The 57,671-nt window shown below is 74.1% G+C and carries 46 protein-coding genes (1 of these 46 only partly in view); 29 read left to right on the forward strand and 17 right to left on the reverse strand.

All coding sequences use genetic code 11. The features are described from left to right. Positions 1-204, reverse strand: partial view of a helix-turn-helix domain-containing protein gene (locus ACIGW2_RS23770; protein ID WP_399845626.1) — the 5' portion only. It extends 945 nt beyond the left edge of the window; 204 of the gene's 1,149 nt are visible here — the first part of the coding sequence; its start codon is at positions 202-204; the stop codon falls past the left edge of the window. Positions 205-369: 165 nt separating this feature from the next. Here ACIGW2_RS23770 and ACIGW2_RS23775 point away from each other — a divergent pair, with 165 nt between their 5' ends. After that, entirely contained in the window at positions 370-978 is a 609-nt protein-coding gene (locus ACIGW2_RS23775; protein ID WP_391655634.1) for a hypothetical protein, read from the forward strand. On the opposite strand, the gene ACIGW2_RS23780 is transcribed toward ACIGW2_RS23775, so the two are convergent. Beyond that, on the reverse strand, positions 975-2,435 hold the full coding sequence (locus ACIGW2_RS23780) for a PucR family transcriptional regulator (protein ID WP_399845629.1): 1,461 nt from the start codon (positions 2,433-2,435) through the stop codon (positions 975-977). The two genes, ACIGW2_RS23775 and ACIGW2_RS23780, sit on opposite strands and share 4 nt — an antisense overlap. Before the next feature lie 182 nt (positions 2,436-2,617). Here ACIGW2_RS23780 and ACIGW2_RS23785 point away from each other — a divergent pair, with 182 nt between their 5' ends. From ACIGW2_RS23785 to ACIGW2_RS23795, 3 genes are all read left to right on the forward strand, one after another. Next, positions 2,618-4,105, forward strand: coding sequence for a sodium:solute symporter (locus ACIGW2_RS23785; RefSeq protein WP_391655632.1), 1,488 nt, complete (start codon positions 2,618-2,620; stop codon positions 4,103-4,105). A 73-nt stretch (positions 4,106-4,178) separates the two neighbouring features. Next, on the forward strand, positions 4,179-5,159 hold the full coding sequence (gene speB / locus ACIGW2_RS23790) for an agmatinase (RefSeq protein ID WP_391655631.1): 981 nt from the start codon (positions 4,179-4,181) through the stop codon (positions 5,157-5,159). A gap of 250 nt (positions 5,160-5,409) precedes the next feature. Beyond that, complete coding sequence (locus ACIGW2_RS23795; RefSeq protein WP_391655630.1) at positions 5,410-7,092, forward strand: thiamine pyrophosphate-binding protein; 1,683 nt, start codon at positions 5,410-5,412, stop codon at positions 7,090-7,092. 31 nt (positions 7,093-7,123) lie between these two features. On the opposite strand, the gene ACIGW2_RS23800 is transcribed toward ACIGW2_RS23795, so the two are convergent. Then, entirely contained in the window at positions 7,124-7,501 is a 378-nt protein-coding gene (locus ACIGW2_RS23800) for a hypothetical protein (protein WP_391655629.1), read from the reverse strand. A 371-nt stretch (positions 7,502-7,872) separates the two neighbouring features. Here ACIGW2_RS23800 and ACIGW2_RS23805 point away from each other — a divergent pair, with 371 nt between their 5' ends. The 4 genes from ACIGW2_RS23805 to ACIGW2_RS23820 all read left to right on the forward strand — a co-directional run bounded on the left by ACIGW2_RS23805 (position 7,873) and on the right by ACIGW2_RS23820 (position 14,145). Beyond that, entirely contained in the window at positions 7,873-11,673 is a 3,801-nt protein-coding gene (locus ACIGW2_RS23805) for an ABC transporter ATP-binding protein (protein WP_399845635.1), read from the forward strand. Between the two features lie 50 nt (positions 11,674-11,723). Continuing rightward, positions 11,724-12,083, forward strand: a complete 360-nt coding sequence (locus tag ACIGW2_RS23810) for a hypothetical protein (RefSeq protein WP_391655627.1) — start codon at positions 11,724-11,726, stop codon at positions 12,081-12,083. Between the two features lie 124 nt (positions 12,084-12,207). Continuing rightward, complete coding sequence (locus ACIGW2_RS23815) at positions 12,208-12,612, forward strand: hypothetical protein (protein ID WP_391655626.1); 405 nt, start codon at positions 12,208-12,210, stop codon at positions 12,610-12,612. Between the two features lie 87 nt (positions 12,613-12,699). Further along, positions 12,700-14,145, forward strand: coding sequence for an aminopeptidase (locus ACIGW2_RS23820; protein ID WP_391655625.1), 1,446 nt, complete (start codon positions 12,700-12,702; stop codon positions 14,143-14,145). 87 nt (positions 14,146-14,232) lie between these two features. On the opposite strand, the gene ACIGW2_RS23825 is transcribed toward ACIGW2_RS23820, so the two are convergent. Further along, positions 14,233-16,053 (reverse strand): glycoside hydrolase family 3 protein, encoded by a 1,821-nt coding sequence (locus ACIGW2_RS23825; RefSeq protein ID WP_391655624.1) that lies wholly within the window; start codon positions 16,051-16,053, stop codon positions 14,233-14,235. A 92-nt stretch (positions 16,054-16,145) separates the two neighbouring features. After that, entirely contained in the window at positions 16,146-17,057 is a 912-nt protein-coding gene (locus tag ACIGW2_RS23830) for a LysR family transcriptional regulator (protein ID WP_399845640.1), read from the reverse strand. Between the two features lie 89 nt (positions 17,058-17,146). Between ACIGW2_RS23830 and ACIGW2_RS23835 the strand changes: the two genes are divergently transcribed. From ACIGW2_RS23835 to ACIGW2_RS23845, 3 genes are read left to right on the forward strand one after another with little or no spacing between them, the layout of a single operon-like run. Continuing rightward, positions 17,147-18,079, forward strand: coding sequence for an EamA family transporter (locus tag ACIGW2_RS23835; protein ID WP_399845644.1), 933 nt, complete (start codon positions 17,147-17,149; stop codon positions 18,077-18,079). After that, complete coding sequence (locus tag ACIGW2_RS23840) at positions 18,076-18,819, forward strand: hypothetical protein (RefSeq protein ID WP_399845647.1); 744 nt, start codon at positions 18,076-18,078, stop codon at positions 18,817-18,819. The genes ACIGW2_RS23835 and ACIGW2_RS23840 overlap by 4 nt, the downstream gene beginning before the upstream one ends. 30 nt (positions 18,820-18,849) lie before the next feature. Beyond that, complete coding sequence (locus ACIGW2_RS23845; RefSeq protein ID WP_391655620.1) at positions 18,850-19,416, forward strand: AAA family ATPase; 567 nt, start codon at positions 18,850-18,852, stop codon at positions 19,414-19,416. A gap of 19 nt (positions 19,417-19,435) precedes the next feature. On the opposite strand, the gene ACIGW2_RS23850 is transcribed toward ACIGW2_RS23845, so the two are convergent. Next, positions 19,436-20,479, reverse strand: a complete 1,044-nt coding sequence (locus ACIGW2_RS23850) for a LacI family DNA-binding transcriptional regulator (RefSeq protein ID WP_399845652.1) — start codon at positions 20,477-20,479, stop codon at positions 19,436-19,438. A 127-nt stretch (positions 20,480-20,606) separates the two neighbouring features. Here ACIGW2_RS23850 and ACIGW2_RS23855 point away from each other — a divergent pair, with 127 nt between their 5' ends. Genes ACIGW2_RS23855 through ACIGW2_RS23865 form a run of 3 tightly spaced genes read left to right on the forward strand, consistent with a single transcriptional unit; the run spans position 20,607 to position 23,709 of the window. Next, positions 20,607-21,758: a Gfo/Idh/MocA family protein gene (locus tag ACIGW2_RS23855; RefSeq protein ID WP_391655618.1), complete on the forward strand. Its 1,152-nt coding sequence runs from the start codon at positions 20,607-20,609 to the stop codon at positions 21,756-21,758. Beyond that, positions 21,755-22,909, forward strand: coding sequence for a dihydrodipicolinate synthase family protein (locus tag ACIGW2_RS23860; RefSeq protein ID WP_399845656.1), 1,155 nt, complete (start codon positions 21,755-21,757; stop codon positions 22,907-22,909). Before ACIGW2_RS23855 ends, ACIGW2_RS23860 begins: the two co-directional genes overlap by 4 nt. Next, the gene (locus tag ACIGW2_RS23865; RefSeq protein WP_399845658.1) at positions 22,906-23,709 is read left to right on the forward strand and encodes a sugar phosphate isomerase/epimerase family protein; all 804 of its coding nucleotides are present in this window, start codon (positions 22,906-22,908) and stop codon (positions 23,707-23,709) included. Before ACIGW2_RS23860 ends, ACIGW2_RS23865 begins: the two co-directional genes overlap by 4 nt. 59 nt (positions 23,710-23,768) lie before the next feature. Here the strand turns inward: ACIGW2_RS23865 and ACIGW2_RS23870 are convergent, their stop codons facing one another. The 5 genes from ACIGW2_RS23870 to ACIGW2_RS23890 are packed head-to-tail and all read right to left on the reverse strand — an operon-like array spanning position 23,769 to position 27,588. Next, entirely contained in the window at positions 23,769-24,182 is a 414-nt protein-coding gene (locus ACIGW2_RS23870) for a DUF4279 domain-containing protein (RefSeq protein WP_391655765.1), read from the reverse strand. A gap of 5 nt (positions 24,183-24,187) precedes the next feature. Beyond that, on the reverse strand, positions 24,188-24,607 hold the full coding sequence (locus ACIGW2_RS23875) for a DUF4279 domain-containing protein (RefSeq protein ID WP_361583383.1): 420 nt from the start codon (positions 24,605-24,607) through the stop codon (positions 24,188-24,190). Positions 24,608-24,662: 55 nt separating this feature from the next. Continuing rightward, complete coding sequence (locus ACIGW2_RS23880) at positions 24,663-26,351, reverse strand: putative T7SS-secreted protein (protein ID WP_391655615.1); 1,689 nt, start codon at positions 26,349-26,351, stop codon at positions 24,663-24,665. Next, positions 26,351-26,998: a hypothetical protein gene (locus ACIGW2_RS23885; RefSeq protein ID WP_361583388.1), complete on the reverse strand. Its 648-nt coding sequence runs from the start codon at positions 26,996-26,998 to the stop codon at positions 26,351-26,353. Before ACIGW2_RS23885 ends, ACIGW2_RS23880 begins: the two co-directional genes overlap by 1 nt. Then, positions 26,995-27,588 (reverse strand): SseB family protein, encoded by a 594-nt coding sequence (locus tag ACIGW2_RS23890; protein ID WP_399845663.1) that lies wholly within the window; start codon positions 27,586-27,588, stop codon positions 26,995-26,997. The genes ACIGW2_RS23885 and ACIGW2_RS23890 overlap by 4 nt, the downstream gene beginning before the upstream one ends. Before the next feature lie 123 nt (positions 27,589-27,711). Here ACIGW2_RS23890 and ACIGW2_RS23895 point away from each other — a divergent pair, with 123 nt between their 5' ends. Together ACIGW2_RS23895 and ACIGW2_RS23900 are read left to right on the forward strand one after the other, a co-directional pair. Continuing rightward, a complete protein-coding gene (locus tag ACIGW2_RS23895; protein WP_399845666.1) occupies positions 27,712-29,937 on the forward strand; it encodes an ATP-dependent RecD-like DNA helicase in 2,226 nt (741 codons plus the stop codon). Positions 29,938-30,116: 179 nt separating this feature from the next. Next, positions 30,117-31,406: a citrate synthase gene (locus tag ACIGW2_RS23900; RefSeq protein ID WP_356072660.1), complete on the forward strand. Its 1,290-nt coding sequence runs from the start codon at positions 30,117-30,119 to the stop codon at positions 31,404-31,406. 429 nt (positions 31,407-31,835) lie between these two features. Here ACIGW2_RS23900 and ACIGW2_RS23905 read toward each other — a convergent pair whose 3' ends face one another. After that, positions 31,836-34,091, reverse strand: coding sequence for a heavy metal translocating P-type ATPase (locus ACIGW2_RS23905; RefSeq protein ID WP_399845670.1), 2,256 nt, complete (start codon positions 34,089-34,091; stop codon positions 31,836-31,838). A 99-nt stretch (positions 34,092-34,190) separates the two neighbouring features. Beyond that, positions 34,191-34,505, reverse strand: coding sequence for a heavy-metal-associated domain-containing protein (locus ACIGW2_RS23910; RefSeq protein ID WP_391655611.1), 315 nt, complete (start codon positions 34,503-34,505; stop codon positions 34,191-34,193). Positions 34,506-34,680: 175 nt separating this feature from the next. Between ACIGW2_RS23910 and ACIGW2_RS23915 the strand changes: the two genes are divergently transcribed. After that, positions 34,681-35,934: a cation:proton antiporter gene (locus ACIGW2_RS23915; protein ID WP_399845674.1), complete on the forward strand. Its 1,254-nt coding sequence runs from the start codon at positions 34,681-34,683 to the stop codon at positions 35,932-35,934. Here ACIGW2_RS23915 and ACIGW2_RS23920 read toward each other — a convergent pair. Then, positions 35,912-36,580, reverse strand: coding sequence for a TetR/AcrR family transcriptional regulator (locus ACIGW2_RS23920; protein WP_361583401.1), 669 nt, complete (start codon positions 36,578-36,580; stop codon positions 35,912-35,914). The genes ACIGW2_RS23915 and ACIGW2_RS23920 overlap by 23 nt on opposite strands. A gap of 177 nt (positions 36,581-36,757) precedes the next feature. Between ACIGW2_RS23920 and ACIGW2_RS23925 the strand changes: the two genes are divergently transcribed. After that, positions 36,758-39,061, forward strand: coding sequence for an MMPL family transporter (locus tag ACIGW2_RS23925; protein ID WP_399845678.1), 2,304 nt, complete (start codon positions 36,758-36,760; stop codon positions 39,059-39,061). A 70-nt stretch (positions 39,062-39,131) separates the two neighbouring features. Here the strand turns inward: ACIGW2_RS23925 and ACIGW2_RS23930 are convergent, their stop codons facing one another. After that, positions 39,132-39,329 carry a MarR family transcriptional regulator gene (locus ACIGW2_RS23930; RefSeq protein WP_356072675.1) on the reverse strand — a complete coding sequence of 66 codons (198 nt, stop codon included), beginning with the start codon at positions 39,327-39,329 and terminating at the stop codon, positions 39,132-39,134. A 236-nt stretch (positions 39,330-39,565) separates the two neighbouring features. Further along, positions 39,566-40,498, reverse strand: coding sequence for a sugar phosphate isomerase/epimerase family protein (locus ACIGW2_RS23935; protein ID WP_399845682.1), 933 nt, complete (start codon positions 40,496-40,498; stop codon positions 39,566-39,568). 150 nt (positions 40,499-40,648) lie between these two features. Here ACIGW2_RS23935 and iolC point away from each other — a divergent pair, with 150 nt between their 5' ends. The 7 genes from iolC (at position 40,649) to ACIGW2_RS23970 (ending at position 50,396) form a co-directional block, all read left to right on the forward strand. Next, a complete protein-coding gene (gene iolC / locus ACIGW2_RS23940; protein WP_399845686.1) occupies positions 40,649-41,665 on the forward strand; it encodes a 5-dehydro-2-deoxygluconokinase in 1,017 nt (338 codons plus the stop codon). A gap of 30 nt (positions 41,666-41,695) precedes the next feature. Continuing rightward, entirely contained in the window at positions 41,696-42,526 is an 831-nt protein-coding gene (iolB, locus tag ACIGW2_RS23945) for a 5-deoxy-glucuronate isomerase (protein ID WP_391655605.1), read from the forward strand. Further along, positions 42,523-44,403: a 3D-(3,5/4)-trihydroxycyclohexane-1,2-dione acylhydrolase (decyclizing) gene (gene iolD / locus ACIGW2_RS23950; protein WP_391655604.1), complete on the forward strand. Its 1,881-nt coding sequence runs from the start codon at positions 42,523-42,525 to the stop codon at positions 44,401-44,403. Before iolB ends, iolD begins: the two co-directional genes overlap by 4 nt. A gap of 14 nt (positions 44,404-44,417) precedes the next feature. Next, positions 44,418-45,920, forward strand: a complete 1,503-nt coding sequence (mmsA, locus tag ACIGW2_RS23955; RefSeq protein ID WP_399845691.1) for a CoA-acylating methylmalonate-semialdehyde dehydrogenase — start codon at positions 44,418-44,420, stop codon at positions 45,918-45,920. Between the two features lie 75 nt (positions 45,921-45,995). Further along, positions 45,996-46,652, forward strand: coding sequence for a DUF4291 domain-containing protein (locus ACIGW2_RS23960; RefSeq protein WP_399845694.1), 657 nt, complete (start codon positions 45,996-45,998; stop codon positions 46,650-46,652). 121 nt (positions 46,653-46,773) lie between these two features. Beyond that, the gene (locus tag ACIGW2_RS23965) at positions 46,774-49,494 is read left to right on the forward strand and encodes an alpha/beta fold hydrolase (RefSeq protein WP_391655601.1); all 2,721 of its coding nucleotides are present in this window, start codon (positions 46,774-46,776) and stop codon (positions 49,492-49,494) included. After that, positions 49,491-50,396, forward strand: a complete 906-nt coding sequence (locus ACIGW2_RS23970) for an ABC transporter permease (protein ID WP_399845698.1) — start codon at positions 49,491-49,493, stop codon at positions 50,394-50,396. Before ACIGW2_RS23965 ends, ACIGW2_RS23970 begins: the two co-directional genes overlap by 4 nt. A gap of 28 nt (positions 50,397-50,424) precedes the next feature. Here ACIGW2_RS23970 and ACIGW2_RS23975 read toward each other — a convergent pair whose 3' ends face one another. Next, positions 50,425-51,135, reverse strand: a complete 711-nt coding sequence (locus ACIGW2_RS23975) for a DNA-binding response regulator (RefSeq protein WP_391655599.1) — start codon at positions 51,133-51,135, stop codon at positions 50,425-50,427. Positions 51,136-51,371: 236 nt separating this feature from the next. Here ACIGW2_RS23975 and ACIGW2_RS23980 point away from each other — a divergent pair, with 236 nt between their 5' ends. The 4 genes from ACIGW2_RS23980 (at position 51,372) to ACIGW2_RS23995 (ending at position 57,603) form a co-directional block, all read left to right on the forward strand. Next, entirely contained in the window at positions 51,372-52,946 is a 1,575-nt protein-coding gene (locus tag ACIGW2_RS23980; protein WP_399845702.1) for a von Willebrand factor type A domain-containing protein, read from the forward strand. 360 nt (positions 52,947-53,306) lie between these two features. Beyond that, positions 53,307-53,966, forward strand: a complete 660-nt coding sequence (locus ACIGW2_RS23985) for a ScbR family autoregulator-binding transcription factor (RefSeq protein WP_399845704.1) — start codon at positions 53,307-53,309, stop codon at positions 53,964-53,966. A 495-nt stretch (positions 53,967-54,461) separates the two neighbouring features. Further along, positions 54,462-55,316, forward strand: coding sequence for a BTAD domain-containing putative transcriptional regulator (locus tag ACIGW2_RS23990; RefSeq protein WP_399845707.1), 855 nt, complete (start codon positions 54,462-54,464; stop codon positions 55,314-55,316). 250 nt (positions 55,317-55,566) lie between these two features. Continuing rightward, positions 55,567-57,603: a helix-turn-helix domain-containing protein gene (locus tag ACIGW2_RS23995; RefSeq protein WP_399845710.1), complete on the forward strand. Its 2,037-nt coding sequence runs from the start codon at positions 55,567-55,569 to the stop codon at positions 57,601-57,603. The last annotated feature ends 68 nt before the right edge of the window (positions 57,604-57,671 follow it).

Here is a 57,671-nt window from a genome sequence, read left to right on the forward strand (position 1 = left end):
CTGCTCCGCGTCCGCGCCGCACAGCACCGCCAGGCGGTCCACGACGGCGAAGTCCTCCGGGACGGTCGCGGCCGAGCAGTAGCGGTGGAGGGTGGAGGCACTGACGTTCAGACGGCGGCCGAGCGCCTCGTAACTCCGCCCGTCCCGTTCCTTCAGCGCGCGCACGCGCCGCGCGAACTCCTCGACGGCGGCGTCCTTCGGCATTCCGTCCCCCCGGCCCGTTCGTCCCAGCCCTTCACGTCCTTGCACGTCAGCGGGGGTGGAATGGTTCCGGGACGGGGGACGGGCGCGGCACCGTTGCCGGGCGGCGGGCGGGGCAGCGAGGCTGGGGAGGCACCGACCGAACCACCCGACGGGGGATCCACCACCATGACCACGCTCCGCACCGCGCTCGCCGCCACCGCCGCTGCCGCCCTGGGCCTCGCCGCCCTCGCCACGGCCCCGGCGCAGGCCGCCGCCCAGCCCGCGTTCCTCTCCGCCGCCCAGATGCCGCCGGCGTCGACGCCGTGGACCGCCACCCCGGTCTTCGACGGCGTGCCGGAGAACGGCGGCGCCCTCTGCGCCCCGTACAAGATCCCGGCGCAGAACACCCGCTACCGCGAGTTCGCCACCGAGCTCGACACCAACGGCGTCCAGATCACCACCGTCGCCCGCACCGAGGCCGACGCCGTGAAGCTGGTCGACACCCTCCGCAAGGCCCTCGCCGGCTGCGGGCCCGTCCTGGAGCAGCAGAACCCGGGCCTGAAGGCCGTCAGCGCCTCCCACGGCAAGGTCGCCGTCGAGGAGGGCGCCTGGGTCTACAGCCTGGACACCGCCGACCCGCAGATCGGCAGCACCGACATCCACCTCTTCTCGGTCGGCCGGGACGGCCGCACGGTCACCTACGTCCGCTGGGGGCAGATGGGCGACCTGAAGGACGCCCCGCTGTCCGCCTTCCGCACGACCACGAAGACCGCCGTGAACAAGCTCTGGTCCTAGCGACCGGCGCCGGTACCGGTACCGGTACCGGAACCGGCACCCAGGGCGAACCACAGCTCCATCCGCACGTCCGGGTCGTCCAGGTCGCGCTCCAGCAGGGCCGCGATGCGGGCGATCCGCTGGCGGACGGTGTTGCGGTGGATGTCCAGGGCCACCGCCGTCCGGTCCCAGCTGCCGTGCAGCGAGAGCCAGGTGCGCAGGGTCTCGGCCTGCACCGGGGAGAGCGGGGCCAGCACCACGCGCGCGTGGGCGGCGGCCTCCGCCGGGTCCACGAGCCCGGCCAGGCCCCGCGCCCGGTGCCGGACCAGCGGAGCCCGGGTCGCCTCCGCGCGCCGCAGCGCCCGGGCCGCCTGGGCGTCGGCGGCCGGGAGGGCGTCCGGCCCGGCGGGGGCGCTCACGCCGAGGGTCCAGCCCGGCTGGTCGGCGACCGCCGTCCCGGACGGCAGCAGGAGCCGCACGGGAGGCCCCGGGTCCGCCAGCGGCGTGCCGAGCGCCGCCGCCAGGGCCGCCGCCGCGAACGGCGTGCCGTCCCCACCGCGCGCGTGCACCACGGTCCACGGCCCCGGGCCGAGCGCGCCCGCCGCCTCCGCCGGGTCCGCGCCGAGCAGCAGCCGGACCAGGGCGGTGTCGCGGGCGGTCACGTCGGCGCCCCGGTGCGGCGCGGTGAGCAGCGAGAGCAGGACCACGGCGACCCCGGCGACGGTGTGGTCGCCCGGCTCGCGCCGCTCGGTCGCCACCCCCAGGGTCAGCCCGTCGCCGCCGCCCAGCGCGTACGCGGCGAGCCGCAGCCCGCCGCCGTCCCCGCTCGCCGACGCGGGACCGCCGGGCCGGGGCCCGACCACGCCCGCGAGGTCCGCGAGGGCCCGGGCCGCCTCGGGCGGCACCGCGCGGCCGGCCGCCGCCGACTCCGTACCGTCCGGACCGAAGAGCACCGCCCGGCCGCCCAGCCGCGAGGCCAGCGCGCCGAGCACGGCCGGCACCGGCGCGGGCCGGGCCGCCGCCGTCGCCAGGGACTGCTGGGCCTCGCTCACCCGCCGCAGCTCGTGCAGCCGGGCCTCCGCCATCAGCCGCCACAGCGCCCGGGCCACCGCCGTGAACGGAGTCCTCGGCGGCACCTCGATCAGCGGCAGGCCCAGCCGCTCGCACGCCTCGACGAGCGCGGCCGGCACCGTGTCGTACACCGGCGTGACGCCGAAGCCGAGCGCCGCCGCGCCCGCCTCCACCACCCGCTCCACGTACCGCGCCGGGTCGGTGAGCTGCACCCCCGCCGTCATCAGCAGCTCGCCGCCGAGGAGGTACGGATAGGGGTCGGCCATCTCCGAGGTGTGCACCCAGTGCAGCGAGACCTCCGCCGAACCGGCCAGCAGCCGCAGGCCCAGCTCCTCGCGGGCGAGCAGGGCGGCGAGCCGCACCGGCGGCGCGGGCGGGGTGGCGGAGGCGGGCTCCGGGACGGGCATGGCGGTGGACCCTTCGTACATCACCCGGGCGAACAGTGGAGGAAACCTACACTTCAGTGTCGCTTTTCGGCCACCTACTGTCGTGACATCCAGAGGCCGCGGGTACGGGCGGATGTCCCCGCGATCCGTCTCTGGCCATTCCCCTGCACGACACGCCACCGAGGTGCGCGAAGGAGGGCCGCATGGCCGTCGACTACACAGTGATCGTCCTGTATCTGGCCGGCATGCTCGCGATGGGCTGGTGGGGCATGCGCCGCGCCCGGTCCAAGAGCGAGTTCCTGGTCGCGGGGCGCCGCCTCGGTCCCTGGATGTACTCCGGGACGATGGCCGCCATCGTCCTCGGCGGCGCGTCCACCATCGGCGGCGTCGGCCTCGGCTACAAGTACGGCCTGTCGGGCGCCTGGATGGTCGTCACCATCGGCCTCGGCCTGCTCGCGCTGAGCGTCTTCTTCTCGGCCCGGATCGCCCGTCTGAAGGTCTACACCGTCTCCGAAATGCTGGACCTGCGCTACGGCGGCCGGGCGGGCATGATCTCCGGCATCGTCATGTGGGCCTACACGCTGATGCTCGCGGTCACCTCGACCATCGCGTACGCCACCATCTTCGACGTCCTCTTCGACCTGCCCCGGACCGCCGCCATCGTGCTCGGCGGCACCATCGTCGTCGCCTACTCGACCCTCGGCGGCATGTGGTCGATCACCATCACCGACATGGTGCAGTTCGTCGTGAAGACCATCGGCGTGCTGCTCCTGCTGCTGCCGATCGCGGTCGTCAAGGCCGGCGGCTTCGCCGAGATGAAGGCCGCGCTGCCCACCTCGTACTTCGAGCCGCTCGGCATCGGCGGCGAGACGATCTTCACCTACGTGCTGATCTACACCTTCGGCATGCTCATCGGTCAGGACATCTGGCAGCGGGTCTTCACCGCCCGCACCGACAAGGTCGCCAAGTGGGGCGGCACCGTCGCCGGGACCTACTGCCTGCTCTACGCGGTCGCCGGCGCCGTCATCGGCACCGCGGCCAAGGTCATGTACCCGAAGCTGCCCAGCGCCGACGACGCCTTCGCCACCATCGTCAAGGACGAGCTGCCGATCGGCGTCCGCGGCCTGGTGCTCGCCGCCGCGCTCGCCGCCGTCATGTCCACCTCCTCCGGCGCGCTCATCGCCTGCGCCACCGTCGCCAACAACGACATCTGGTCACGTCTGCGCGGGGCCGTCGCCCCGCGCGGCGAGGTGGCGGGCGGGGAGCACGACGAGGTGAAGGGCAACCGGGTCTTCATCCTGATCATGGGCGTCGCCGTGATAGGCATCGCCATCGCCCTCAACGACGTCGTCCAGGCCCTCACCGTCGCCTACAACCTGCTGGTCGGCGGCCTGCTGGTGCCCATCCTCGGCGGACTGCTCTGGAGGCGCGGCACCGTCCAGGGCGCGCTGGCCGCGGTCGGCGTCGGCGGCCTCGCCGTGATCGGCCTGATGTGGACTTACGGAATCTTGGCAAATGAGCCTGTTTACTATGGTTTGTTGGCCTCGCTCGCCGCATATGTGATCGTTTCCCTGGCGACCCGCCCGACGGACGCCGCCGTGCTCGCGAACTGGCGCGCCCGGCTGGCGGGCCAGGAGACCCCCGGGACCGAGCCGGACACGGCCTCGGAACCGGCCCCCGTGACCGCCTGACGGCGGCCGCACCCCGGGCGCCGAGAACCGGCGCCCGGCCAGCCCGAGAGACACACCCCAGGAGGACCCGACCATGAGCAGCGACCAGAACGCCTTCCGCGGCCCGATCGACTCGTCCCGCATCCCGCGGTACGCCGGTCCCGCGACGTTCGCCCGGCTGCCGCGACTCGACGAGGTCGGCACCGCCGACGTCGCCGTGGTCGGCGTCCCCTTCGACACCGGCGTCTCCTACCGCCCCGGCGCCCGCTTCGGCGGCAACGCCATCCGCGAGGCCTCCCGCCTGCTCCGCCCGTACAACCCGGCGCAGGACGCCTCGCCGTTCGCCCTCGCGCAGGTCGCCGACGCCGGTGACATCGCCGCCAACCCCTTCAACATCAACGAGGCCGTCGAGACCATCGAGGCCGCCGCCGACGAGCTGCTCGGCACCGGCGCCCGCATGATGACCCTCGGCGGCGACCACACCATCGCGCTGCCGCTGCTGCGGTCGGTCGCGAAGAAGCACGGCCCGGTGGCCCTGCTCCACTTCGACGCGCACCTCGACACCTGGGACACCTACTTCGGCGCCGAGTACACCCACGGCACGCCGTTCCGCCGGGCCGTCGAGGAGGGCATCCTCGACACCTCCGCGCTGTCCCACGTCGGCACCCGCGGCCCGCTCTACGGCAAGCAGGACCTCACCGACGACGAGAAGCTCGGCTTCGGCATCGTCACCTCCGCCGACGTCTACCGCCGCGGCGCCGACGAGATCGCCGACCAGCTGCGCCAGCGCATCGGCGACCGCCCGCTCTACATCTCCATCGACATCGACTGCCTCGACCCGGCCCACGCCCCCGGCACCGGCACCCCCGAGGCCGGCGGCATGACCTCCCGCGAGCTCCTGGAGATCCTCCGCGGCCTGTCCTCCTGCAACCTGGTCTCCGCCGACGTCGTCGAGGTCGCCCCGGCCTACGACCACGCCGAGATCACCGCGGTGGCGGCCTCGCACACGGCCTACGAGCTGACGACGATCATGTCCCGCCAGATCGCGGCCGCCCGGGACGCGGGCACGGAGTAGGACGCTCTGGGGCCGGCCCTGGCGGGCCCACCCGGCAGGGGCCGGCCCCGCCGGGCAGGCCGGCCCTGCAGGCGCCCGCTGGGCGAGCCGAGCCCTGCGGGCAGAGCCCTGCCTCTGCCGGGCGAGCCGAGCCCTGCCGGGCAGGCAGGCGCCCGGCCGGGGCGCCCCCGGCGAGCCGGAACCCCCGCCGACCGGCACCCTGGGAAACCGGCGCCCCCCAGCCGCACCGCCCACCGAGCCAAGGGATCCCATGACTCACGACCACGACCTCGTGCTCCGGCCCAGTGCGGCCCAGACGGAGGCCGCCCTGAACCCGCCCGCCGGGCGGAACGGCGGCGACCTCGTCGTCGAGACCCTCAGCGGGCTCGGCGCCACCACCGTGTTCGGGCTGCCCGGTCAGCACGCGCTCGGCATGTTCGACGCGCTGCGCCGCTCCGACCTGCGCTACGTCGGGCTCCGGGTCGAGAACAACGCGGGCTTCGCCGCCGACGCGTACGGCCGGATCACCGGCGAGGCCGCGCCGCTGCTGCTCTCCACCGGGCCCGGTGCGCTGATGTCGCTCGCCGCGCTCCAGGAGGCGGCGGCCGCCTCCGCGCCGGTGCTGGCCATCGGGAGCCAGATCCCGGCCGCCGGGCTGGGCGGCGGTCGGCACGGGTATCTGCACGAGCTGCGCGACCAGCAGGCCTCGTTCCGGGACGTCGTGAAGTCCGTCCACACGGTCCGCACGCAGTCCCAGATCCCCTCCGCGATCGCCGCCGCCTGGAAGTCCGCGCTGACCGCCCCGCACGGCCCGGTCTGGGTGGAGATCCCGCAGGACGTGCTCCTCGCCGAGACGACCCTGCCGGTGGTCACCGCCATGGACGCCACGCCCGAGGAGGTCGTGCCGCGGCCCGAGCTGACCGCCGTCGCCGCGCACCTCCTGGCCCGCGCCGAGCGCCCGGCGATCATCGCGGGCGGCGGGGTGGTGCGCTCCGACGCCTCCGGCAAGCTGCTCGCGCTCGCCGAGCGCATCTCCGCGCCGGTCGTGACCACCTTCGGCGGCAAGGGCGCCTTCCCCTGGGAGCACCCGCTGTCCCTGCAGTCCTGGCTGGAGGACCGGCACACCACGGACTTCCTGGAGGACGCCGACGTGCTCCTGGTGGTCGGCTCCGGCCTCGGCGAGCTGTCCTCGAACTACCACACCTTCGCCCCGCGCGGCCGGGTGATCCAGATCGAGGCCGACGCCGGCAAGCTGGAGTCCAACCACCCGGCGCTCGGCATCCACGCGGACGCCCGCCTCGCGCTCCAGGCGCTCCTGGAGACGGTGGAGGTACGGGAGGACCCGGGCGCGCCGGAGCGGGTCGCGGCCGTCCTGGGCAAGGTGCGGGACCGGATCGCCGCCCAGGACCTCGGCCTGGAGCAGCGGGTCGTCGCGGCGGTGCGCGAGGCGCTGCCCGACACGGCGCCGAGCTTCTGGGACATGACGATCCTGGCCTACTGGGCCTGGTCCGCCTTCGACGCCCGCCGCCCCAACACCATGCACTCGGCGCAGGGCGCCGGCGGCCTCGGCTACGGCTTCCCGGCCGCGCTCGGCGCCGCCGCGGCCGACCCGACCCGCCCGGTCCTCGCGGTCTCCGGCGACGGCGGCGCGATGTACTCGATCGCCGAGCTCGCCACCGCGAAGCAGTACGGCCTGGACGTCACCTGGCTGATCGTCGACGACGGCGGCTACGGCATCCTGCGCGAGTACATGACGGACGCCTTCGGCGCCGCCACCGGCACCGAACTCGCCCGTCCCGACTTCGTCGCCCTCGCCGAGTCCTTCGGCGTCCCGGCCACCCTGACCGGCCCCGACACCCTGACCGCCGACCTCGCCAAGGCCCTGTCGACCCCGGGCCCCTCGGTGGTCGTCCTCCCGGCCCTGCTGCGCATGTTCGAGCCGACCCACCTCTGAGCCGGCGGGGGTGAGGACGGGGCGGGTGCGGTCACCGCAGGAGGTCCCCGTGCTCCGTCTCGTACAGGTCGAGTCCGGCCCGGAAGCCCAGCAGGAACTCCTTCTGGGCTTCCGTGTGCAGCCCGGTCGGCAGCCGGCCGCCGGGCGGCACGTGGTCGGGTATGGACCGGAAGACGGCGGCCGCCGCGCGGGCGTGCTCCGCACCCCGCGCGTGTGCCGCCCGCAAGCGGTCACCCAGCCTGCCCAGCTGCCGGTTCAGCTCCCGCTCCGGGTAGCGCTGGGCGTCCTGCAGCCCGCCGCCTCCGGCGAGCTTGCCCGGGTCCGGCTGCCCGCTGAGCACGCGCAGGGCGTGCACCGCCGCCCACAGCCGGCCACACAGATACGCGGTGCTCCGCGTCGACTCCGCCATGCCCCACGTCCTACCCCGCAGGGGTATGCGGCGAACGCCCGGCTCCCCGTAAGGGCCGCCGCCCGACGTCTCCCCGCCCGCCCCACCCGGTCCTAGGGGGTGTCTCGCCGATCATGCCGGGCTCTCGACGCCCGGCACCGCGCCTCGCCGCGTTGTCGTCGGTCGCCGATGCTCCGCATCGCTTCCCTCCTCCGCCTTGCGATCCACGGCACCGGACGCCGCTCGCTGATCCGGCCTGATCGACAAGACACCCCCTAGGACCCCGGCCCCGGTCGCCTCGGTCCTTGGGACCGGGATTGTTGCGGCGGGATGAAATCGCACCTCAGCCGCGTTGGGCCTTCCGGTAGAGCAGGACGGACGGGAGGCGCCACGTGGCGGCGGTGGGGCAGAAGCAGACGGGGGAGCGGGGCCCGGGATGGGCCCGCAGGCTCTGGGGGTACGCCTGGCGGTACAAGGCGGACGTGGTGCTCGCGCTGGGCTCCTCGCTCGCCGGCATGGCCGTGCTCGCGCTCGTCCCCCTCATCACCAAGGTCGTCATCGACGACGTGATCGGCGCCCGGACGGGCTCCCTCGCGCTGTGGACCGGGCTGCTGCTCGGCGCCGCCCTCCTCGTCTACGTCCTCACCTACATCCGGCGCTATTACGGCGGCCGGCTCGCCCTCGACGTCCAGCACGACCTGCGCACCGAGATGTTCGGGACGATCACCCGGCTCGACGGGCGGCGCCAGGACGAGCTGTCCACCGGGCAGGTCGTCGGACGCGCCACCAGCGACCTCCAGCTCATCCAGAGCCTGCTCTTCATGCTCCCGATGACCATCGGGAACGTGCTGCTGTTCCTCATCTCGCTCGGCGTGATGGCCGCCCTCTCCCTGCCCCTCACCGCCGTCGCCCTCGCCGTCGCCCCCGCCCTGTGGTGGATCGCCCGCCGCAGCCGCACCCGCCTGCACCCCGCCACCTGGTACGCGCAACAGCAGGCCGCCGCCGTCGCCGGCGTGGTCGACGGGGCCGTGACCGGCGTCCGCGTCGTCAAGGGCTTCGGCCAGGAGGACCAGGAGACCGGCAAGATCCGCGAGGCGGGCCGGAAGCTGTTCGCGGGCCGTCTGCGCACCATCCGGCTCAACGCGAAGTACACCCCCGCCCTCCAGGCCGTCCCCGCGCTCGGCCAGGTCGCCGTGCTCGCCCTCGGCGGCTGGCTGGCCTACAAGGAGCAGATCACCCTCGGCACCTTCGTCGCCTTCTCCTCCTACCTCGCCTCCCTCGTCGGCCCCGTCCGCATGCTCGCCATGGTCCTCACTGTCGGCCAGCAGGCCCGGGCCGGCGTCGAGCGGGTCCTGGAGCTGATCGACACCGAGCCGAGCATCCAGGACGGCACCAAGGAGCTCCCGGCCGACGCGCCCGCCACCGTCGAGTTCGACGACGTCTCCTTCGCGTACGAGAGCGCCGACGGCAAGGCCAGCCCGGTCCTGGAGGGCTTCTCGCTGGAGATCCGGCCCGGCGAGACCGTCGCCGTCGTCGGCGCCTCCGGCTCCGGCAAGTCCACCGTCTCGCTGCTGCTGCCCCGCTTCTACGACGTGACGCGCGGCGCCGTCCTGGTCGGCGGGCACGACGTGCGCGAGCTGACCCTCGACTCGCTGCGCGCCGCCGTCGGCCTGGTCCCCGAGGACAGCTTCCTGTTCTCCGACACGGTCCGCGCCAACATCGCCTACGGCGTCCCCGACGCCACCCAGGAGCAGATCGAGACCGCCGCCCGCGCCGCCCAGGCCGACCGCTTCATCGCCGAGCTGCCCGAGGGCTACGACACCAAGGTCGGCGAGCACGGCCTCACCCTCTCCGGCGGGCAGCGCCAGCGCATCGCGCTGGCCCGCGCCATCCTCACCGACCCGCGGCTGCTCGTCCTCGACGACGCCACCTCGGCCGTCGACGCCAGGGTCGAGCACGAGATCCACGCGGCCCTGAAGTCGGTCATGGCCGGCCGCACCACCCTGCTCATCGCGCACCGGCGCTCCACCCTCGGCCTCGCCGACCGGATCGCCGTCCTCGACGGCGGCCGGCTCGCCGCCATCGGCACCCACGAGGAGCTCCAGGAGCGCTCCGAGCTCTACCGCAGGCTGCTCACCGACCCCGACGAGCTCGGCGCCGTCTCGCCCGGCCACGTCGTGCCCTCCCCCGTAGCCTCCGGCACGGGAGGTGCCCCCACGCCGTCCGAGGACCGCACCCTGCGGGCCGAGCTGGACGCCGAGTTCGACGCCGAGCGCGGCATCACCCCCACCCTGTGGGTACGGGACGAGCGCGCCAAGGAGCGCGAGGCCAAGGGCGCCGGGGCCACCCCGGAGCTGCTCGCCGCCGTCGAGGCGCTGCCGCCGGCCACCGACACCCCCCAGGTCGACGAGGCCCGCGCGGTCGCCCCCGAGACCTCCTACGGCCTGCGCCGGCTGCTGCGCGGCTTCGGGCTCCCGCTGCTGATCAGCCTCGGCCTGGTCGCCGTCGACGCGGGCGCCGGACTGCTGCTCCCGGTCCTCATCCGGCACGGCATCGACGAGGGCGTCAACCGGCTCGCCATCGGCGCCGTCTGGGCCGCCTCCGCCCTCGCGCTGCTCACCGTGCTCGTGCAGTGGGTCGCGCAGACCGCCGAGACCCGGATGACCGGCCGCACCGGCGAGCGGATCCTCTACGCGCTCCGCCTGAAGATCTTCGCCCAGCTCCAGCGACTCGGCCTGGACTACTACGAGCGCGAGCTCACCGGCCGGATCATGACCCGGATGACCACGGACGTCGACGCCCTGTCGACCTTCCTGCAGACCGGCCTGGTCACCGCCTTCGTCTCGGTCGTCACCTTCTTCGGCATCATGGGCGCCCTGCTGGTGCTCGACCTCCAGCTCGCCCTGGTGGTCTTCGCGACCCTGCCGGTGCTCGCCGTCGCCACCTGGTTCTTCCGCCGCGCCAGCGTGAAGGCCTACGAGACGGCCCGCGAGCGCATCAGCGTGGTCAACGCCGACCTCCAGGAGTCCGTGGCGGGGCTGCGGATCGTGCAGGCCTTCCGGCGCGAGCGGTCCGGCGCCGAGCGCTTCACCGCCCGCAGCCAGGACTACCGCGCGGCCCGCATCCACGGCCAGTGGCTGATCTCGGTCTACTTCCCCTTCGTCACCCTGCTGTCCTCGGTGGCCGCCGCGGCCGTCCTGATCGTCGGCGCCCACCGCATCGAGGACCGCACCCTCACCACCGGCGCCCTGGTCGCCTACCTCCTCTACATCGACCTGTTCTTCGCCCCCGTGCAGCAGCTCTCCCAGGTCTTCGACGGCTACCAGCAGGCCGCGGTCTCGCTCAAGCGGATGCAGGAGCTCCTCCAGGAGCCCACCTCCACCGCCGCAGCGGACGCCCCGCTCGACGTGCTGTCGCTGCGCGGCGAGATCGCCTTCGAGGACGTGTCCTTCGGCTACGGCTCCGCGGAGGACGGCGAGGAGGCGCTCAGCGGGATCGACCTGCGCATCCCGGCCGGGCAGACCGTCGCCTTCGTCGGGGAGACCGGCGCCGGCAAGTCCACCCTGGTCAAGCTGGTCGCCCGGTTCTACGACCCGACGTCCGGCCGGGTCACCGCCGACGGCACCGACCTGCGCGAGCTCGACCTCACCGCGTACCGGCACCGTCTCGGCGTCGTCCCGCAGGAGGCGTACCTCTTCGAGGGCACCGTCCGCGACGCCATCGCCTACGGGCGCCCGGACGCCACCGACGCCGAGGTGGAGGCCGCGGCCCGGGCCGTCGGGGCCCACGACATGATCGCCACCCTCGACGGCGGCTACCTCCACGCGGTCGCCGAGCGCGGCCGGAACCTGTCGGCGGGTCAGCGCCAGCTGATCGCCCTGGCCCGCGCCGAGCTCGTCGACCCGGACGTGCTGCTCCTCGACGAGGCCACCGCCGCCCTCGACCTGGCCACCGAGGCCCAGGTCAACGCGGCCACCGACCGCCTCGCCGGCCGCCGCACCACCCTGGTCGTCGCCCACCGCCTCACCACCGCGGCCCGCGCCGACCGGGTCGTCGTCATGGACCACGGCCGGGTCGCCGAGGACGGCACCCACGACGAACTCCTCGCCCTGAACGGGCGCTACGCGGCCCTCTGGCGCACCTTCGTCGGCGAGGACACGGCACAGGAACCGGCCCCGGCCGAGGCGATCTGAGTACGGGAGCGCATACCGGCCGCCGGGCGGGGCGGGGTTGAATCGGCGTCATGAACGACGACCTCCTCCCGCCCCTCCCGGCTCCCCGGCCCGCCCCCAGCCCGGCGCGCCGGCTGCGTACCCGCGCGCTGTGGGCGGGGCTGCTGCTGGTGCCCGCGACCGTCCTCGTCGTGGTGCTCGCGCTGGCCACGGAGAGCGGCACGGGCTGCGTGATGAACGGCACCTGCGGCGAGATACCCGGCTGGCCGTACCTGGTCACCCTGGCCGTCGCAGTGACGGCCTGGGTCCACGCCCTGAACACCCCGGACACCCCCCGCACCCCCGCCACCGGCCGCACGGCCGCCCTCTGGACCCTGCTCGGGGCCGAGGCGACCTTCCTCGCCCTCGTCGCCGGCTACTTCTCCGGCTAGGCCGCCGCGCCCTTCCGGATCGGCGGGGGTGAAGGGGAGCGGGCCCGGTGCGCAACCGAACCGGGCCCGGCCGCGTCGTAAACCTGTACGAGTGCGGGCGGGGGAACCAAGGGGAGGGGCGGACATGCGGGCGCGGTCGCAGCGGGGGAAGGGGCGCGGCCTCGCGGCTCATCTGCTCGCCCTGGTCACGGCGGTCGGGCTGATCGTCCTCAGCGGACCGCCGGCCGGCAGCGCCGAGGCCGCCTCCGTGTGCGCCGGACGGCCCACCCGCACCATCGGCTTCGCCACCGGGGAACTGCGGCTCTACCGCACCCGGCAGTACGCCTGCGCGGTCGCCGTCGCCAAGCGGCAGGGGCCGCCGCGCTGGATGTCCGTCTCGGTGCAGCCGCGCGGCGGGCGGGCGGCCGTGGACGCCGGGCGCTTCGGCCGGCAGGCCGGGCCGGTCACGGTGCACGCGCTCAACCGCTGCGTCCGGGTCTCCGCCACCATCGACGGACGCTCCACGACCACGGGCTGGATCCTGTGCTGAAGCACAGGTAAGGCCCAACCAGGTCTGGCGGTCCGCACGTTGACCCCGCTAGGTTCGCGACACCGTTGTGAACCAAGGGGAGGGTGCATGCGCAAGTCGCTCAGATGGCTGTTGTCGCTCTCGGTGCTCATAGGCACCGCGGGCTCCACCGGCGTGGCCACCGCCGCGGAACCGGACGCGGACAGCAGGGCCGTCGCGGAGGCGCAGAGCGCGGACATCAAGGACCGCATCCTGGCGATACCGGGGATGAGCCTGATCGAGGAGAAGCCGTACGCCGGCTACCGCTTCTTCGTCCTGAACTACGAGCAGCCGGTCGACCACCGGCGCCCGTGGGCCGGCACGTTCCAGCAGCGGATCTCGGTCCTGCACAAGGACACGGACCGCCCGACCGTCTTCCGCACCAGCGGATACGGACTGAGCACCACGCCCGGCCGCTCCGAGCCGACCCGGATCGTGGACGGCAACCAGGTCTCCATGGAGTACCGCTTCTTCACGCCGTCCCGGCCGCAGCCCGCCGACTGGTCGAAGCTCGACATCTGGCAGGCCGCCAGCGACCAGCACCGCATCTTCACCGCGCTGAAGAGGATCTACGGCAAGAACTGGCTGTCCACCGGCGCCTCCAAGGGCGGCATGACCGCCACCTACTACGAGCGCTTCTACCCGCGCGACATGGACGGCGTGGTGGCCTACGTGGCGCCCAACGACGTGGTGGAGAAGGAGGACTCGGCCTACGACCGCTTCTTCGAGACCGTCGGCACCAAGGACTGCCGCGACCGGCTCAACGCGATGCAGCGCGAGGCGCTGGTGCGCCGCGAGCCGCTGGAGAAGAAGCTCGCCGCCCAGGCCGCCGCCGACGGCTCGACCTTCCACACCCTCGGCTCGCTCGACAAGGCCTACGAGGCCGTCGTGCTCGACTTCGTGTGGGGCTTCTGGCAGTACTACGGCCAGGACGTCTGCGACCAGATCCCGGACGCCGCCACCGCCAGCGACGACACCGTCTACGAGACGATCGACGCCTACTCCGGCTGGGCCGCGTACACCGACCAGAGCCTGGAGGGCTACACGCCCTACTACTACCAGGCGGCCACCGAACTCGGCTCGCCCACCATCACCCAGCCGCACCTGGCCGGTCTGAGCCGCTACGGCTACCAGCCGGCCCGCAACTTCGTGCCGCGCGAGATCCCCATGAAGTTCAAGCCGTGGGTGATGCGGGACGTCGACACCTGGGTCCGCAACAACGCGAACCACATGCTGTTCGTCTACGGCGGCAACGACCCGTGGGGCTCCGAGCAGTTCCGCCTCGGCAAGGGCGCCCGCGACAGCTACGTGTACGTCGCGCCCGGCGCCAACCACGGCGCCAACGTGGCCGGTCTGGTCGAGGCCGAGAAGGCCAGGGCCACCGCCCGCATCCTCGCCTGGGCCGGGCTCGACGCCCCCGCCGTCCAGGCGGCGCGGCCGCTGGCCCGCTTCGACGCCCGGATCGACAAGCCGGTCGACGAGGACGCCACCCCGGGACACGGCCTGCGCCCGTAGGCCGTAGGCCGCAGCCGCAGCCGCGGCCGCACCCGATCGCCCGAGGGCCCGCACCCCGCCGCACGGCGGGGTGCGGGCCCGTCCGCGTCAGCGGTAGCCGAGCCCGTACCCCACCGGGTACAGGACCTTGGCCGGGTCGGCCGCGTCCTGCACCGGGACCGGGAGCCGGCCCTGCGGCTCGGCCCGGCCGGCCAGCACCCGGACGGCGGCGCGCAGTTCGACGTCCGTCCAGGAGTAGCCGGCGAGGGTGGCCCGCTGGCCGGTGATCCGGGCCACGTCGTACGGGTTGCGGAGGGCGATCGTGACCACCGGCACCCCGGTCGCCACGAGCCGGGCCACCAGCGTGCGCTGGCTGCTGGTGGCCGTCACGTTGTACGTGCCCACCACGACCAGGTCCTGCCCGGCCGCCGCGGCCACCGCCTCCTCGATCTTCGCCGCGGTCGGAGCCGTCCCGGTCGGCAGGGCCCGTGCGGTGAAGCCGAGTTCCGTCAGCGCCCCGGCCAGGGTGGCGGTCGGCGGGCCGGTGGTGCCGGACGGCGAGGCCGGGTCGGCGCCGACCACCAGGACCTTGGGGTGGCTGCGCCGGCTGACCGGCAGGAAGCCGCCCTCGTTGACGAGCAGCGTGGTGGTGCGCTCGGCGATCCGGTCGGCGTGGGCGAGGTGGGCCGCGGTGCCGACCGTGCGGTCGACCCCGGCGGCGCTCACGTACGGGTCCTTGAACAGGCCCAGCTTCGCCTTGAGCCGCAGGATGCGCAGGATCGATTCGTCGAGCCGGGCCTCGGTCAGCTCCCCGCCCTTCACGGCCGCCAGGACCGCGTTCCAGGCCACCGACAGGCTCGGCGGGTTGAGCAGCTGGTCCACGCCCGCCTTCAGGGCGAGGACCGGGACGCGCTCGTCGCCGTACTTCGTCCGCACGCCCTCCATGCCGAGCGAGTCGGTGACCACCACGCCGTCGTAGCCGAGCTGTTCGCGCAGGATGCCGGTGAGGATCGGCCGCGACAGCGTCGCCGGGTCCTCGCTCGGGTCGAGCGCCGGCACCACGATGTGCGCGGTCATGATCGAGTCGATGCCCGCCGCGATCGCCGCGCGGAACGGCGGCGCGTCGAGCGCGGACCACTGGGCGCGGGTGTGGGTGATGGTCGGCAGCCCGTAGTGGCTGTCGGTGGCCGTGTCGCCGTGCCCCGGGAAGTGCTTGGAGGTCGCCGCCACCCCGCCCTGCTGATAGCCCCTGACCTGCGCGGCCACCATCGCGGCCACCGCCTCGGGGTCGGCGCCGAAGGAGCGCACGCCGATCACCGGGTTGGCCGGGTTGACGTTCACGTCGGCGACCGGCGCGTAGTTCTGCCGGATGCCGACGGCCGCCAGCTCCGCGCCCGCGATCTGCGCGGCCTTGCGGGCGTCGGCGTGCGAGCCGCCCGCGCCGAGCGCCATCGCGCCGGGCAGCAGGGTGGCCGGCTCGCCGACCCGGCAGACGATGCCGTGCTCCTGGTCGGTGGAGACGAGGAGGGGGATCGGGGTCGGCTGGGCGAGCCCGGCCCGCTGGATGCCGTTGGAGAGCTCGGCGATCTGGAGCGGGTCGCGGGTGTTGTGCGCCCAGGAGAAGTAGATGATCCCGCCGACGTGATAGCGCTCGATCAGCTCGGCGGCCGTGCGGACGCCGATCTCCTTGAGGTTGGCGTCGACGTCGGCCTGGTCGGGGGCGGTGGCGGAGTGGCCGTAGACCCGCATGACGAACAGCTGGCCGACCTTCTCCTCCAGGGACATCCGGGAGATCAGGGCGCGCAGGGTGTCGTCGGGGATCCGCTGGTCGTCGGCGAGGGCCGCGGGGGCGGCCACGCCCGTGACCGCGGCCGCCGCCGCGGCCGCGGTGACGGTGAGGACGGTGCGTCGGGACGGGACGGGGGGCACTGGTGCTCCTTCCGTGAAGGAAACTTCCAAGGTGCCACGGATAGCCGGAAACTAACTGCCAGGTCAAGGATCCGCGCAGGAATGACGGTCCGTCACCCGGACGCGGCGATCGCCGGCCACACCTCCTGGAGGGTCCGCACCGTCTCCGTGATCGCCGGTCGGCGCGCCGCCCCCGTCCGCCACAGCGCCCACAGCCGCCGCACCGGGATCGGGTCGAGCCGCAGCGCCACCACCTCCGGCGGCAGCGCCCCGCGCCCGAGCCGCGGCACCAGCGCGATGCCGAGCCCGGCCCCGACGAGCGCCACCTGGGTGTGGTTCTCCTCGGCCTGATGGGCGATCAGCGGCTCGTACCCCGTCGCCCGCAGCGTCCGGATCAGCCAGTCGTGGCACACCGTGCCCGGCGGCTGGGTGATCCACCGCTCCTGGCTCAGGTCCTCCCGGCGCACCCCGTCCCGGCCCGCCAGCGGGTGCCCCTCCGGCACCAGGATGTCGCACGGGTCGTCGCCGATGACCTCCTGCTCCACCCCCGGCGGCACCGGCAGCGACGCGATGTCCCAGTCGTGCGCCACCGCCAGGTCGAGCACGCCCCGGCCCACCAGGTCCACCGAGAGGTGCGGGTCCACCTCCGTGAGGCGGGCGTCGAGCGCCGGATGACGGCGGGCCAGATCGGCGAGCACCCGGGGCATCAGACCGCGCGCCGCGCTCGGGAAGCAGCCGATCCGCAGCCGCCCGGCGGGCAGCCCGCGCCGCTCCTCCAGACGCACCTCCGCCTCCTCGACCAGCGCGAGCAGCCGCTCGGCGGTGTCCACGAGCTGGTGGGCCTCGTCGGTGAGCCGGACGCCCCGGCCGCTGCGTTCGAGCAGGGTCGTGCGGGTCTCCCGCTCCAGTTTGGCGATCTGCTGCGAGACAGCCGAGGGGGTGTAGCCGAGCGCGGTGGCGGCCGCGCCGACCGTGCCGTGCACGGCGACGGCGTGCAGGGCGCGCAGACGTCCCAGATCGAGCACCTTCCCGACCCTTTCTGTAGCAGTGCTTCATCCAACCATGAAGGAATCCGTGCTGGTGCTACACGGTCGTGGCGGGTGATCCTCGGGTCATGCGCCCCGCCCACATCGCCCTCGCCGCCCTGGTCGCCGCCGTCTGGGGAGTCAACTTCGTCGTCATCGAGATCGGCCTCGACCACTTCCCGCCGCTGCTCTTCTCCGCCCTGCGCTTCCTCGTCGCGGCCCTGCCCGCCGTGTTCTTCGTCGGGCGGCCCAAGGTGGCCTGGAAGTGGATCGTGGGGGTCGGACTCGCCCTCGGGGTCGCCAAGTTCGGCCTGCTCTTCACCGGCATGAGCCTCGGCGCCCCGGCCGGCCTCTCCTCCCTGGTGCTCCAGGTCCAGGCCGTCTTCACGGCCCTCTTCGCCTTCCTCGCGCTCGGCGAGCGGCCGGGCCGGGTCAAGCTGCTCGGCATGGGCGTCGCGCTCGCCGGCATCGGCGTGGCCGCCGTCGACGAGGGCACCTCGGGGCCGCTCACCGGCTTCCTCCTGGTGATCACGGCCGCCGTCTGCTGGGGCGTCTCCAACGTCCTCACCCGCAAGGCCGCCCCGCCCGACCCGCTCAACTTCATGGTCTGGGTCAGCACCGTCCCCGTCCTGCCGCTGCTCGCCCTCTCCCTCCTCCTCGAAGGCCCGGACCGCGACCTGGCCGCGCTGCGCGGGCTCGACTGGACCGGAGCGGGCGTCATCGTCTACGTCGCCTGGATCACCACCGTCTTCGGCTTCGGCGCCTGGGGCTGGCTGCTCCGCCGCCACCCAGCCTCCTCCGTCGCCCCGTTCTCCCTCCTCGTCCCCGTCTTCGGCATGTCCTCCGCCGCCCTCTTCCTCGGCGAGTCCGTCAGCCCGCTGCGCTGGTGCGCCGCCGCCCTGCTCGTCGGCGGCGTGGCCCTGACCTCCCTCCAGGGCTGCAAGGCCGCGCCGGAGCCGACGGTTAGGGTGCTGGTGCCGACGACGAACGTGCCGACGACACACGGGGGAAGCACACCATGACCCATCCGCCGCAGCAGCCCTACCCGCCGCAGCAGCCGGGACCGCACGCCCAGCCGTACGGGCACCAGCAGTCGTATCCGCCCCAGGGCTACGGGCACCAGGTCCCGCCCCAGGGGTACGGCCAGGGACCCGGCTGCCAGGCGTGCGGCGCGCAGCCCGCCGTGCCGGTCACCGTCCGGGCCCACCAGGGCATGGTCGTCATCATGCGCACGCTCACCCGGCGCGGCGTGTTCTGCCGCACCTGCGGCCTCGCGATCTACCGGCAGATGACCTCCGAGACCCTGGTGACCGGCTGGTGGGGCCTCTTCTCCTTCTTCGTCACCCCGTTCATCGTGCTGGGCAACGCCTTCGGCGCCCGCGCCGCCCTCAACCGCCTGCCCGAGCCGCAGGGCGCCGTGCGCCCGCCCCTCGACCCGGGCCGGCGAGTGCTGCGCCGCGCCCCCGCGATGCTCGTGCTCACCCCGGTCGCGCTGCTCGCCGCCGCGATCCCCGTGCTGTTCCTCGTCGGGCTGTTCGCCGGCGACGGCAAGGGCGAGCGGACCGGGCTCTCGGTCGGCGACTGCGTGCGCAACGAGGCCGCCTGGCCCGACCAGCAGCTGGAGAAGGTGGACTGCGGCTCGCCGCTCGCCGAGTACCGCGTGCTCGACGAGCCGTCCTGCGGGCCCGCCGACTACCTGCTGCGCGCCGAATATCTCCTGGATGCGCCGGGCAGGCCCGGTTACTGTGTCACGCCCGTGTGACCCGTACCGCCGGCCGGAAGAGCGTGCCTGATGTTCGAGAACATCGTCGTCGACAACCCCGAACCCGCCCCTGGCACCCTGCTGTTGGCGGGCATCCCGGGCAGCGGCAAGAGCACCGTCGCGGCGGCCCTCGCGGCCCGGTTCGGGCGGGCCGCGCACATCGAGGTCGACCACCTCCAGGAGCTGATCGTCAGCGGCGGCCACTGGCCCACGCCGGAGGGCGACCCGGAGGCCGACCGCCAGATCCTGCTGCGCGCCCGGCACGCCTGTCTGCTCGCCGACAGCTTCGTCGCGGCCGGCTTCCTGCCGGTCCTCGACGACGTCGTGGTCCGCCGCTCCCACCTGGACTTCTACCGCGCCCACGCCCGGTCCCCGCTGCACCTCGTGGTGCTGGCCCCCGGCCCGGACAAGGCCTGGGAGCGCAACAACGCCCGCCACAAGTGCCTGACGACCAACTGGGCCTTCCTCGACGAGGCCATGCGCGAGGAGATCGCCGGCGAGGGCGTCTGGATCGACAACGCGGAGCAGACGGTCGAGGAGACCGTCGACGCGGTGCTCGCCGCCACGGGCCTCACCCCGCGCCCCCGCACCGCGTAGGGGGCCCGCCGGCGCCCCGTCAGCTCCTCGGCGCCGCCGTCGAGTTCCGCACCACCAGCTCCGCCGGGATCGTCACGGGCCCGTCCGCCGCCGGGTCCTCCGTGCCGAGCGCGAGCCGCCCGGCCCGGGCGCCCGCCTCGTGCAGCGGGAGCCGGACGGTGGTCAGCGCGGGCGCCGCGTCCACCGAGAAGGGCAGGTCGTCGAAGCCGGCCACGGACACGTCGTCCGGGATGCCGAGGCCCCGCTCGCGCAGGGCCGCGCAGACGCCGAGCGCCACCGTGTCGTTGGCCGCGACCACCGCCGTCAGGCCCGGGTCCTCGGCGAGCAGCCGGGCGACCGCCGCGTGGCCGGACGCGCGGTCGTAGCCCCCGTGCGCGACCGGGCCCTCGGCGACCCCGGCCGCCGCGAGCGCCGCCCGGTGGCCCTCCAGCCGGTGCCGGGTGGTGGTGCGGTCCGCCGGGCCCGCCACGTAACCGATCCGCCGGTGGCCGAGCTCCAGCAGGTGCTCGGCGAGCCGCCGCGCCCCGGTCCGGTTGTCGAAGGCGAGCGTGGTGGCGGCGGCCCCGTCGAGCGGCGGCCGGCCGCACAGCACCACCCGGGTGCCGGCCTCGCCGAGCCGGGCCAGCTTCGCCGTCACCGCCGCGCGGTACCCGGGGTCCTCCACGGGGCTGCCGGTCAGGATCACGGCGGCGGCGCGCTGCCGCTGGAGCAGGGTGAGATAGGTGAGCTCGCGCTCCGGGTCGCCGCCGGTGTTGCACACCACGGCCAGCTTCTCGCCGCCGGCCCGCCCCGCGCCCGGCGCGCCGATCGCGCCCTGCGCGGCCCCGGCCATGATCCCGAAGAAGGGGTCGGCGATGTCGTTGACGAGGATGCCGACCAGGTCGGAGGTGGCGGCGGCGAGCGAGCTGGCAGGGCCGTTGGGGACGTAGTCGAGCTCGTCCACCGCGCGCATCACCCGCTCCCGGGTGGCGGCGGCGACCGGGTAGTTCCCGTTCAGGACGCGCGAGACGGTCGCGGGGGAGACCCGTGCGCGGGCGGCCACGTCCGCCAGGGTGACGGTCATCGTGTGCGTACCTCCAGGGCCCTTGTCGGCGGTGATGTCGGCAGGCTAGCGTCATGCGTCGTAGAAAGCGCTTTCTACGGTTCGCCCGCTCCGCCCTCCCCGCCCGTCGTACGAGAGGAACACCTCCGTGACCCGCAGGACCGTCCGCATCGCCATGAACGGCGTCACCGGCCGCATGGGATACCGCCAGCACCTCGTCCGCTCGATCCTCGCCCTGCGCGAGCAGGGCGGACTCGACCTCGGCGACGGGCAGGTCCTGTGGCCGGAGCCGGTCCTCGTCGGCCGCCGCGAGCACGCGCTGCGCGCCCTCGCCGAGCGCCACGGACTGACCGAGTGGTCCACCGACCTCGACGCCGTCCTCGCCGACGAGACCGTCGACGTCTACTTCGACGCCCAGGTCACCTCCGCCCGCGTCGAGGCCCTGACCCGGGCCATCACCGCCGGCAAGCACGTCTACACCGAGAAGCCCACCGCCGGTGACCTCGCCGGCGCGCTCGCCCTCGCCCGCCTCGCCCGGGAGAAGGGCGTCCGGCACGGCGTCGTCCAGGACAAGCTGTTCCTGCCGGGCCTGCGCAAGCTCAAGCGCCTGATCGACGGCGGCTTCTTCGGCGAGATCCTGTCCGTGCGCGGCGAGTTCGGCTACTGGGTCTTCGAGGGCGACTGGCAGCAGGCCCAGCGCCCCAGCTGGAACTACCGCGCCGAGGACGGCGGCGGCATCGTCGTCGACATGTTCCCGCACTGGGAGTACGTGCTCCACGAGCTGTTCGGCCGGGTCACCTCGGTCACCGCCACCGTCGCCACCCACGTCCCGCGCCGCTGGGACGAGCGGGGCAAGCCCTACGAGGCCACCGCCGACGACGCCGCCTACGGCATCTTCCAGCTGGAGGGCGGGGCCGTCGCGCAGATCAACTCCTCCTGGGCGGTCCGCGTGCACCGCGACGAGCTCGTCGAGTTCCAGGTCGACGGCACCCACGGCTCCGCCGTCGCCGGACTGCGCGGCTGCCGGATCCAGCACCGCGCCACCACCCCCAAGCCGGTGTGGAACCCGGACGTTCCGGCCACCGAGCCCTTCCGCGAGCAGTGGCAGGAGGTGCCCGACAACGCCGAGTTCGACAACGGCTTCAAGGCCCAGTGGGAGCTGTTCCTGCGGCACGTCGTCCTCGGCGAGCCCTACCACTGGGACCTCCTCGCCGGCGCCCGCGGCGTCCAGCTCGCCGAGCTGGGCCTGCGCTCCGCCGCCGAGGGCCGCCGCCTGGACGTCCCGGAGGTGACCCTGTGACGCTCCGGCTGCCGCTCCCGGACGGCTCCACGCGCGCGTACGTCCCGCGCCCCGCACCCCGCGCGCGTGCCGCCGCCGGCCCGCCCGTCTCCCGTACCGTCTTCTCCGCCGCGCACGTCGTCGCCGACCCGTACGCCGACACCACCCCCGACGGCCCCGCCGCCGTCGACTGGGACGCCACCCTCGCCTTCCGCCGCCACCTGTGGTCCCACGGCCTCGGGGTCGCCGAGGCCATGGACACCGCCCAGCGCGGGATGGGCCTCGACTGGGCGGGCGCCGCCGAGCTGATCCGCCGTTCAGCGGCGGAGGCGCGCGCCGTGGGCGGCCGGATCGCCTGCGGCGTCGGCACCGACCAGCTCACCGGCCCGGCCGCCCTGCCCGCGATCCGCGCCGCCTACGAGGAACAGCTCGCCGTCGCCGAGGAGTCGGGCGCCCAGGCCGTCCTCATGGCCTCCCGCGGCCTCGCCGCCGCGGCCCGCGGCCCGGAGGACTACCTCGACCTCTACGGGCACCTGCTGCGGCAGGCCGCCGAGCCGGTGATCCTGCACTGGCTGGGCCCGATGTTCGACCCGGCCCTGGAGGGCTACTGGGGCTCGACGGACCTGGACGCGGCCACCGAGACCTTCCTCGGCGTCATCAAGGCCCACCCCGACAAGGTCGACGGCATCAAGATCTCCCTCCTCGACGCCCGGCGCGAGGTCGAGCTGCGCCGCCGCCTCCCGGAGGGCGTCCGCTGCTACACGGGCGACGACTTCCACTACCCGGAGCTCATCGCGGGCGACGCGCACGGCTTCAGCCACGCCCTGCTCGGCATCTTCGACCCGCTGGGCCCGCTCGCGGCCGAGGCGGTCCGGGTGCTCGACACCGGCGACACGGCGGGCTTCCGCGCGCTGCTCGACCCGACCGTGGAGCTGTCCCGCCACCTCTTCCGGGCCCCGACCCGCTTCTACAAGACCGGCGTCGTCCTCCTCGCCTGGCTGGCCGGCCACCAGGAGCACTTCGCCATGGTCGGCGGCCTCCAGTCCGCCCGCTCGCTGCCGCACCTGGCCCGCGCCTACGAACTCGCCGACGGCCTCGGCCTGTTCCCCGACCCGGACCTCGCCGCGTCCCGGATGCGCGCCCTCCTCACCGTGTACGGAGTCCCGCAGTGAACCTCGACCGCCTCGGCATCAACCAGATGACGGTGAAGCAGCTCACCCTGCCCGAGCTGGTGCGCGCGTGCGTCCGGCTGGGCGTCCCGGGCGTCGGCCTGTGGCGCGAACCGGTCCGGGAGTACGGGGTGACGGAGGCGGCCCGCCTGGTACGGGACGCCGGGCTCGCCGTCACCACCCTGTGCCGGGGCGGCTTCTTCACCTCGGACGGCTGGGAGGAGGACAACCGGGCGGCGGTCGACGAGGCCGTGGCGCTCGGCACCGACACCCTCGTCCTGGTCTCCGGCGGCCTCACCCCGGCCTGCCCGGACCTGCCCGCCGCCCGCGCCCGGATCACCGAGGCGATCGGCACGCTCGCCCCGTACGCCGGGGAGCGCGGGGTCCGCCTCGCCATCGAGCCGCTGCACCCGATGTACGCCGCCGACCGGTGCGCCGTCTCCACCCTGGACCAGGCCCTGGAGATCGCCGAGCGGTTCCCCGCCGCACAGGTGGGCGTCACGGTTGACACGTACCACCTGTGGTGGGACGACCGGGCCCCGGCGGCCGTCGCACGCGCGGGTGCCGCCGGACGCATCCACTCCTTCCAGCTCGCCGACTGGACCACCCCGCTCCCGGCCGGCGTCCTCACCGGCCGCGGCCAGCTGGGCACGGGCGCGATCGACCTGCGCGCCTGGGCGGACCTCGTCGCGGAGGCCGGCTACCGGGGCCCGGTCGAGGTGGAGCTCTTCAACGACGCCCTGTGGGCCAGGGACGGCGTGCGGGTCCTGGAGGAGACGGTGGAGGCGTTCCTCGCGGTCTGAGGCCCGCCGGATTCCTCGCGGCCCGGGGCCTGCCCGCGAGGAGGCCCGCCGGGGCCCGCTCAGCCCAGGAAGTCCAGCGGGTCCTCCGCCGGGAGGTTGTCCGGCAGCAGGGTCGTGAAGGAGACCGGCAGGCCCAGGGCGGCGAGCCGGGCGGCGGACTCGGGGGACAGCGTCAGCGGGCCCCCGAGCTCCACCGTCCCCGACACGGCCACCTGCACCCGGCAGCCCGCGCCGGCCAGCGTGCCGATCCCGTCCAGGTGCGGCCCGGCGAGCCGGGCCAGCTCCGCGATCTGCCCGTCCAGGTCGGCGGAACACTCCGCGTCGACCGTGAGGGCCCACCAGCCCGGTCCGTGATGGACCGACAGGCCCGGTCGCCGCGCCGCCGGCCGGGCGAAACCGAGGGCGCGCTCCACCGCCGCCGGGTCCAGGTCGCTCCCCGTGACGGCCAGGGAGGTGGTGATCGAGGTCCACATGGCGGTCACCGTTCGCTCGTGCTGGGCGTGAGGGTCAGGGGCAGCCCGAGGGCCGCGAGCCGGCGCGTCTGCCCGGCGGTCAGGACGAGCTGGGCGTCGTTGTCCACGTACCCCCGGACGACGAGCCGGACGTCGACACCGCCGGCCCGCAGGGCCCGCCACTCCTCCGCGTACGGCTCGGCCGCCGCCAGCACGGTGTCGAGCTGCGCCGGGAAGTCCCGGGTGGTGCGCTCGTCGCACTGCAGCCGCCACTCGCCGTCCACGTCGTCCGGGCGGCCCCACCGGCTCGGCCCCGGCGGCCGGGTCGCGGTCGGCCGGAGCGCGATCCGCGCCGAGAGCGCGTCCGGGTCGAGCTCGGGCCCCCGCGCCACCAGGGCGACCGAGGTCAGCGCCCACCGCGCGCCGTGCTGCTGCTCCGCGCTCACCGCGTCCGTCCCTTCCCGCCGTCTGCTTCCGTGTCCCCGCGTCGCCGCGCCGCGCTCATTCCAGCTCCCGGCAGGCCGCCCAGTGGACGTTGCCCATGTTCTCCTTGAGCAGGTCGCTCAGGTTCGTACGTTTCGGCACCGTGGTCGAATTCTCGTACACGGTGAATCCCCCCGGGCCCTTGGGCTCCGGCGGGGCGAGCGTGTAGTCGGGGATGCGGTCGCCCGGACCGAAGGTCTCCACGGCTCCGCCCGGATAGTAGCCGCCCTCGACCGCGACCCCGTTGAGGCCCGGGATGCGCTCGCCGTGCGGCACGTAGAACGAGATGGTCGTGCCCTCGGGGACCACCATCTCGCCGGCGTAGCGCTCCATGTAGCCGTGCCCGGCCAGCACCGTCTCGCCGTCCGCGCGGCCGCCCTTGATGACCCGGCTCGCGTAGTAGCGCCCGTCGTCGTCGGGCCACTTCCGGTCGGTGATGAACTCCGGCTTGCTGTCGATGACGGCCCGCTTCACGTCCTCGTGCGAGGGCATCTCGCCCCCCGAGCCGCGGCTGGTCAGACCGTCGAGCTCGCGGCCGAGCCCGCGGCCGTGGGGCTCGGGGCCGTCGAGCCCCTTCCTGAGGTCCCGCAGGCCCGCGCGCAGACCGCCGCGGACCAGGCCGCTGCCCTTGGTGCCGATCAGCTCGGGCACGAGCCGCCCGAGGAACTCGGAGGGGTCGCCCTTGGCCGCGTCCCAGGCGTTCTTCAGCGCCCGGTCGGGATTGGCGACCGTGGACGCCAGCCCGGCCAGCGTCATGTTGACGCCCTTGTAGTACTCGGCCGGGTGGGTCAGGTTGTAGACGTCGAGCGGATTGACCGAGCGCACGAAGTTGATCAGCCCGGCGGTGCCCTTGACGATGCCGCCGCCGAAGTGCGCCAGCTCGAAGCCCTGGGCCAGGGCGTGGTCCATCAGCTCGGCCTTCAGCTTCTCCCGCCCGGTCGGCTCCTTCGGCGCGTGCGCCATCGCCGCCCGGACCGCCGCCTTCGCCGTCTCGGCGGCCTCGTTGCGCGCCTTGCGGGCGTCGTCCAGGATCTCCTGCGCCCGCCGGCGCTTCTCCCCGCTCGGATCGACGAACTCGCCCGGGTGCGGCAGGGGATGGTCGCCGGTGCGGGCGTCGTTGTAGGCCTTGGCCTTCTTCCGGTACGCCTCGGCCGCCCGCTCGTAGTCCCCCTTCGCCTCCTTGTAGAGGGCGACCGCCTCGCGGGCCTTGCCCTGGGCGCTCGTGACGGCGCTCGCGTAGGTCTCCAGGGCCCCCGCCGCGTCGTCCAGCGCGTCGGCGGCGCGCAGCCAGTCCAGCGGCAGCGGCGCGAACCGCTCCCGGAACGCGTTGGCCGCGGCCCCCTGCCAGTGGCTCGCGTCCAGCTGCTTCATGCCGGAGCCGACGAGGTCGAAGGCCTTCTTGAAGTCGCGCAGGTTCTTGATCGTCGCGGTGATCCGCTCCGGCTTGCCGTGGATCAGCTCGTCGGCCTCCTCGGTCTGCCCGAGCTGCTGCTCGCCCACGTGGGCGCCCAGCGAGGACGCGGTCTCGTCGCCCCAGTCCTCGACGGCCTCGGCCACCGAGTCGTAGCCGTAGTGCCGCAGCCCCTGCCCGGCCTTGTCGGTGACGTAGTCGACGCCCTCGCCGACGATCTCCTTGCCCTTGTCGACGCCCTTGTCCCACAGGTCGACGCCCTTGTCGACGAGATCGCCGAGTCCCCCGAGGCCCATCAGCGCTTCTCCCCCCACCGCGGCTGCTCCGCCTGGTCGACGGTGGCCTGGTCGGGATCGAGGTCCTTCTTCAGCTGCTCGTCCAGACGGTCACGCGCGGCCGGGTCGATGAGGCCGTTCCGCTCCATCGAGTCCAGCTGGGCGTCCATGACGTCGTACGTGGTGTTCTTCCAGGTCTGCTTGACCTCTTCGTGCGCCGCGGTGAAGGACTCCTTGCTCCAGTCCGCGTTGTCCCAGGTGTGCTGGTCGCGCACCTGCTCCCAGCTCATCTGCTTGACCTCGTCCTCGGACAGGTGCGGGTTGCCGTTGAGGGAGTTGACGCCGATCTTGAACGAGTCCTTGACGTACTGCTCCTGCTCGGCGAACGACCCCACCGACAGGCCGACGCCCTGGGCGAAGGCGTTCCCGCGCAGGGTGAGGGCGCGCACGCCCCACTCCCAGCGCTCGCAGAAGGTCTCGAACTCCGAGGTCAGCCCGTCGTGGCCGAGTTCCAGACCGGTCAGGGCGAGGTCGGAGAAGCCGCGGCCCACCGAGGCCTCACCGATCATGCCGAGGTCCTTCAGCTCGGAGTGCGCCAGGTCGATGCCCTTCGCGATCTCCACCAGCGCCCAGACCGGCGCGTCCAGCAAAGGGTCGTTCCCACTCATCGCACACCCCCGTGTGTGTCGTGCGTACCGCCGTCGAGGTCCATCGCCGCCGCGTCCGGCACGATGCCCCTGACCGGCGGGAAGAGCAGTCCGTCCGGGCTGCCCGCGTCGAGGGCCACCCCTGCGGGACGGGGCAGCATCGGCACCATCTCGTCGAGCAGCCGCGCCCCCAGGACCGCGCGGTACTCCCAGGCGCGGGCCGGTTCCCGCTGCGCGTACGCGAACCGGGCGAGGGTCTCCTCGTCGGAGAAGGCGCAGATCCACCGCACGCCGTTCTGCTCGGCGGTCCACAGGCTGCCGTACGGATCGAGGGGGACGAGCACGGCGCTGCTCCGGAACAGGGCGAGCAGCTCGGCGAACCGCTCGCGGGCGGCCGCCGCCTCGCCGGACTCCTCCGGCCCTTCCGGTGCGCCGGACGTGACCGCCGGGGCCGCCGTGGCGGCGGCTCCGCTGCCGACGGCGGCCGTGCCGGGCGTCGCGGGCGCGCCGGGCGCCCCGGGCGCGGGCCGGAACACGAGGTCCGCCTCCGCCAGTTCGGCCAGCCGGGAAACCCTGGGCCGCCTCGTTATGTCTTCCCCGTCGTCGATCACCGGCGCATGCTGCCACGATGATCTTCCCGAGTGCAACGAGAGGCCGCCCCCGGCCCGTTCGCGCACGGCCGCGGTTGTCCACAGGCCCGCCCGGTTGTCCGAGGGCTTCGCTACCGTCGGGACATGACCAGCGAAGTGCGCGGGCTCGCGGTGCTCGAAGGGGTCCTGGAGCGCATCACCTATGCCAACGAGGAGACCGGGTACACGGTCGCCCGGGTCGACACCGGCCGGGGGTCCGGGGACCTCCTCACGGTCGTCGGCTCGCTGCTCGGCGCCCAGCCGGGGGAGTCGCTGCGGATGGAGGGCCGCTGGGGCTCGCACCCGCAGTACGGACGGCAGTTCACCGTGGAGAACTGCACGACGGTGCTGCCCGCCACCGTCCAGGGCATCCGGCGCTATCTCGGCTCCGGCCTCGTCAAGGGCATCGGCCCGCGCATCGCCGAGCGCATCGTGGACCACTTCGGCACCGACACCCTCGACGTCATCGAGACCGACCCCGGGCGCCTGATCGAGGTCCCCGGGCTCGGACCGAAGCGCACCAAGCTGATCGGCGCTGCCTGGGAGGAGCAGAAGGCGATCAAGGAGGTGATGGTCTTCCTCCAGGGCGTCGGCGTCTCCACCTCCATCGCGGTGCGGATCTACAAGAAGTACGGGGACGCCTCCATCGGCGTCGTCAGGAACCAGCCCTACCGGCTGGCCGCCGACGTCTGGGGCATCGGCTTCCTCACCGCCGACCGCATCGCCCAGGCCGTCGGCATCCCGCACGACAGCCCGGACCGGGTCCGGGCCGGCCTGCGGTACGCGCTGTCGCAGTCCACCGACCAGGGTCACTGCTTCCTGCCCGAGGAGCGCCTGATCTCCGACGCCGTGAAGCTGCTCCAGGTCGACACCGGCCTGGTCATCGAGTGCCTCGGCGAGCTCGCCGAGGACCCGGAGGGGGTGGTCAGGGAAAAGGTCCCCGGCCCGGAGGGGCTGCCCGTCACGGGCGTCTTCCTGGTGCCCTTCCACCGGGCCGAGCTGTCCCTCGCCGGGCAGCTGCGCCGCCTGCTCACCGCAGACGAGGACCGGCTGCCCGCCTTCCGGGACGTCGCCTGGGACCGGGCGCTCGGCTGGCTGGCCGAGCGCACCGGGGCCTCGCTCGCGCCCGAGCAGGAGGAGGCGGTCCGCCTCGCGCTGACCCGCAAGGTCGCGGTCCTCACCGGCGGACCCGGCTGCGGCAAGTCCTTCACCGTCCGCTCGATCGTGGAGCTGGCCCGGGCCAAGCGGGCCAAGGTGGTGCTCGCCGCGCCCACCGGCCGGGCCGCCAAGCGGCTCGCGGAGCTGACCGGCGCCGAGGCGTCCACCGTCCACCGGCTCCTGGAGCTCAAGCCCGGCGGGGACGCGGCCTACGACCGGGACCGGCCGCTCGACGCCGACCTGGTCGTGGTCGACGAGGCCTCCATGCTCGACCTCCTCCTCGCGAACAAGCTGGTCAAGGCCGTGGCGCCGGGTGCACACCTGCTCCTGGTCGGGGACGTGGACCAGCTGCCCTCGGTCGGTGCCGGCGAGGTGCTCGGCGACCTGCTCGCCCCGGGCAGCCCCGTGCCGGCGGTCCGGCTCACCCGGATCTTCCGCCAGGCCCAGCAGTCCGGCGTGGTCACCAACGCGCACCGGATCAACGCGGGGGAGCCGCCCGTCACCACCGGCCTGCCGGACTTCTTCCTCTTCGCCGAGGAGGAGACCGAGGACGCCGCCCGGGTGGCGGTGGAGGTCGCCGCCCGCCGGATTCCGGCCAAATTCGGCCTGGACCCCCGGAGGGACGTGCAGGTCCTCGCCCCCATGCACCGCGGCCCGGCCGGCGCCGGCGCGCTGAACGGGCTGCTCCAGCAGGCCATCACCCCGGCCCGCCCGGACCTCCCGGAGAAGCGCTTCGGCGGCCGGGTCTTCCGGGTCGGCGACAAGGTCACCCAGATCCGCAACAACTACGAGAAGGGCGCGAGCGGCGTCTTCAACGGCACCGTGGGCGTCGTCACCGCCCTCGACCCGGTCGAGCAGCGCCTGGTCGTGCGCACCGACGAGGACGAGGAGGTGCCGTACGACTTCGACGAGCTGGACGAACTGGCCCACGCCTACGCCGTGACCATCCACCGCTCCCAGGGCAGCGAGTATCCGGCGGTGGTGATTCCGGTCACCACCAGCGCCTGGATGATGCTCCAGCGCAACCTCCTCTACACGGCCGTGACGCGCGCCCGGAAGCTCGTGGTCCTGGTCGGCTCGCGGCGGGCGATCGCCCAGGCGGTGCGCACGGTTTCGGCCGGGCGCCGCTTTACCGCACTCGCGCATCGGCTCACAGAGGGCACTCTCGTGTGAAAGATCACGGAGGACTTCCGGAACCGGGGCGAAGGGGGCAGGATGAGCAGGTTGGCGGCACTGAGTGCCGCCATTAGGCCCAATGGTCGACCCCGAGTGCACTCTCCTGAGCCAAATGGGGGATGGTAGAGACAGTCAGGGCACCTCGAAGAAGAGGCACTACGTCGGTGAGGGATGACGTGAGCGACAACTCTGTAGTACTGCGGTACGCGGACGGTGAATACACCTACCCGGTGGTCGAGAGCACCGTCGGCGACAAGGGCTTCGACATCGGGAAGCTCCGAGCCCAGACCGGTCTGGTCACCCTGGACAGCGGATACGGCAACACCGCCGCCTATAAATCCGCCATCACCTACCTGGATGGTGAGCAGGGCATCCTGCGGTACCGCGGCTACCCCATCGAGCAGCTGGCCGAGCAGTCCACCTTCCTGGAGGTGGCGTACCTGCTGATCAACGGCGAGCTGCCGAAGGCGGAGGAGCTCGCCTCCTTCCAGAACGAGATCACCCAGCACACGCTGGTCCACGAGGACGTCAAGAACTTCTTCCGCGGCTTCCCGCGGGACGCCCACCCGATGGCGATGCTGTCCTCCGTGGTCTCCGCGCTGTCCACCTTCTACCAGGACAGCCACAACCCGTTCGACGAGAAGCAGCGCCACCTGTCGACGATCCGGCTGCTCGCCAAGCTGCCCACGATCGCCGCCTACGCGTACAAGAAGTCGATCGGCCACCCGTTCGTCTACCCGCGCAACGACCTCGGCTACGTCGAGAACTTCCTGCGCATGACCTTCTCGGTCCCGGCCCAGGAGTACGACCTGGACCCCGTCGTGGTCTCGGCGCTCGACAAGCTGCTGATCCTGCACGCGGACCACGAGCAGAACTGTTCGACCTCCACCGTCCGTCTGGTCGGCTCCTCGCAGGCGAACATGTTCGCCTCGATCTCCGCCGGCATCTCGGCCCTGTGGGGCCCGCTGCACGGTGGCGCCAACCAGTCCGTCCTGGAGATGCTCGAGGGCATCCAGGCCAACGGCGGCGACGTCGACTCCTTCATCCGCAAGGTGAAGAACAAGGAGGACGGCGTCCGCCTGATGGGCTTCGGCCACCGGGTGTACAAGTCCTTCGACCCGCGCGCCAAGATCATCAAGGCGGCGGCGCACGACGTCCTGTCGGCCCTCGGCAAGTCCGACGAGCTGCTCGACATCGCGCTCAAGCTGGAGGAGCACGCGCTCTCCGACGAGTACTTCGTCTCGCGCAACCTCTACCCGAACGTGGACTTCTACACGGGCCTGATCTACCGCGCGATGGGCTTCCCGACGGAGATGTTCACCGTGCTCTTCGCCCTCGGCCGCCTCCCGGGCTGGATCGCCCAGTGGCACGAGATGATCAAGGAGCCGGGTTCCCGCATCGGCCGCCCGCGCCAGATCTACACCGGCGAGGTCCTGCGCGACTTCGTCCCGGTCGAGGCCCGCTGAGGCACGCCGTCCCGACAGCGGCTCCAGCGCTCCGGAGGCGAACCGAGCCTCAAGAAGTGCGGAGAGCGAAAGCGCCCCGCCGCCGATCCCCCCACGGGTCGGCGAGCGGGGCGCTTCCCATATCCCCGGTGCGGATTCCCCCCACGGGATCCGGGCCGGGCGTCTGCTCGCGCGGTCTGCCGGGGTACGTACGGGAGGGCCGCTCAAAGCTCCCCGGTGCACGTGCCCCGGCCGCGCTTGCCCGGAGACGTCCCCCAAGACATCTCCGTGAACGTCCCCCAAGACGTTCTTGGCATCGCCCACTTAGACTCGCGAACAGCCCAGATGGTTACCCCCCAATATCTGTGATCTAGATCTCTTTGTGAAGGTCCTGTGCGTCACGTGTAGGTGAATTCGCGTGATCACCCGCGCACGGGTGCCGGCGCGCGCTCAGCGGAAGCGCCGCAGCCGCAGGCTGTTGGTCACCACGAACACGGACGAAAAGGCCATCGCGGCGCCGGCGATCATCGGGTTGAGCAGTCCGGCCGCCGCCAGCGGCAGCGCGGCCACGTTGTAGCCGAAGGCCCAGCCCAGGTTCCCCCGGATCGTGGCCAGGGTGCGCCGGGACAGCCGGATGGCGTCGGCGGCGACCCGCAGGTCGCCGCGGACCAGGGTGAGGTCGCCCGCCTCGATGGCGGCGTCCGTGCCGGTGCCCATCGCCAGGCCCAGATCGGCGGTGGCCAGGGCCGCCGCGTCGTTCACGCCGTCGCCGACCATTGCCACCGTGCGGCCCTCGGCCTGGAGCCGGCGCACCACGTCGACCTTGTCCTGCGGCAGCACCTCGGCGATCACCTCGTCGATGCCGACCTCGGCCGCCACCCGCTCGGCGACGCTCCGTGCGTCGCCGGTGAGCAGCACCGGCCGCAGCCCCAGGCCGCGCAGCCGGGCCACGGCCTCGGCGCTGGTCTCCTTGACCGCGTCGGCGACCGTGAGGGTGCCCCGGGCCCGCCCGTCCCAGGCCACGTGCACGACACCCGGCGCGGCGCCGGCCGGGACCTCGATCTCCTCGGCGGCCAGCAGTGCGGCCCGGCCGACCAGGACCAGGTGCCCGTCGACCGAGCCGCGCACGCCGAGGCCCGGCACGTTCTCGAAGGACTTCGGCACGGGCAGCTCGCCCACCCGCGCGGCGGCGCCGGCCGCGACCGCGCGGGCGACCGGGTGCTCGGAGGAGTGCTCCAGGGCGCCCGCGAGCCGCAGCAGCTCGTCCTCGCCGGTGCGGTCGGCACCGTAGGCGCCCCCGTACACGTGCACCCCGGTCAGCTCCATCCGGCCGGTGGTGACCGTGCCGGTCTTGTCGAGCACGACCGTGTCGACCCGGCGGGTGGACTCCAGCACCTCCGGGCCCTTGATCAGGATGCCGAGCTGCGCGCCCCGCCCGGTGCCGACCATCAGCGCGGTCGGGGTCGCCAGGCCCAGCGCGCAGGGGCAGGCGATGATCAGCACCGCGACGGCGGCGGTGAAGGCGGCGGTGGCGTCGCCGGTCGCGAGCAGCCAGCCGACCAGGGTGCCGAGGGCGATCAGCAGCACCACGGGCACGAAGACGGCGGAGATCCGGTCGGCGAGCCGCTGCACCGCGGCCTTGCCGTTCTGGGCCTCCTCGACGAGCCTGGCCATCCGGGCCAGCTGGGTGTCGGCGCCGACCCGGGTGGCCTCGACCACGAGCCGCCCGGAGGCGTTGACGCAACCGCCGGTGACCGGGTCGCCGGGCAGCACGTCGACCGGCACGGACTCGCCGGTGAGCATCGAGGCGTCCACGGCGGAGACGCCCTCGACCACGGTGCCGTCGGTGGCGATCTTCTCCCCGGGACGTACGACGAAGCGGTCGCCGACCGCGAGCGCGCCGACCGGGACCCGTACCTCCGAGGTGCCGCGCAGCACGGCGACGTCCTTGGCGCCGAGCCGCAGCAGCGCGTGCAGCGCCGCCCCGGCCTTCCGCTTGGCCCGGGCCTCCAGATAGCGGCCGAGCAGCAGGAAGGTGATGACGCCGGCGGCGACCTCCAGGTAGATCGTGGCGGCGGCGTGGTCGCGGGAGACGGTGAGGTCGAAGTCGTGGCGCATGCCGGGCATGCCGGCGTCGCCGAGGAAGAGCGCCCACAGCGACCAGCCGAAGGCGGCCAGGGTGCCGAGGGAGACCAGGGTGTCCATGGTGGCGGCGCCGTGCCGCAGATTGGTCCAGGTGGCGCGGTGGAAGGGCAGCCCGCCCCAGACGACGACGGGGGCGGCGAGGGTGAGCGAGAGCCACTGCCAGTTGTCGAACTGCAGTGCCGGGACCATCGCGAGCAGCACCACCGGCAGCGCGAGCACGGCGGAGACGGTGAGCCGCTGCCGCAGCGAGGCGAGCTCGGGGTCCGGCTCCGTCCGCCCGGACGCCTCGGCCCCGGGGGCGGACTCCGGCTCGGGGGCCGGTTCGGGCTCCGGCGGCGGGGGTTCCTCGGCCGTGTAGCCGGTCCGGACGACGGTGGCGATCAGCTCGGCGACCGGGACGTCCGCGGGGTGTTCGACGCGGGCCTTCTCGGTGGCGTAGTTGACCGTGGCCGTCACGCCCTCCATCCGGTTGAGCTTCTTCTCGACCCGGGCGGCACAGGAGGCGCAGGTCATGCCGCCGATCGTGAGCTCGGTGACGGTGGAGGTCGGGAGCGGTTCCATGGGTGGTTCCAAACGGGAGCAGGGCCGTACGTAGTCACCGTACGGCCCTGCGGGCGGCGAGCGGGGGGCCGGGCGGGCCCGGGTCGCGCGGTCTTCGGCTCAGGCGAGGCCGACGAGCTCGTAGCCGGCCTCGTCGACGGCGGCGCGGACGGCCTCCTCGTCGAGCGGGGCGGCGGAGACGACGGTGACCTTGCCGGTGGCGGCGACGGCGGTGACCGAGGAGACGCCGGCGATCTCGGAGATCTCGCTCGACACCGCGCCCTCGCAGTGGCCGCAGGTCATGCCCTTGACCTGGTAGACGGTGGTGATGCCGTCGGCCCGGGCCGCGTCCGCCGCGCCGTCCTGGCAGCCGCCGGTGGAGGAGCAGCAGGAGGCGGTCACCTGGGGGAGTTCGGTCCGGGTCTCGGCGGTCATGGCGTTCTCCTCTTCGAGGGCGGTGCGGGGCGCCCGCGGGTGTGCGGGGCCGTACGCCGTACTAGCACACAGTGTACCCCCAGGGGGTATGGATGCGCGGGACGGTCGTGTCGCACCGCCCGGGGCGCGGTGCGCCCGGCCCCCGGCGGCGCCGACCCTATGGTATTCACCCCATATGTCGCATTCGGGGACCACGCTGATCCTGATCATGGCGATCGCCGTCCTGGCGCCGCTGCTCGCCTATGGAGCCGCCCGCTGGCTCCCCGTCCCCCTCGTCATCTTCGAGATCCTGCTCGGCATCGTCATCGGCCCCGACGTCCTGGGCTGGGCCCGGACCGACCCCCTGGTGGACGGCCTCTCGCAGCTCGGCCTCACCATGCTGATCTTCCTGGCCGGGTACGAGATCGAGTTCGGCAAGGTCCGCGGCGACACCCTCACGCGCTCGCTGTCCGCCTGGGGCGCCGCCCTCGCGCTCGGCCTCGGGGCGGGCGTGCTGCTCGGCGGCGGCTACGCGAAGGGCGTGTTCGTCGGGGTCGCGCTCACCAGCACCGCGCTCGGCACCGTCCTGCCCCTGTTGCGCGACGCCGGCGGGCTGCACGGGCGCTTCGGCTCGGTCGTCATGGCCTTCGGCGCCGTCGGCGAGTTCGGGCCGATCATCGCCATCGCCCTGCTCCTGAGCGGCCGCCGGCCCGCCGAGTCGACCGCCCTGCTCGCCGTCTTCGCCGCGCTCACCGCCGCCGCCGTGTTCTGGGCGCTGCGCCCGCGCCGGCCCTGGTTCACCCGGGTGGTCGTCCGGACCCTGGACAGCAGCGGGCAGTTCGCGCTGCGCTTCGTCTTCCTGCTGCTCGCCCTCATGCTGGGCGCCTCCACGGCGCTCGGCCTGGACGTGCTGCTCGGCGCCTTCGCCGCCGGGATGATCACCCGGCTGGTGCTCGCCGGGGCCGCCCCGGAGTACGGGCCGCGGATCCTGGAGAAGGTCGAGGCGGTCGGCTTCGGCTTCCTCGTGCCGGTCTTCTACGTCGTCACCGGCATCGAGTTCGACCTCGACTCGCTGCTCTCCGGCGGGCGCACCCTGCTGCTCCTGCCGCTCTTCCTCGCCCTGTTCCTGGTGGTGCGGGGCGGGCCGATCTGGTTCCTGGCCCCGCGCGACCTCGGCCGGCGCGACCGGGGCGGGCTGGTGCTCTACGGCTCCACGGCGCTGCCGCTGGTCGTCGCCATCACCACCATCGGGGTGGACGACGGGGCGATGACGGCGGGCGAGGCGGCGGCGCTGGTCGGGGCGGGCATGGTGTCCGTGCTGGTCTTCCCGCTGCTCGCCACGCGGCTGAGGGCGGGCGCCCGCGCCGGGGCGGGCACGGGGCCCGGGGCGGGGGAGGGGCTCACGGAGGCCGAGCGGCGGGAGCGGGTCACGGGCTCGGAGTCGTGGTGAGCCGCCGGTCCGCGATCAGCGGTCCGAGGTAGCGCAGCAGGACCGTCTTCAGCTCCGTGATCACCGCCTCCCGCTCCGCGCCCTCGGGCGCGGCGAGGATGAGCGCCAGCCCGCCCTTCACGATGGCGAAGATCATGTCGGCGATCCGGTCCCGCTGGGCGGGCTCGCTCCCGGGCAGGTAGTGGGCCATCAGGTCGCCGACCCGAGCCAGCATCGAGGCGTGCAGGGCGTCGTGGTCCTCGGCGATCCTGCCGGGGATCTCGGAGCCGTGCATGAGCGCGAGGAAGACCGGGTGCTGGCAGTTGAACTCGATCAGCGGGTCGAGGACCGCGTCCACGAGCTCGGGGAGCGGCAGCCCCAGGTTCGCGGGAGTGAAGGCCTGGCCGTGGGCCGCCCGCATCTCGGCGAGCAGCCGGTCGCCCAGCTCCAGGGCGATGGCCTCCTTGTTCGGGAAGTACTGGTAGAGCGTGCCCGGCGAGACGCTCGCCTCCTGGGCGATCGCGTTGGTGCTCGCCGCCGTGTAGCCCTTCGCGCAGAAGACGTTGGCCGCGGCCTGGAGCAGCTGGGCGATCCGGCGCTCGCCGCGCGCCTGGCGGCGGCGCGGCTTCGGTTCCTCGGGCGCGGTCCCGGGGGTCTCCTCGGACATGGCTGTCCACAGCCTCCCTCGACTGTTTGACAAACGCGAGAGGTCGCTCGCATTCTTGAAAAACGCGAGAGATCACTCGTGTTTGCCAGCGTATGGCAATGATCGACCCCTGCGCATGTCCGCACGCTTCGCCTGCGGCCCACCGCGCACGGGTCACGGTGAAGGGGACACCGCCTCATGGCCGAAGTCAAGAAAGCCCTGCCCACGGGGGGTGGGCCCGGCCGCTGGACCCGGCTGGTGACCGCCCGGCCGCGGCTGTCACTGCTCGTCGCCCTCGTCCTCACCGCGCTCGCGGTGCTGGCCGGCGGCGGGGTCGCCGACCGGATGGGCAGCGGGGGCTGGGAGGACCCGGACGCCGAGTCCACCCGCGCCCTGCAGGTCCTGGAGCGCGAGTTCCCCGCCTCCCAGCCCAATGTGCTGCTCCTGGTCGACGCCGGCCCCGCCGGGGTCGACGCCCCCGCGGCCGCCGCCGAGGGCCGCCGGCTAGCCGAGCTGCTCGACGCCCGCGAGGGCGTCGACGGCGTCGTCTCCTACTGGCAGACCGGCTCCCCGGCCCTGCGCTCGAAGGACGGCCGGCAGGCCCTGGTCGCCGCCCGCATCGACGGCGAGGAGAAGGCCGCCGGCGCGGTCCTCCAGCGCATCGCCCCCGAGTTCCGCGGCACCCACGGGCCCCTCGAGGTCTCCGTCGGCGGCCCGCTCGCGGTTCGCCACGAGATGCAGACGATCATCCAGGAGGACCTGCTCAGGGCCGAGCTGATCGCCCTGCCCATCACCCTCGTGCTGCTCGTCATGGTCTTCGGCAGCGCCGTCGCCGCCGTGCTCCCGCTCGGCATCGGCATCGTCGCCATCCTCGGCACCAACGCGGTGCTGCGCGGCATCACCGAGTTCACCGACGTCTCCGTCTTCGCCCAGAACCTCACCACCGCCCTCGGCCTCGGACTCGCCATCGACTACGCCCTGTTCGTGGTCCGGCGCTATCGCGAGGAGCTGGCCGGCGGCGCCGACACCCGCACCGCCGTCGCCACCACGCTGCGCACCGCCGGCCGGACCGTGCTCTTCTCGGCCCTCACCGTCGCCGTCTCGCTCGCCGCGATGCTGGTCTTCCCGCAGTACTTCCTGCGCTCCTTCGCCTACGCGGGCATCGCCGTCGTCCTGCTCGCCGCCGCGGCCGCCCTGATCCTGCTGCCCGCCGCGCTGCTGCTGCTCGGCGACCGGGTCAACGCCCTGGACCTGCGCCGGGCCTTCCGCCGGCGGCCCGCCACCGGCGAGGGCCGGCCGGAGGGCGCCGGCTGGGGGCGGGCGGCCGCCCTCGTCATGCGGCGGGCGCCGTGGTTCGCCGTCGCCACCGCCACCGGCCTGGTGCTGCTCGGACTGCCCTTCCTGGGCGTGCGGTTCGGCACCGCCGACGACCGCCAGCTGCCCGCCACCGCCGAGTCCCGGGTCGTCCAGGACCAGCTCCGCGAGGTCTTCCCCGGCAGCCCCGGCGGCGCGCTCACCGTCCTCGCCGAGGGTCCGGCCGGCGCCGCGCAGTACGAGGGCTACCGCACCCGGATCGAGGCCCTCGACGGGGTCGCCCGGGTCGACGGACCGGCCGTCGCCGGCACCGGCGGCCGCGCCCTCGCCACCTACACGGTCGTCCCCGAGGGCGAGGCGGTCGGCCCCGCGGCCCAGCGCCTGGTCGGCGAACTGCGCGCCGAGGACGCCCCCTTCGCCACCTCCGTGACCGGCGCCGCCGCCGTCCTCGTCGACTCCAAGGACGCCATCGGCGAGCGCCTGCCCTGGGCCGCGGCCGTCATCGTCCTCGTCACCCTGGTCCTGGTCTTCCTGCTCACCGGAAGCGTCGTCGTCCCGGTCCAGGCCGTCGTGCTCAACGCCCTCAGCCTGACCGCCATGTTCGGCGCCGTGGTCTGGGTCTTCCAGGACGGACACCTCTCCGGGCTCCTCGGCTTCACCGCCACCGGCGACATCGAGACCACCCTGCCGGTCCTCATGTTCTGCGTGGCCTTCGGACTCTCCATGGACTACGGGGTGTTCCTGCTCTCCCGCATCAAGGAGGAGTACGACGCCACCGGCGACCACGAGGCCGCCGTCCGGCACGGACTGCGCCGCACCGGCGGGCTGATCACCGCGGCCGCCGTCATCCTGGCCGTCGTCATGGTCGCCATCGGCACCAGCCGGGTCACCAACACCAAGATGCTGGGCCTCGGCGTGGCCCTCGCCGTCCTCATGGACGCCATGGTGGTGCGCAGCCTGCTCGTGCCGGCCGTGATGAAGCTGACCGGCCGCCTCACCTGGTGGGCGCCCGCGCCGCTGCGCCGGCTCCACGCCCGCTTCGGCATCAGCGAGGGCGGCATACCGCAGGCGCCCGCTGCTGCGGCGGGCGCCGCCCACGGCACCGGAAAGGCCACCGGGAAGCTCACCGGAGACAGCACCGGAAGCGCCGCCGGGAGCGAACCCGCGAAGGAGAGCGTCGGCGGATGACCGAGGCCCCGCACCGCGCGGGGGCGCGGTGCGGGGCCTCGGGTTCCCTCGGGAGGGGCGGGGGCCGGGCTCAGTCCCGGCGGCTCCGGTTCCCCGGCCGGTTCGCGACCCAGGTGCGGATGGTGTCCGGGTACCAGTAGGGCTTGCCCGACTCCACGTGGTCGGGCACGGGCAGCAGTCCGTGCTTCCGGTAGGAGCGGACGGTGTCCGGCTGCACCTTGATGTGCGCGGCGATGTCCTTGTACGACCAGAGCCTTCTGTCCGTCATGGCGTGGCACCTCTCCTGCGTGTCCGGCAGGGCGGCGGGGGCGCCGTCGGGGGAGCTGCCGGACGTCACTGGTGATCACGGGGTGATCACTGGGCCTGTGCCCCGGCCGGCGGCCCCTTCCGACGGGAGGAGGGCGTCTGTCGACCGCCTGTGACGGAAAGCCCGCGTAACGGAGACAAGCGTGACGAAGGAGCGACGGACGTGACGAAAGTGACGCACGGTCGGAGAGGAGGACGTCAGACCCCGCAGGAGCGCAGATAGCGCCGGGTGCGCTCCGCGATGGGATAGGGGGTGTCCGGCTCGCAGGGGTACATGTCCTGCTCCACGATCGCGAACAGGTCCACGCCCAGGGCCCGGGCCGCGTCGAGCACCGGCTCCAGGGCCGGCACCCCGGCCGGCGGCTCGCACATCACGCCCTGGGCCACCGCCGGGCCGAAGGGCAACTCCTCGGCCACCACCCGGGCGAGCACCGCCGGGTCGACCTGCTTGAGGTGGAGGTAGCCGATCCGCTCGCCGTAGGTCTCGATCAGCTTCACGCTGTCGCCGCCGCAGTAGGCGTAGTGCCCGGTGTCCAGGCACAGTGCGACCAGATCGGGATCGGTGGCGTCGAGGAAGCGGGTGACGTTCTCCTCGCTGTCGAGGTGGGTGTCGGCGTGCGGATGGACCACGATCCGCAGGCCGTAGCGCTCCCGCACCTCGTGGCCGAGGCGTTCGGTCAGGCCGGTCAGCTGCTTCCACTGCGCTGCCGTCAGGGAGCGGTCCTCCAGGACCTCGCCGGTGCGGTCGTCCCGCCAGAAGGAGGGGATCACGACGAGGTGTTCGGCGCCCATGGCCTGGGCCAGCGCCGCGTTCTCGGCGACGTGCGCCCAGGTGCGGTCCCACACGTCCGGACCGTGGTGCAGCCCGGTGAACACGGTCGCCGCCGAGACCTTCAAACCCCGGCTGCCGGTCTCCTCGGCGAGCAGCCCCGGATCGGTGGGCAGATAGCCGTACGGGCCGAGCTCGATCCACCGGTAGCCGGCGCCCGCCACCTCGTCCAGGAAGCGCTGCCACGGCACCTGTCGCGGATCGTCGGGGAACCACACCCCCCACGAATCCGGGGCGGAGCCGACCCGGATCCGGGACGGCCGCGGGGACGACGAGGACGGGAGGGGTGACGGATTCGTCATGAATGCCACCTTGAGGCGGACTCGGGAGGGCGTCAAGACGGCGTCCGGCAGCCGGTCCGGATGTCAGGACATGTCGTTGACATGGCCGGGGGCCGTGGATAGACCTGAGGACATGATCCCGGCAGGGCCGAGCCGAGAGGGGACGAGCCGATGACGGCGGACCCGGAGCACCCCCGGGAGGACCCGGTCCCCCACGACCTGATCGCCATGGGCCGCCTCGGCGTGGACCTCTACCCCCTGCAGAGCGGTGTGGGGCTGGCGGAGGTGGAGACCTTCGGGAAGTTCCTCGGCGGCTCCCCGGCCAACGTGGCCGTCGCCGCCGCCCGGCTCGGCTGCCGCACCGCCCTGATCAGCCGGACCGGCGCCGACCCCTTCGGCGCCTACCTGCGCCGCGAGCTGCGGGCCTTCGGGGTGGACGCCCGCTGGGTCACCGAGGTGTCGGCCCACCCCACCCCCGTCACCTTCTGCGAGATCTTCCCGCCCGACCACTTCCCGATCCACTTCTACCGCCGCCCCAAGGCCCCCGACCTGGAGATCCACCCCCACGAGCTGGACCTCCCCGCGCTGCGGGCGGCCCGCGCGCTGTGGGTCACCGGCACCGGGCTGAGCGCCGAGCCCAGCCGCGCCGCGACCCTCGCGGCGCTGTGCGAACGGGCCGCCGCGGCCGGGCCCGGCACGCTCACCGTGCTCGACCTCGACTGGCGCCCCGCCCTCTGGGACGCCCCCGACGAGGCCGGGCCGCTCTACGCGGAGGCGCTGCGGCACGCGACCGTCGCGGTCGGCAACCTCGACGAGTGCGAGGTCGCCACCGGCGAGCGCGAGCCGTACGCCGCCGCCCGCGCGCTGCTCGCCGCCGGCGTCCGGCTCGCCGTCGTCAAACAGGGCCCCAAGGGCGTCCTCGCGCTCGCCGCCGACGGCACCGCGGCCGAGGTCCCACCGCTGCCCGTCACGGTGGTCAACGGCCTCGGCGCCGGCGACGCCTTCGGCGGCGCGCTCGCCCACGGGCTGCTCGCCGGCCTCGACCCGGAGACGGTGCTGCGCCGGGCCAACGCGGCCGGCGCGATCGTGGCCGGCCGGCTCGCCTGCTCGCTCGCCATGCCGTACGCCGAGGAGATCGACCACGCCCTGGCCACCGGCGACGCCTCCATCCCGGAGCGCCCCCGGTGAGCCGGCCGGACAACGGGTAGGCACCTGACCATGGACTCCACGCCCTCCCTCCACCTCCCCGCCGGCTCGGCCGCCCGCGGCCCGTACGCCCTGGACGTCGACCCCGAGCGGGCCGGCTGGACGCACAGCGCGCTGCGGGTGCTCGACCTGCCGCCCGGCGGCGGCCACGCGTTCGAGACCGGGAACAGCGAATGGGTGGTGCTTCCGCTGTCCGGGGGCGGTACGGTGCGCGTCGACGGGGAAATCCTCGAACTCGTGGGCCGCGAAAGCCCGTTCGACGGGGTCTCGGACTTCGCCTACCTACCCAGGGACGCCCACGCCCAGATCGCCTCCGGTGCGGGAGGCCGCTTCGCTTTGGCAGGAGCGAAGTGCGAGCGACGACTCCCCGCACGCTACGGCCCCGCGCCGGAGGTCCCCGTCGAGACCCGCGGCAGCGGCAACCGCGCCCGAGAGGTGCGCAACTTCGCCGCGGCCTCGGCCTTCGCCTGCGACCGGCTGATCGCCGTCGAGGTGATCACCCCCGGCGGCAACTGGTCCTCCTATCCGCCGCACAAGCACGACGAGCACCGCCCCGGCACCGAGTCCGTCCTGGAGGAGATCTACTACTACGAGGTCTCCGCCCCGCCCGGCGGCCCGCCGGGCTACGGCTACCAGCGGATCACCCCCTCCCGCCCCGGCGGCGCCGAACTCCTCGCCGAGGTGCGCACCGGCGACGCCGTCCTCGTCCCCGACGGCTGGCACGGCCCCTCGATCGCCCAGCCCGGGCACCCGCTCTACTACCTCAACGTCATGGCCGGACCCGGCCCCGAACGGGAGTGGCGGATCAGCTTCCACCCCGACCACACGGAGGGATACCGGTGACCCGGCTGACCGTCGCCCAGGCCCTGGTGCGCTTCCTCGCCGCCCAGCACACCGAGCGCGACGGCGTGCGGCAACGGCTGATCACCGCCACCTGGGGCATCTTCGGCCACGGCAACGTCGCCGGGATCGGCCAGGCGCTCGTCGAGTACGCCGACCTCATGCCGTACCACCAGGGACGCAACGAACAGGCCATGGTGCACGCGGCCGTCGGCCACGCCCGGCAGCACCGCCGGCTGAGCGCGCAGGCCGTCACCACGTCCATCGGCCCCGGCGCCACCAACCTCGTCACCGGCGCCGCGCTCGCCACCATCAACCACCTGCCCGTCCTGCTGCTGCCCGGCGACACCTTCGCCGGCCGCCCCGCCGACCCCGTCCTCCAGCAGCTCCAGCTCCCGTACGCGGGCGACGTCTCCGTCAACGACTGCCTGCGCCCCGTCTCCCGCTACTTCGACCGGATCACCCGCCCCGAGGCCCTGGTCCCGGCCGCGCTCGCCGCCGTCCGGGTGCTCACCGACCCCGCCGAGACCGGCGCCGTCACCCTCGCGCTGCCGCAGGACGTGCAGGCCGAGGCGTACGACTGGCCCGAGGAGTTCTTCGCCGAGCGGGTCTGGCGGGTCCGCCGCCCCTCCCCTGACGAGGACGAACTGACCGCGGCGGCCGAGGCCGTCGCCCGCGCCGCCCGTCCGCTGATCGTCGCCGGCGGCGGCGTCCGCCACAGCGCGGCCGAGGAGGCCCTCTCCGACCTCGCCGCCCGGACCGGCATCCCGGTCGCCTCCACCCAGGCCGGCAAGGGAGCGCTGCCGCACACCCACCCCCAGGACGTCGGCGGCATCGGCCACACCGGCACCGCCGTCGCCGACCACCTGGCCCGCACCGCCGACGTGGTCATCGGCGTCGGCACCCGCTGGACCGACTTCACCACCGCCTCCGGCACCCTCTTCGGCCACCCCGACGTGCGGTTCGTCAACCTCAACATCACCTCCTTCGACTCCCACAAGATGGCGGCCCTCCCGCTCGTCGCCGACGCCCGCGAGGGCCTGGAACAGCTCCACGCCTTCCTGGAGCAGCACCACGTCCCCGCGCACTACGTCCACGAGTACGCCGAGGAGAAGCACCGCTGGGACACCCGCGTCGCCGCCGCCTACGCCGCCCCCGACGAGACCGCCCGCCCCACCCAGGCCCAGGTCCTCGGCGCACTCGACACCCTGGTCACCGCCGACGACATCCTGATCAACGCCGCCGGCTCGCTCCCCGGCGACCTCCACAAGCTGTGGCGCGCCCGCTCCGCCGACCAGTACCACGTCGAGTACGGCTACTCCTGCATGGGCTACGAGATCCCGGCGGCCGTCGGCGTCGCCCTCGCCGCCCCCGGCCGGCCCGTCTGGGCCCTCGTCGGCGACGGGACGTACCTGATGAACCCCACCGAAATCGTCACCGCCGTCCAGGAGGAGCTGCCGATCAAGCTGGTGATCCTCGACAACCACGGCTACGCCTCCATCGGCGGCCTCTCGGAGGCCGTCGGCGCCGAGCGCTTCGGCACCGACTACCGCTTCCGCGACCGGTCCGCCGGCGCCGCGGGCGCCTTCACCGGCCCGCCGCTCCCCGTCGACCTCGCCGCCAACGCCGCCTCCCTCGGCATGCGGGTGCTCCACCCCCGCACCGTGCGTGACCTGCGGGAAGCCCTCGCGGACGCACGGGAGGCCACGGTTCCCACATGTGTCTACGTGGAGACCGAAACGGGCGACAGTGTGTCGGGCCCGCCCCCCGCCCAGGCGTGGTGGGATGTGCCCGTGGCCGCGACCTCGACCCGCCCGTCGGCGATCAAGGCCCGCGAGGAGTACGACCGGCACGTCACCGCCCGACGCCGCCATCCCTGAAGGAGTAACTCGTCATGACGAAGACCGTCCACCACTGGATCGGTGGCAAGACCGTCGAGGGAACCTCGGGCAACTGGGGCCCGGTCACCGACCCGGCCACCGGCGCCGTCACCACGCAGGTCGCGCTCGCCTCCGCCGACGAGGTCGACGCGGCGGTCGCCGCCGCCAAGGCCGCCTTCGCCACCTGGGGCACCTCCTCGCTGGCCCAGCGCACCACGATCCTCTTCCGCTTCCGCGCGCTGCTCGACGCCAATCGCGACGCCATCGCCGAGCTGATCGTCGCCGAGCACGGCAAGGTGCACTCCGACGCGCTCGGCGAGGTCGCCCGCGGCCTGGAGATCGTCGACCTGGCCTGCGGCATCACCACCCAGCTCAAGGGCGAGCTGTCCACCCAGGTCTCCCACCGGGTCGACGTGGCCGCCATCCGCCAGCCGGTCGGCGTGGTCGCCGGCATCACCCCGTTCAACTTCCCGGCGATGGTGCCGATGTGGATGTTCCCCCTCGCCATCGCCTGCGGCAACACCTTCGTCCTCAAGCCGAGCGAGAAGGACCCCTCGCCCTCCCTGAAGATCGCCGAACTGCTCGCCGAGGCCGGCCTGCCCGACGGCGTCTTCAACGTCGTGCACGGCGACAAGGTGGCCGTCGACCGCCTCCTGGAGCACCCGGACGTCGCCGCGGTCTCCTTCGTCGGCTCCACCCCGATCGCCCGCCACATCCACACCACCGCATCCGCCAACGGCAAGCGCGTCCAGGCCCTCGGCGGCGCCAAGAACCACATGCTGGTGCTGCCCGACGCCGACCTCGACGCCGCCGCCGACGCGGCCGTCTCCGCGGCCTACGGCTCCGCCGGCGAGCGCTGCATGGCCATCTCCGCCGTCGTCGCGGTCGGCGCCATCGGCGACGAGCTGGTCCAGAAGATCCGCGAGCGCGCCGAGAAGATCAAGATCGGCCCCGGCACCGACCCGACCTCCGAGATGGGCCCGCTCATCACCGCCGCCCACCGCGACAAGGTCGCCTCCTACGTGCACGGCGCCGCGGACGAGGGCTGCGAGGTCGTCCTCGACGGCACCGGCTACACCGTCGACGGCCACGAGAACGGCCACTGGATCGGCCTGTCCCTCCTGGACCACGTGCCGACCACGGCCAAGGCCTACCAGGACGAGATCTTCGGCCCGGTGCTGTGCGTCCTGCGCGCCGAGACCTACGAGGAGGGCGTGGCGCTCATCAACGCCTCGCCGTTCGGCAACGGCACCGCCATCTTCACCCGCGACGGCGGCGCCGCCCGCCGCTTCCAGCTGGAGATCGAGGCCGGCATGGTCGGCGTCAACGTCCCGATCCCGGTCCCCGTCGGCTACCACTCCTTCGGCGGCTGGAAGGACTCGCTCTTCGGCGACCACCACATCTACGGCAACGACGGCGTGCACTTCTACACCCGCGGCAAGGTCGTCACCACCCGCTGGCCGGACCCGGCCGACGCCCCGGCCGGCGTCGACCTCGGCTTCCCGCGCAACCACTGACGGCGCCCGGGCCCGGACCCGGACCGCGACAAAACCGCTGGCCCCCGGGGCGCGTCCCGACGCACCCTGGGGGCCATGCCCGTACCCGAGCCCCTTCCCGGCCCGCTTCCGCCGCACCAGCTCCCGAAGCATCAGATCCGCGCCGCCCACGACGAGTCGACCGTCACCGTCTACCAGGCCTACCGCCCGGAGATCGGTCTGCCGGCCGCCCGCGACGGACGGTTCCCGCCGGTGTGGAAGCGGGACCGGATGACCTGGATCAAGCCCTCGTTCCTGTGGATGATGTACCGCTGCGGCTGGGGCCTGAAGGAGGGCCAGGAGGTCGTCCTCGCCGTCGACGTCCGCCGCGAGGGCTTCGAGTGGGCCCTGCGGCACGCCGAACTCTCCCACTACGTGCGCGGCTTCCACCCCGACCGAGCCACCTGGCAGCGCGACCTCAGGCGCGCCCCCGCCCGCGTCCAGTGGGACCCCGAGCGGGACCTCCACCTGCGCCCGCTGCCCCACCGTTCCCTCCAGCTCGGCCTCGCCGGCGAGGCCTCCCGGCGGTACGCCGACGCGTGGACGGTCGCGATCCGGGACGTGACGCCGCTCGCCCACGAGGTCCACGCGCTCGTCCGCGCCGGGCGCCTCGCCGAAGCGGAGCGGCTGCTGCCGGCGGAACGCCCGTACCCCGTGCCCCCGGGACTCCTCGACCGGGTGGACCCCGCCGGGACGCCCGTGCCCGCGCCCTGAAACGCCCCGCGCCGTACCGCGTCTGGTGTACGTCGACGGCGCCGCGTACGACCGGAGGAGGCCGCCGAGTTCCGACCGGGGCGGCCGGGGCGGGGCCCCCGGCCCGCCTAGGCTCGACGCCATGCAGCTGCGACTTCCCCGCAAGGGCCTGCGGCGGTGGGCCGCGGCCGGCGCCGCGCTCGCCGTGCTCCTCGGCGGCGCCGGAACCTGGACCGCCGTCGCCTCCGACGGGCCCCCGCCCGTGCACCGCGCGGACCGGACGCTCGACCTCGACGGCGTCCGGCTCGACACCTCCTACTTCACCGCGGGCGAGTCCGGCCGCCGCCCCGCCGTGCTCCTCGGCCACGGCTTCGGCGGCTCCAAGGACGACGTCCGCGCCCAGGCCGAACGGCTGGCCCGCCAGGGCTACGCCGTCCTCACCTGGTCCGCGCGCGGCTTCGGCGCCTCCACCGGGCAGATCGGCCTCAACGACCCGGAGCGGGAGGTCAAGGACGTGCGTGGGCTCGTCGACTGGCTCGCCGACCGGCCCGAGGTGCTGCTCGACCGGCCCGGCGACCCGCGCGTCGGCATCACCGGCGCCTCCTACGGCGGGGCGATCGCGCTGCTCGCCGCCGGACACGACCCGCGCGTCGACGCCGTCGCCCCGCAGATCACCTACTGGAACCTCGCCGACGCCCTCTTCCCCCGGGGCGTCTTCAAGAAGCTCTGGTCGGGCATCTTCTTCTCGGCGGGTGCGACGGCCCCACCCGGCACCGCCCCACCCGGCACCGCCCCGGCCGGTTCCACCCCACCGGGCGCCACCCCGAACGGCACCGCTCCCGGCACCTGCGGCCGCTTCAGCCCCGAGGTCTGCGCGCTCTACCAGCGCGTCGCCGTCTCCGGCCGGCCCGACGCCGCCGCGCGTGCCCTCCTGGAGGCCCGCAGCCCCTCCGCCGTCGGCGACCGCATCAAGGTGCCCGCGCTGATCGTCCAGGGGCAGGCCGACTCCCTCTTCACCCTCGACCAGGCCGACGCCATGGCCCGGACCATCGCCGCCAACGGCGCGCCCGTCGCCGTCGACTGGACCGCCGGCGGGCACGACGGCGGCGACCGCGAGACCGACCGCGTCGAGGGCCGGATCGGCGCCTGGTTCGACCGGTACCTCAAGAAGGACGCCGGCGCCGCCACCGGCCCGGCCTTCCGGGTCAGCCGCACCGGCGGCGTGGACTCCACCGACGGCCGCGCCACCCTGCGCGGCGCCACCGCCGACCGCTACCCCGGCCTCGCCGCGGGACCGGTGCGGATCGCCCTGTCCGGACCCGCCGCCGGCGGCCCCGCCGTCCCGCGCCCCTTCGCCAACCCGGCCGGCGCCAACCCGCCCGCGCTGTCCGCCGTGCCCGGCCTCGGCGGCGGACTGGCCCAGCTGTCCTCCCTCGGCGCCGGCCTGTCCCTCGACTTCCCCGGCCAGTTCGCCGCCTTCGACGCCCGGCCGCAGTCCCGGCCGCTGCGGATCACCGGCGCCCCCACCGTCCGGGTCCGGGTCACCTCCACCGCCCCCGACGGCTCGGCCGTCCTCTTCGCCAAGGTGTACGACGTGGGACCGGACGGACGGCAACAGGTGCTGCCCGCCCAGCTCGTCGCCCCGGTCCGGATCGACGGCGCCGCCCACGGCCGCACCGTCGACCTCACCCTCCCGGCGGTCGACCACGAGGTGCCGGCCGGCCACCGGCTGCGCCTGGTGCTCGCCGCGACCGACCTCGGCTACGCCTCGCCGGCCGCCCCCGCCACGTACACCGCCGCCGTCGAGGGCCCGCTGAGCGTGCCGACCGCGCCCGCCGTCACCACCCAGGCCACCGGCCTGCCCTGGTGGGTCTGGGGCCTGCCGCTGCTCGGTCTCGCCCTCGCCGCGGGCCTGGTGCTCACCGCCCGGCGGCGCGCCGCGGCCCCCGCACCGGACCCCGGACTCGCGGGCGTACCCCTCCAGATCACCGGGCTCGGCAAGAAGTACCCCGGCGGCGACCGGTACAGCGTCCGCGAGCTGTCCTTCCGAGTCGAACAGGGTCAGGTCCTCGGACTGCTCGGCCCCAACGGCGCCGGCAAGACCACCACCCTGCGCATGCTGATGGGCCTGATCACCCCCGACGAGGGCGAGATCCGGGTCTTCGGGCACGCGATCCGGCCCGGCGCCCCGGTGCTCTCCCGGGTGGGCGCCTTCGTCGAGGGCGCGGGCTTCCTGCCCCACCTGTCCGGGCGGGAGAACCTGGAGCTCTACTGGGCCGCCACCGGCCGCCCCGCCGAGGACGCCCACGTCGACGAGGCGCTGCGCATCGCCAACCTGGGCGGCGCCCTGGAACGCGCCGTGCGCACCTACTCGCAGGGCATGCGGCAGCGGCTCGCCATCGCCCAGGCCATGCTGGGCCTGCCCGACCTGCTGATCCTGGACGAGCCGACCAACGGGCTCGACCCGCCGCAGATCCGTGAGATGCGGGAGGTGATGATCCGTTACGCGGCCGGCGGCCGGACCGTCATCGTCTCCAGCCATCTGCTCGCCGAGGTCGAACAGTCCTGCACCCACCTCGTGGTGATGGACCGCGGCCGCCTCGTCCAGGCCGGCCCGGTCGGCGAGATCACCGGCAACGGCGACACCCTGCTCGTCACCCTGTCCGGACCGGTGCCGGACCCGGTGGTGGAGAAGCTCGCCGCCGTCCGTACCGAGGCGGGCCTGCTCGTCCCGCTCGACGGCCGGACCGCCACCGAGCTCATCGGCGAACTGGTCCGGCTCGACCTGCCGGTGACCGGCGTCGGACCGCACCGGCGGCTCGAGGACGCGTTCCTGACCCTGATCGGAGGAGAGACGGCATGACCACCGCCACCGACCCGGGCCCCGGGTCCCCCTCCGGGGCCGCCCCCGGGCCCGCCACCGCGACCGCCCCCGGCTACGCGCCGGGCCGCACCCTGCCGCTGCGGGTCGAGGCCCGGCGCCAGCTGGGGCGCCGCCGCACCCTCGTGATGGGCCTGATCCTGGCCGCCCTCCCCTTCGTCCTGATCGTCGCCTTCGCCATCGGCGGCTCCCCGGACGGCGCCGAGAACGGGCGGATCACCCTGATGGACACGGCGACCGCCTCGGCCGCCAACTTCGTCGCCACCTGCCTCTTCGTCTCCGCCGGCTTCCTCCTGGTGATCCCGGTCGCCCTCTTCTGCGGCGACACCGTGGCCTCCGAGGCCGGCTGGTCCTCGCTGCGCTATCTGCTCGCCGCACCGGTGCCGCGCGCCCGGCTGCTGTGGTCCAAGCTCGCGGTGGCCCTCGGCTTCAGCGCCGCCGCGATGCTGCTGCTCCCGCTGGTCGCGCTGGTGGCCGGCACGGTCGCCTACGGCTGGGGGCCGCTGCGGCTGCCCACCGGCGGCGCGCTCCCGGCCGGGGAGTCGCTGCTGCGGATCGGCATCGCCGTCGCCTTCGTCTTCGTCTCCCAACTCGTCACCGCGGGGCTCGCCTTCTGGCTCTCCACCCGCACCGACGCGCCCCTGGGCGCGGTCGGCGGCGCCGTCGGCCTCACCATCATCGGCAACGTCCTCGACGCGGTCACCGCCCTCGGCGACTGGCGCTCCTTCCTGCCGGCCCACTGGCAGTTCTCCTGGATCGACGCGCTCCAGCCGCAGCTGGAGTGGACGGGCATGGCCAAGGGCGCCGCGGTCTCGGTGACCTACGCCCTGGTCCTGTTCGCCCTCGCCTTCCGCGGCTTCTCCCGCAAGGACATCGTGTCCTGAGCCGCCGCGCCGTCCGCGCGGCAGGGTCCTAGATCCACCCCCTCCGGGCCGCTTCCGCCCCCGCGCGGAAGCGGCTCGTCGTGCCCAGGGCCGCCATCAGCTCGCCCACCCGGCGGCTGTACGTCCGCGGAGACATGCCCAGCCGGGCCGCGGCCGTCTCGTCGGTGAGCCCCGCGAGGAGGGCGTCGAGCACGGGGCGGAGCTGCGGGGCGAGCTCGCGGGAGGGGACGGTCAGGCCGGCCAGCTCCTGGCTGGTGTCCCAGGCGGCGTGATGGGCCCGGACCAGGGCCTGGACCACCACCGGGTCGCGGATCAGCAGCAGCCCGTTGTAGAGCAGCTCCAGGTCCAGCGGGACCGCGGCCACCGTGCGGTCCACGACGATCATCTTGAACGGGATGGTCTCGGCGACCCGGGCCCGGCCCGGGACCCGGACCGCCCCCGCCACCTGGGGGAGGGCGTGACGGGGGACGATCCGGCGGACCTCGCCGGCCCGCTCGGCCGCCGCGCGCATGCACGCTCCCGCCAGCTCCAGGAACGGCTCGGGGATCGCGCGCGACACGGAGGCCGCCGGGTCGTCGAAGGTCAGCAACTCGTGCCGCGCGGAGGCCGCGAGGCCCGCGAGCGCGGCACTCACCCGGCGGCTGCCGCGCACCGGGCGCCCCGGCGGACGCTGCGGCTCCGGACCGGCCCGGCCCAACGCCGAACGGGCGAGCAACACGGAGCCCGCTGTCTCTGCCACCGCTGACCACCCCCGCCCGACCGGTGCGTACCACTCCATGTACGCACGCGACTGCGTACGGTGACAACCCCTGTTGACGAGGATGGCGAGTCTCTGCCACGGCAGCGCGCCCCCGCCGCCGTTGCCGCATTGAGATCCTTCCGCAACTCCTTCGTCTGCTCCTTCCGGCCCTCCCGGACGTCACATTCACAAGTGCCGAGCTCCCACGGGGAGATGAGGAAATGGGGGATGTGCCCATGAAGCGGACCACGAGGCGGACCACGCGACGGAGGGCGGGCGGGGCGCTCGCCGGATCGCTCGCCGGTGTCCTGCTGATCGCCGGCTGCGCGGGCGGCGGAGGCGCCACGCGCAGCAGCGCGGAGGACACCCGCGCCGACCGGGGTGCCGCCGCGCCCCAGCGCCCGGGCGCGCCCGACGGGGGCAAGGCGGCGGGGGAGCGGACGCCGGGCACCGACTCCGAGGGCCGGCCCGCGCCCGCCCCCGACCGGCTGTCCACCTTCGCGCTCGACGTCGACACCGCCTCGTACGGCTACGCCCGCCGGGTCCTCGCCGATGGCCGCCTGCCGGCCCCGGGCGACATCCGCCCCGAGGAGTTCGTCAACAGCTTCAAGCCCGACTACCCCCGGCCCCAGGACAACGGCTTCAGCGTCACGGTCGACGGCGCCCGCACCGACGCGCCCGGCTGGTCCCTGGTCCGCGTCGGCCTCGCCACCAGGCCCAGCGAGGGCGAACGTCCGCCCGCCGCCCTCACCTTCGTCGTGGACGTCTCCGGTTCCATGGGCGAGCCGGGCCGGCTCGACCTGGTCAAGGAGTCCCTCGGACTGCTCGCGGACCGGCTCCGCGACGACGACTCCCTCGCGATCGTCACCTTCAGCTCCGAGGCCGAGACCCGGCTCCCGATGACCCGGGTCGGCGCCCACCGCGGCCGCATCCACGAGGTCGTCGACAGCCTGGAGACCAGCTCCTCCACCAATGTGGAGGCGGGCGTCCGCACCGGCTACGACGTCGCCGTCGAGGGCCGCCGCAAGGGCGCCACCAACCGGGTCGTGCTGCTCTCCGACGCCCTCGCCAACACCGGCGACACGGAGGCCGCCGGCATCCTGGAGCGCATCGACACGGAGCGCCGCAGGTACGGCATCACGCTCTTCGGCGTCGGCGTCGGCAGCGACTACGGCGACGCCTTCATGGAGGAGCTCGCCGACAAGGGCGACGGGCACACCACCTACGTGGGCAGCCCCGAGCAGGCCCGCAAGGTCTTCGTCGACCAGCTCCCCGGCCACGTCGAACTGCGCGCCCGCGACGCCAAGGCGCAGGTCGCCTTCGACCCGCGGACCGTCGCGGACTTCAAGCTGATCGGCTACGACAACCGCGCGGTCGCCGACGAGGACTTCCGCGACGACCGGGTGGACGGCGGCGAGGTCGGCGCCGGGCACACCGTCACCGCGCTGTACGCGGTGAAGCTGCGCCCCGGGCAGCGCGGCCGGGTCGCCACCGCCACCGTCCGCTGGCTCGACCCCGCCACCCGCGCCCCGCACGAGCGCTCCGGCACCGTGGACGCCGCCGCGCTCACCGCACCGGTCTGGGGCCCCGGCCACGACAGTCTCCAGCTCACCGCCATCGCCGCCTACTTCGCCGACCGGCTGCGCGAGGGCGGGGTGCCGGGCGCGCCGCCGCTGTCCGCCCTCGCGGCCCGTGCGGGCGCGCTCGCGGACCGGGCCCGCTCGGCCTCCGTGCGGGAGCTGGCCGAGGCCATCCGGCAGGCCGACCGGCTCGGCGGCTCCGCCGACCCGTCCGACCCGTACGCGGACTGAACGGCCCGTACGCGGACCGGCGGCCCCCGGCGGGGGACGGCAAGGTGTGCCGGGCCGGTCGGGTCCGGTATACCGCCCAGGGGACCGGAGGGTCGGTTTTCCGGTCGCCCTGAGTGACGGGCGGGGTTTCCCGACCCGAGGTCAGGTCGGTGCGGTCGGCGCCGACCTGACGTTCTCTTACCCGGACCGATCGGCAAGTCCGCAGGTCAGCGGCGCGCGTTCGGCGACTGGCCGGCTTTCGTGTTCTCTGCGAACAAGGCTTCGGGTATCTTCCAGCTGCCGGAAAATTGGTACCCCAAGGTTTGTTTTCTCGGGCCACCGGGATGCCGGTTCGGGCGCGATGAGAGGGACGTGACTCCCATGGCGAAGCAGGATCGGGCGATCCGTACCCGCAGGGCGATCCTGGAGGCGGCGGCGGCCGTCTTCGACGAGCGGGGCTACGAGGCGGCGAAGCTCTCCGACATCCTGGCGCTCGCCCAGGTCACCAAGGGCGCGCTCTACTTCCACTTCGACTCCAAGGAAGACCTCGCCCACGCGGTGATCGACGCACAGGTCTCCGTCGTGCCCACCCCGCCGCCGCAGACCTGCAAGGTGCAGGAGTTCGTGGACGTCGGCATGGTCTTCGCGCACCGGCTCACCGTGGACCGGGTGCTGAGCGGCAGCGTCCGGCTCACCCTCGACCAGGGCGGCCACGACCTCAACCGCAGCGGCCCCTACCGCGAGTGGACCGACATCAACCTCAGCCTGCTCCGCGAGGCCAAGGCCCAGGGCGAGCTGCTCCCGCACGCCGAGCCCGAGCAGGTGGCCCCGCTGGTGGTCGGCGCCTACGCCGGACTCAACCTGATGACGCACGCCCTGGAGGGCGACCGCTCGTCCATGGAACGCTGGGCCTCCGCGCTCTACCAGCACTTACTGCCCAGCATCGTGGTCCCGGCCGTGCTCACCATGCTCGACCTGGAGCCGGGCCGCGGCGCCCGTGCGCTCGCCCTCTCGGACGAGACCTCCGAACAGACGGCCTAGGGGCCCGCCCGGCGGGCCCTTTCCGCGTGCCCCCCGGACCGCCCTTCCCGCGCGCCCCGAGGCCTCCTTCCGGCCGTCCCCGGCCCGTACCCCGGGCGTCGTGTCGCCGTCACCTCCCGGTGCATGACTTCCCGTGGGGCGCTTCCCTCCCGTGCCCGCGCGGGGCCATGATGGACCCAAAGAAAACCGCCATGCCGGTTTTCTCGGCTCCCTGGCCGGAAGGCGCCCGCGACGCTGCCTGAAAACGAGCGCCAAAGCATACCCGTGGGTCCAGTATCCGGATCCCCGAGTAGGTTTCCTCACATCTTGACGAGCTGTTGATGGGTCAAATGCGGGGCAAAGCGGGCAAAAATTCCGTCCGCGAGGTCCAGAGATTCCGTACCGTCCGGTTTCTTATTGACATGCCGCGCGGTCTCTTTTCTAATCGTCCAGGGTCATCCCGTGCGCAGACACTGAGGGGGCAAGGTGGACGTCCGGATCCTGGGGGGACTTTCGGTGCGCGAGAACGGGGTGTCGATCACCCCGACCGCCGCCGCGCCGCGACAGGTGCTCGCCCTGCTCGCGACCTCCGCCGACCAGGTCGTGCCGGCCACCGTGCTCATGGCCGAGCTGTGGCCCTCCGGCGCCCCGCGCGGCGCCCGGGCCGAGCTCCACGCCCACATCGCGGGCCTGCGCGCGCTCCTCGCCGCCGCCCTCCGCGACGGGCGGCCCCGCGCCGCCGGGCGCGGCGCGGACGACGGGCGCACCGCCGAGACCGTGCTCGCCGCCCAGGCCGGCGGCTACCGCCTCGACACCGGCGGCGGCTCCCACGACGTCGGACGCTTCGAGCGCGCCGCCGGCGCCGGCTACCGCGCGATGGAGGCCGGCGACCTGCCCCGGGCCGCGCTCCGGCTCGGCGAGGCACTCGCCCTGTGGCGCGGCGAGCCCTACGAGGGCGTGGCCGCCGGCCCCCGGCTGCGCGCCGAGAGCGCCCGTCTGGCCGCCTCCCGGATGAGCGTCCTCGACCAGTGGGTCGAGGCCCAGCTGGGCCTCGGCAAGCACGCCGAGATGGTCCCCGAGCTCGCCACCCTCGTCGCCCGGCACCCCGTCAACGAGGCCCTGCACGCCCAGTTCATGGTCGCCCTGCTGCGCTCCGGGCGCACCGAGGACGCCCTCGACGTGTACGCGCGCCTGTGCGGCGCGCTGCTCGCCGACGGCGACCGGCAGCCCTCCGCGCGCCTGCGCCGCCTCCACCGCTCGCTGCTCACCGTCCGGGACGGCGCCCGGCCGCCCCGGGTGCCCGCGCAGGCCCCCGGCGTGTGGGCCCGCACGCCCCGGCTCGTCCCGGCCTTCGCGGGCGCGCCGGTCTGATCCGGGCGCGCCCCGGCGCCTTCTGACGCCCCGTCTCCCCGCGCCGGACCGCCCCGCCCGGGACAAGGCGGCGGAAGAGGAGCGAACGGGAATGATGGGATGGATCCGGCCGTTGTCCGGCGTGGACGACGGCGCGGGTACCGGTACCGATCCGGGTACCCGTACCGGTACGGGTCCTGGTGCCGGTTCCGGCCGGTGGTACGGGCGTCCGGCGCGGCGCACGGTGACGCGACACAGCGGGAGTTGAGGCATGGCCCAGCACGGCACGGGCGGGAGCGGAAGCGTGGACGCGCTCTCCGTGCTGGAGCTGCTCGCCCAGCAGGCGCCGCCGGAGCGCTTCGCCGAACTGCTCGACCGGGCCCGCGAGGCCGGCCGTCCCCCGGCCGAACTGGCCCCCCTCGAGCGGGCCGTGCACCTCGCGACCGGCGTCGCCCAGTCGCTCGCCCGCCGCGAGCAGCGCGCCGACGCCATCGACGCGCTCGCCGACACCGCCCGCGAGCTCACCCACCCGTACGACCTCGACGGGCTGCTGCGGCTCGTCGTCCGCCGCGCCCGCCGGCTCCTCGACCTCGACCTGGCCTGCGTCACCCTGCGCGACGCGCACGGCGTACGGCTGCTGCACAGCAGCGAGGGCGGGCTCACCGGCCAGGGCCTCGGCCCGGTCGGCTGCCCGGCCGCCCTGGAGCGCGAGGGGCTCGGCGGCCTCGTCCACGCCCTCGGCGGACCGGCCTGGACCGAGGACTACCTGACCGACGACCGCTTCCCGCACCTGCCCGCCGTCGACCGGGTCGTCCGGGACGAGGGGCTGCGCGCGGTGCTCGCCGTGCCGCTGCGGATCGGCGACACCGTCCTCGGCCTGCTGTACGGAGGGGACCGCCGGGCCCGCCGGTTCGCCGACGGCGAGCTGGCGCTGCTCGCCCCGCTCGCCGACCTGGCCGCCGTCGCCACCGAGAAAGCCGGCCTGCTCGACCAGACCCGCGCCGAGGTCACCGAGCTGGAGCTGGACAGCTCCCGCGCCCGCACCGCGCTCACCCGCATGCGCTACATCAGCGCGGCCCACGGCCGGATGATGAACCTGGTGCTGTCCGGCGGCGACCTGCTGGGCGTCGCCAAGGCGGCCGGGGACGCCCTCGACGCCCTCGTCCTGGTCCGCGACCCCGGCGGCCGCACCCTCGCCGCCACCGGCGAGCCGGTCGGCCTCGACGAGGACGCGGTGGCCAAGGCCTCCCTCGACGCGCACGCGGGCGGCCGCCCCGTCCGCACCCCCGCCGGCCCGGACACGGACCGTGCGGCGGACCCCGGTGCGGACCCCGGTGCGGACCCCGGCGGCGGGCAGACCTGGGTCGCCCCGGTCGTCGCCGGCTCCGAGGACCTGGGCGTCCTCGTGGTCACCGCCGCCACCCCGCTCACCGGCGAGGACGAGCGCCTGCTCGAACTCGCCGCCCAGTCCGTCGCCCTCCTGCTCCTCATGCAGCGCTCCACCGCCGTCGCCGAGGGCCCCGTGCGCGACGAGCTGCTCGACGACCTGCTCGCCGAGCCGCAACACGCCCCGCAGCAGATCGCCCAGCGCGCCCGCCGCCTCGGCATCGACCTGCGCAAGCCGCACGTCCTGGTGGTGGCCCGCCCCGAGGGCGGCGAGCAGGGCCGCGCGGTCGTGTGGGCGTCCTCGTACGCGTACCGGATGGGCGGTCTGAAGACCGTGCAGGGCGGCTGCATCGTGCTGCTGCTGCCCGGAGTGGACGCCTCCGCCGCCGCGCGGGCCGTCTCGGCCGAGCTCGCCCCGCTGCTCGGGCACCCGGTCTCCGTCGGCGCCGCCGGCCCCGGCTGGAGCCCCGACAGCGTCGCCCGGCTCGCCCAGGAGGCCATGCGCTGCCTGGACGCCATGAGCGCGCTCGGCGGCGCGGGGGCCGCCGCCTCCGTGGAGGACCTGGGCTTCCTGGGCCTGCTGCTCTCCGACGACCACGACGTGGACGGCTTCATCGAGTCGGCGATCGGCCCCGTCCTCGACTACGACGCCGAGCGGTTCACCGACCTCACCCGCACCCTGGAGGCCTACTTCGCCTCCGGCGGCAGCCCCACCAACGCGGCCGAGGCCCTGCACGTGCACCCCAACACCGTCTCCCGCCGCCTGGAGCGGATCGGCGAACTCCTCGGCGCCGAATGGCAGAAGCCCGGCCAGGTCCTCGAAGTCCAGCTCGCCCTGCGTCTCCAGCGCACCCGCGACGTCCTCGCCCGCCGCCGCGCCGCCCTGTCCACGGGCCCGCGCGCGGCCCGCGGCGAGGAGTGACCGGAGGGCCCCCTTCCGGCACGGCACGGCGCGCCGCTGCCCGTCACGGAAGGGGTACGGGGTCCGGA

The organism is Streptomyces sp. NPDC053541 (assembly GCF_044544705.1).
Classification (GTDB): domain Bacteria; phylum Actinomycetota; class Actinomycetes; order Streptomycetales; family Streptomycetaceae; genus Streptomyces.

Coding starts and splice junctions, on each gene's coding strand:
- ACIGW2_RS23775 (WP_391655634.1), top strand. CDS start 370: ATGACCACGCTCCGCACCGCGCTCGCCGCCACCGCCGCTGCCGCCCTG.
- ACIGW2_RS23780 (WP_399845629.1), bottom strand. CDS start 2,435: ATGCCCGTCCCGGAGCCCGCCTCCGCCACCCCGCCCGCGCCGCCGGTG.
- ACIGW2_RS23785 (WP_391655632.1), top strand. CDS start 2,618: ATGGCCGTCGACTACACAGTGATCGTCCTGTATCTGGCCGGCATGCTC.
- speB (WP_391655631.1), top strand. CDS start 4,179: ATGAGCAGCGACCAGAACGCCTTCCGCGGCCCGATCGACTCGTCCCGC.
- ACIGW2_RS23795 (WP_391655630.1), top strand. CDS start 5,410: ATGACTCACGACCACGACCTCGTGCTCCGGCCCAGTGCGGCCCAGACG.
- ACIGW2_RS23800 (WP_391655629.1), bottom strand. CDS start 7,501: ATGGCGGAGTCGACGCGGAGCACCGCGTATCTGTGTGGCCGGCTGTGG.
- ACIGW2_RS23810 (WP_391655627.1), top strand. CDS start 11,724: ATGAACGACGACCTCCTCCCGCCCCTCCCGGCTCCCCGGCCCGCCCCC.
- ACIGW2_RS23815 (WP_391655626.1), top strand. CDS start 12,208: ATGCGGGCGCGGTCGCAGCGGGGGAAGGGGCGCGGCCTCGCGGCTCAT.
- ACIGW2_RS23820 (WP_391655625.1), top strand. CDS start 12,700: ATGCGCAAGTCGCTCAGATGGCTGTTGTCGCTCTCGGTGCTCATAGGC.
- ACIGW2_RS23835 (WP_399845644.1), top strand. CDS start 17,147: ATGCGCCCCGCCCACATCGCCCTCGCCGCCCTGGTCGCCGCCGTCTGG.
- ACIGW2_RS23840 (WP_399845647.1), top strand. CDS start 18,076: ATGACCCATCCGCCGCAGCAGCCCTACCCGCCGCAGCAGCCGGGACCG.
- ACIGW2_RS23845 (WP_391655620.1), top strand. CDS start 18,850: ATGTTCGAGAACATCGTCGTCGACAACCCCGAACCCGCCCCTGGCACC.
- ACIGW2_RS23850 (WP_399845652.1), bottom strand. CDS start 20,479: ATGACCGTCACCCTGGCGGACGTGGCCGCCCGCGCACGGGTCTCCCCC.
- ACIGW2_RS23870 (WP_391655765.1), bottom strand. CDS start 24,182: ATGTGGACCTCGATCACCACCTCCCTGGCCGTCACGGGGAGCGACCTG.
- ACIGW2_RS23880 (WP_391655615.1), bottom strand. CDS start 26,351: ATGGGCCTCGGGGGACTCGGCGATCTCGTCGACAAGGGCGTCGACCTG.
- ACIGW2_RS23885 (WP_361583388.1), bottom strand. CDS start 26,998: ATGAGTGGGAACGACCCTTTGCTGGACGCGCCGGTCTGGGCGCTGGTG.
- ACIGW2_RS23895 (WP_399845666.1), top strand. CDS start 27,712: ATGACCAGCGAAGTGCGCGGGCTCGCGGTGCTCGAAGGGGTCCTGGAG.
- ACIGW2_RS23905 (WP_399845670.1), bottom strand. CDS start 34,091: ATGGAACCGCTCCCGACCTCCACCGTCACCGAGCTCACGATCGGCGGC.
- ACIGW2_RS23910 (WP_391655611.1), bottom strand. CDS start 34,505: ATGACCGCCGAGACCCGGACCGAACTCCCCCAGGTGACCGCCTCCTGC.
- ACIGW2_RS23915 (WP_399845674.1), top strand. CDS start 34,681: ATGTCGCATTCGGGGACCACGCTGATCCTGATCATGGCGATCGCCGTC.
- ACIGW2_RS23920 (WP_361583401.1), bottom strand. CDS start 36,580: ATGTCCGAGGAGACCCCCGGGACCGCGCCCGAGGAACCGAAGCCGCGC.
- ACIGW2_RS23925 (WP_399845678.1), top strand. CDS start 36,758: ATGGCCGAAGTCAAGAAAGCCCTGCCCACGGGGGGTGGGCCCGGCCGC.
- ACIGW2_RS23930 (WP_356072675.1), bottom strand. CDS start 39,329: ATGACGGACAGAAGGCTCTGGTCGTACAAGGACATCGCCGCGCACATC.
- ACIGW2_RS23935 (WP_399845682.1), bottom strand. CDS start 40,498: ATGACGAATCCGTCACCCCTCCCGTCCTCGTCGTCCCCGCGGCCGTCC.
- iolC (WP_399845686.1), top strand. CDS start 40,649: ATGACGGCGGACCCGGAGCACCCCCGGGAGGACCCGGTCCCCCACGAC.
- iolB (WP_391655605.1), top strand. CDS start 41,696: ATGGACTCCACGCCCTCCCTCCACCTCCCCGCCGGCTCGGCCGCCCGC.
- mmsA (WP_399845691.1), top strand. CDS start 44,418: ATGACGAAGACCGTCCACCACTGGATCGGTGGCAAGACCGTCGAGGGA.
- ACIGW2_RS23960 (WP_399845694.1), top strand. CDS start 45,996: ATGCCCGTACCCGAGCCCCTTCCCGGCCCGCTTCCGCCGCACCAGCTC.
- ACIGW2_RS23965 (WP_391655601.1), top strand. CDS start 46,774: ATGCAGCTGCGACTTCCCCGCAAGGGCCTGCGGCGGTGGGCCGCGGCC.
- ACIGW2_RS23970 (WP_399845698.1), top strand. CDS start 49,491: ATGACCACCGCCACCGACCCGGGCCCCGGGTCCCCCTCCGGGGCCGCC.
- ACIGW2_RS23980 (WP_399845702.1), top strand. CDS start 51,372: ATGAAGCGGACCACGAGGCGGACCACGCGACGGAGGGCGGGCGGGGCG.
- ACIGW2_RS23985 (WP_399845704.1), top strand. CDS start 53,307: ATGGCGAAGCAGGATCGGGCGATCCGTACCCGCAGGGCGATCCTGGAG.
- ACIGW2_RS23995 (WP_399845710.1), top strand. CDS start 55,567: ATGGCCCAGCACGGCACGGGCGGGAGCGGAAGCGTGGACGCGCTCTCC.